The sequence below is a fragment of the Myroides sp. DF42-4-2 genome (assembly GCF_030326445.1).
In the GTDB taxonomy this organism is placed as follows: Bacteria; Bacteroidota; Bacteroidia; order Flavobacteriales; family Flavobacteriaceae; genus Flavobacterium.
The window spans coordinates 55,611-113,281 of sequence record NZ_JACAKI010000009.1 but is presented as its reverse complement, the minus strand read 5'-3'; the positions used below and the strand labels follow the sequence as shown (position 1 = coordinate 113,281).

At 38.3% G+C, this 57,671-nt stretch carries 44 protein-coding genes and 4 tRNA genes (2 of these 48 cut by a window edge); 42 read left to right on the top strand and 6 right to left on the bottom strand.

Translation table 11 applies throughout. The annotated features are described in order from the left end of the window. Positions 1-342: the start of an aromatic amino acid hydroxylase gene (locus HX062_RS08700; protein ID WP_286467126.1), read on the bottom strand. It extends 1,407 nt beyond the left edge of the window; only the first 342 of its 1,749 coding nucleotides appear in the window; it begins with the start codon at positions 340-342; its stop codon lies beyond the left edge, outside the window. A gap of 346 nt (positions 343-688) precedes the next feature. Between HX062_RS08700 and HX062_RS08695 the strand changes: the two genes are divergently transcribed. After that, complete coding sequence (locus HX062_RS08695; RefSeq protein WP_286467125.1) at positions 689-1,837, top strand: outer membrane protein assembly factor BamD; 1,149 nt, start codon at positions 689-691, stop codon at positions 1,835-1,837. A gap of 410 nt (positions 1,838-2,247) precedes the next feature. Here the strand turns inward: HX062_RS08695 and HX062_RS08690 are convergent, their stop codons facing one another. Further along, entirely contained in the window at positions 2,248-2,808 is a 561-nt protein-coding gene (locus HX062_RS08690) for a DUF4136 domain-containing protein (RefSeq protein ID WP_286467124.1), read from the bottom strand. Between the two features lie 23 nt (positions 2,809-2,831). Then, a complete protein-coding gene (hutU, locus tag HX062_RS08685) occupies positions 2,832-4,820 on the bottom strand; it encodes a urocanate hydratase (RefSeq protein WP_286467121.1) in 1,989 nt (662 codons plus the stop codon). A 213-nt stretch (positions 4,821-5,033) separates the two neighbouring features. Between hutU and HX062_RS08680 the strand changes: the two genes are divergently transcribed. From HX062_RS08680 to hemL, 3 genes are read left to right on the top strand one after another with little or no spacing between them, the layout of a single operon-like run. Continuing rightward, positions 5,034-5,921, top strand: coding sequence for a 1-aminocyclopropane-1-carboxylate deaminase/D-cysteine desulfhydrase (locus HX062_RS08680; RefSeq protein ID WP_430530224.1), 888 nt, complete (start codon positions 5,034-5,036; stop codon positions 5,919-5,921). Between the two features lie 7 nt (positions 5,922-5,928). Beyond that, on the top strand, positions 5,929-6,834 hold the full coding sequence (locus HX062_RS08675) for a glucosaminidase domain-containing protein (protein WP_286467120.1): 906 nt from the start codon (positions 5,929-5,931) through the stop codon (positions 6,832-6,834). Positions 6,835-6,840: 6 nt separating this feature from the next. Continuing rightward, positions 6,841-8,121 (top strand): glutamate-1-semialdehyde 2,1-aminomutase, encoded by a 1,281-nt coding sequence (hemL, locus tag HX062_RS08670; RefSeq protein WP_286467119.1) that lies wholly within the window; start codon positions 6,841-6,843, stop codon positions 8,119-8,121. 64 nt (positions 8,122-8,185) lie between these two features. On the opposite strand, the gene rnhB is transcribed toward hemL, so the two are convergent. Next, the gene (gene rnhB, locus HX062_RS08665) at positions 8,186-8,785 is read right to left on the bottom strand and encodes a ribonuclease HII (RefSeq protein ID WP_182626797.1); all 600 of its coding nucleotides are present in this window, start codon (positions 8,783-8,785) and stop codon (positions 8,186-8,188) included. 446 nt (positions 8,786-9,231) lie between these two features. Here rnhB and HX062_RS08660 point away from each other — a divergent pair, with 446 nt between their 5' ends. The 9 genes from HX062_RS08660 (at position 9,232) to HX062_RS08620 (ending at position 25,084) form a co-directional block, all read left to right on the top strand. After that, positions 9,232-12,288 carry a SusC/RagA family TonB-linked outer membrane protein gene (locus tag HX062_RS08660; protein WP_182626796.1) on the top strand — a complete coding sequence of 1,019 codons (3,057 nt, stop codon included), beginning with the start codon at positions 9,232-9,234 and terminating at the stop codon, positions 12,286-12,288. Positions 12,289-12,294: 6 nt separating this feature from the next. After that, positions 12,295-13,815 carry a RagB/SusD family nutrient uptake outer membrane protein gene (locus HX062_RS08655; protein ID WP_286467118.1) on the top strand — a complete coding sequence of 507 codons (1,521 nt, stop codon included), beginning with the start codon at positions 12,295-12,297 and terminating at the stop codon, positions 13,813-13,815. A gap of 627 nt (positions 13,816-14,442) precedes the next feature. Further along, entirely contained in the window at positions 14,443-17,676 is a 3,234-nt protein-coding gene (locus tag HX062_RS08650) for a SusC/RagA family TonB-linked outer membrane protein (protein WP_286467117.1), read from the top strand. An 18-nt stretch (positions 17,677-17,694) separates the two neighbouring features. Next, the gene (locus tag HX062_RS08645; protein WP_286467116.1) at positions 17,695-19,212 is read left to right on the top strand and encodes a RagB/SusD family nutrient uptake outer membrane protein; all 1,518 of its coding nucleotides are present in this window, start codon (positions 17,695-17,697) and stop codon (positions 19,210-19,212) included. 102 nt (positions 19,213-19,314) lie between these two features. Continuing rightward, entirely contained in the window at positions 19,315-21,348 is a 2,034-nt protein-coding gene (locus HX062_RS08640; protein WP_286467114.1) for a putative porin, read from the top strand. A gap of 99 nt (positions 21,349-21,447) precedes the next feature. After that, the gene (locus tag HX062_RS08635; protein WP_286467113.1) at positions 21,448-22,734 is read left to right on the top strand and encodes a DUF2851 family protein; all 1,287 of its coding nucleotides are present in this window, start codon (positions 21,448-21,450) and stop codon (positions 22,732-22,734) included. A gap of 25 nt (positions 22,735-22,759) precedes the next feature. Then, complete coding sequence (locus HX062_RS08630) at positions 22,760-22,981, top strand: PspC domain-containing protein (protein ID WP_182626869.1); 222 nt, start codon at positions 22,760-22,762, stop codon at positions 22,979-22,981. 46 nt (positions 22,982-23,027) lie between these two features. Next, positions 23,028-23,930, top strand: a complete 903-nt coding sequence (locus HX062_RS08625) for a ComEA family DNA-binding protein (RefSeq protein WP_286467112.1) — start codon at positions 23,028-23,030, stop codon at positions 23,928-23,930. 11 nt (positions 23,931-23,941) lie between these two features. Then, on the top strand, positions 23,942-25,084 hold the full coding sequence (locus HX062_RS08620; protein WP_286467111.1) for an acyl-CoA dehydrogenase family protein: 1,143 nt from the start codon (positions 23,942-23,944) through the stop codon (positions 25,082-25,084). Between the two features lie 108 nt (positions 25,085-25,192). On the opposite strand, the gene HX062_RS08615 is transcribed toward HX062_RS08620, so the two are convergent. Further along, complete coding sequence (locus HX062_RS08615; protein WP_286467110.1) at positions 25,193-26,380, bottom strand: dicarboxylate/amino acid:cation symporter; 1,188 nt, start codon at positions 26,378-26,380, stop codon at positions 25,193-25,195. Between the two features lie 417 nt (positions 26,381-26,797). On the opposite strand from HX062_RS08615, the gene HX062_RS08610 reads away from it, so the two are divergent. From HX062_RS08610 to HX062_RS08470, 29 genes are all read left to right on the top strand, one after another. After that, positions 26,798-27,883 (top strand): sensor histidine kinase, encoded by a 1,086-nt coding sequence (locus tag HX062_RS08610; RefSeq protein ID WP_182626787.1) that lies wholly within the window; start codon positions 26,798-26,800, stop codon positions 27,881-27,883. Continuing rightward, positions 27,880-28,623 (top strand): LytR/AlgR family response regulator transcription factor, encoded by a 744-nt coding sequence (locus tag HX062_RS08605; protein WP_182626786.1) that lies wholly within the window; start codon positions 27,880-27,882, stop codon positions 28,621-28,623. Before HX062_RS08610 ends, HX062_RS08605 begins: the two co-directional genes overlap by 4 nt. A gap of 140 nt (positions 28,624-28,763) precedes the next feature. Beyond that, positions 28,764-28,958: a 30S ribosomal protein S21 gene (gene rpsU, locus HX062_RS08600; protein WP_182626785.1), complete on the top strand. Its 195-nt coding sequence runs from the start codon at positions 28,764-28,766 to the stop codon at positions 28,956-28,958. A 68-nt stretch (positions 28,959-29,026) separates the two neighbouring features. Continuing rightward, positions 29,027-29,923: a tyrosine-type recombinase/integrase gene (locus HX062_RS08595; RefSeq protein WP_286467109.1), complete on the top strand. Its 897-nt coding sequence runs from the start codon at positions 29,027-29,029 to the stop codon at positions 29,921-29,923. A gap of 23 nt (positions 29,924-29,946) precedes the next feature. Continuing rightward, complete coding sequence (gene hpf / locus HX062_RS08590) at positions 29,947-30,246, top strand: ribosome hibernation-promoting factor, HPF/YfiA family (protein ID WP_182626783.1); 300 nt, start codon at positions 29,947-29,949, stop codon at positions 30,244-30,246. Positions 30,247-30,339: 93 nt separating this feature from the next. Next, positions 30,340-30,413, top strand: a tRNA-Thr gene (locus tag HX062_RS08585). A gap of 30 nt (positions 30,414-30,443) precedes the next feature. After that, positions 30,444-30,524: transfer RNA gene (locus HX062_RS08580), tRNA-Tyr, on the top strand. 23 nt (positions 30,525-30,547) lie between these two features. Next, positions 30,548-30,619: transfer RNA gene (locus HX062_RS08575), tRNA-Thr, on the top strand. A 58-nt stretch (positions 30,620-30,677) separates the two neighbouring features. After that, a complete protein-coding gene (gene tuf / locus HX062_RS08570) occupies positions 30,678-31,865 on the top strand; it encodes an elongation factor Tu (RefSeq protein WP_182626782.1) in 1,188 nt (395 codons plus the stop codon). A 59-nt stretch (positions 31,866-31,924) separates the two neighbouring features. Next, a tRNA-Trp gene (locus HX062_RS08565) sits at positions 31,925-31,995 on the top strand. 15 nt (positions 31,996-32,010) lie between these two features. Next, entirely contained in the window at positions 32,011-32,208 is a 198-nt protein-coding gene (gene secE / locus HX062_RS08560) for a preprotein translocase subunit SecE (RefSeq protein ID WP_182626781.1), read from the top strand. 13 nt (positions 32,209-32,221) lie between these two features. Continuing rightward, positions 32,222-32,776, top strand: a complete 555-nt coding sequence (gene nusG / locus HX062_RS08555; protein WP_182626780.1) for a transcription termination/antitermination protein NusG — start codon at positions 32,222-32,224, stop codon at positions 32,774-32,776. Between the two features lie 54 nt (positions 32,777-32,830). Then, a complete protein-coding gene (rplK, locus tag HX062_RS08550; RefSeq protein WP_182626779.1) occupies positions 32,831-33,268 on the top strand; it encodes a 50S ribosomal protein L11 in 438 nt (145 codons plus the stop codon). An 18-nt stretch (positions 33,269-33,286) separates the two neighbouring features. Next, the gene (gene rplA, locus HX062_RS08545) at positions 33,287-33,976 is read left to right on the top strand and encodes a 50S ribosomal protein L1 (RefSeq protein WP_002987567.1); all 690 of its coding nucleotides are present in this window, start codon (positions 33,287-33,289) and stop codon (positions 33,974-33,976) included. 22 nt (positions 33,977-33,998) lie between these two features. Then, on the top strand, positions 33,999-34,487 hold the full coding sequence (gene rplJ / locus HX062_RS08540) for a 50S ribosomal protein L10 (RefSeq protein WP_286467107.1): 489 nt from the start codon (positions 33,999-34,001) through the stop codon (positions 34,485-34,487). Between the two features lie 83 nt (positions 34,488-34,570). Then, complete coding sequence (rplL, locus tag HX062_RS08535) at positions 34,571-34,939, top strand: 50S ribosomal protein L7/L12 (protein ID WP_182626777.1); 369 nt, start codon at positions 34,571-34,573, stop codon at positions 34,937-34,939. Between the two features lie 127 nt (positions 34,940-35,066). Next, positions 35,067-38,879, top strand: coding sequence for a DNA-directed RNA polymerase subunit beta (rpoB, locus tag HX062_RS08530; protein WP_182626776.1), 3,813 nt, complete (start codon positions 35,067-35,069; stop codon positions 38,877-38,879). Between the two features lie 70 nt (positions 38,880-38,949). After that, the gene (gene rpoC / locus HX062_RS08525; RefSeq protein WP_182626775.1) at positions 38,950-43,245 is read left to right on the top strand and encodes a DNA-directed RNA polymerase subunit beta'; all 4,296 of its coding nucleotides are present in this window, start codon (positions 38,950-38,952) and stop codon (positions 43,243-43,245) included. A gap of 3 nt (positions 43,246-43,248) precedes the next feature. Beyond that, complete coding sequence (locus HX062_RS08520; RefSeq protein WP_182626774.1) at positions 43,249-43,563, top strand: DUF3467 domain-containing protein; 315 nt, start codon at positions 43,249-43,251, stop codon at positions 43,561-43,563. 430 nt (positions 43,564-43,993) lie between these two features. Then, complete coding sequence (locus tag HX062_RS08515) at positions 43,994-47,227, top strand: SusC/RagA family TonB-linked outer membrane protein (protein ID WP_286467106.1); 3,234 nt, start codon at positions 43,994-43,996, stop codon at positions 47,225-47,227. Positions 47,228-47,229: 2 nt separating this feature from the next. After that, positions 47,230-48,684 (top strand): SusD/RagB family nutrient-binding outer membrane lipoprotein, encoded by a 1,455-nt coding sequence (locus HX062_RS08510; protein WP_182626772.1) that lies wholly within the window; start codon positions 47,230-47,232, stop codon positions 48,682-48,684. A 10-nt stretch (positions 48,685-48,694) separates the two neighbouring features. Then, complete coding sequence (locus HX062_RS08505; RefSeq protein ID WP_286467105.1) at positions 48,695-50,197, top strand: calcineurin-like phosphoesterase C-terminal domain-containing protein; 1,503 nt, start codon at positions 48,695-48,697, stop codon at positions 50,195-50,197. Between the two features lie 453 nt (positions 50,198-50,650). After that, on the top strand, positions 50,651-51,649 hold the full coding sequence (pdhA, locus tag HX062_RS08500; protein WP_182626770.1) for a pyruvate dehydrogenase (acetyl-transferring) E1 component subunit alpha: 999 nt from the start codon (positions 50,651-50,653) through the stop codon (positions 51,647-51,649). A 9-nt stretch (positions 51,650-51,658) separates the two neighbouring features. Then, a complete protein-coding gene (locus HX062_RS08495; protein WP_182626769.1) occupies positions 51,659-53,296 on the top strand; it encodes a pyruvate dehydrogenase complex dihydrolipoamide acetyltransferase in 1,638 nt (545 codons plus the stop codon). A gap of 115 nt (positions 53,297-53,411) precedes the next feature. Continuing rightward, the gene (locus HX062_RS08490) at positions 53,412-54,359 is read left to right on the top strand and encodes a M28 family metallopeptidase (RefSeq protein ID WP_286467103.1); all 948 of its coding nucleotides are present in this window, start codon (positions 53,412-53,414) and stop codon (positions 54,357-54,359) included. A 2-nt stretch (positions 54,360-54,361) separates the two neighbouring features. Further along, on the top strand, positions 54,362-55,039 hold the full coding sequence (locus HX062_RS08485) for an SDR family NAD(P)-dependent oxidoreductase (protein WP_286467140.1): 678 nt from the start codon (positions 54,362-54,364) through the stop codon (positions 55,037-55,039). Positions 55,040-55,051: 12 nt separating this feature from the next. Next, on the top strand, positions 55,052-55,675 hold the full coding sequence (locus HX062_RS08480) for a SprT-like domain-containing protein (RefSeq protein ID WP_286467102.1): 624 nt from the start codon (positions 55,052-55,054) through the stop codon (positions 55,673-55,675). A gap of 10 nt (positions 55,676-55,685) precedes the next feature. Next, positions 55,686-56,756, top strand: a complete 1,071-nt coding sequence (locus HX062_RS08475; protein WP_182626766.1) for a mannose-1-phosphate guanylyltransferase — start codon at positions 55,686-55,688, stop codon at positions 56,754-56,756. 53 nt (positions 56,757-56,809) lie between these two features. Continuing rightward, complete coding sequence (locus tag HX062_RS08470) at positions 56,810-57,517, top strand: sterol desaturase family protein (RefSeq protein ID WP_182626765.1); 708 nt, start codon at positions 56,810-56,812, stop codon at positions 57,515-57,517. 95 nt (positions 57,518-57,612) lie between these two features. Here the strand turns inward: HX062_RS08470 and purE are convergent, their stop codons facing one another. After that, positions 57,613-57,671, bottom strand: partial view of a 5-(carboxyamino)imidazole ribonucleotide mutase gene (gene purE / locus HX062_RS08465; protein ID WP_182626764.1) — the final stretch only. The gene runs 424 nt beyond the window's last position; only the last 59 of its 483 coding nucleotides appear in the window; the start codon falls outside the window, past its right edge; it ends in the stop codon at positions 57,613-57,615.

The window sequence follows — 57,671 nt, the reverse complement described above, 5'->3', positions numbered from 1 at the left end:
AGAGGCTATAACAAGTACTTTGTATGCTTGGAATTCCATAAAAGCATTAGGTGGGATAAAACCATCTACTGCCACGGCTGCCCAACCAATTTCCTTTAATATGCGATTCATTCCATACATGCTTGGAATAGATTCAATCGAGATTCCAGTCTTGTTTAACCCTTCCAAGTAGGAATCATGTGCTACCTTCGATAAATAATCGACGTTCTTTCTCATTACATAGCGCCATACCGCTTGGTTTATCGGGGTGTAGTCCTCGTAGTCTTGAGGCTTGATAAATTGCTTTAAATGTGGTGGTAAGCGGTCTATTAATTCATTGCTTTCGTATTCTCTTGCGTCCATAGTATTCAAATAGTAGTTTGGTTGCGGTAAATATAAGGAAAAAGATGAATGTATTATAGTTTCTTGATTTTATGATTTACAAATAGAGAATAATGAAATCTTGACTATACGTTTACGTTGTTTGAAATGTTAAAATCTTAAATATGTAATTATAGGGTTAAATATTTCTATTATGTATAATTAAAATGTTAAATATTATAGTATGCAGGGCGGTATAATCTATAAGATTTGTTTATTACCGTAGATTATTAGGGAACATTAAAGATAATATTAACTAATTTTTTTTTTAGTTTCAAAAATGTTTTTATATTGCAACACAATTATTAACTAATTAAAGCAAATATTTATGAAAAAATTATTTATGTTTTTGGCTGTAGCGGGCTTGGCTACATTCGGAGCTTCTTGTAGTAGCGACGATAACAAAAGCGAAGATCCGAAACTTACGTTAAAAGCGGACAAAACGGAAATCAAGGTTGATGAATCAGTTACTTTTACTGTAGAGTCAAACGGAAAAGCTGAAAAAGCTGCTGAACTTTACAAAGATGGTGCTAAAATTACTAATCCTTACAAATTTACAGAAGAAGGTGAATTTAGCATTGTAGCTAAGAAAAAAGGTGCAGTTGATAGTAATACTGTGAAAATTAAAGTTACTAAAAATGATACTCCTATCGAAAAAAGAACGTTAGTATTATCAGTTACCAACGGTGAAGTAAATGTTGGAGATAACGTTAATTTTACTGTAAAAGATGATAAAGGTGCAACTGTTGCAGGATTTCAAATTAAAAAAGAAGATGGAACTGTAGTAGCTAACCCATGGAAAGCTGATGCTGCTGGAACATTTAAATTTACTGCTACTAAAGCTGATTACAATGATAGTAATGTAGTGTCTGTAGTTGTAATTGAAGCTCCAGTTGTTGAAGAAAATTTTGTTAAAGTAGGAAATGATGTTCAAAGTATTACTGTAGCACAAATGACTGTAAACGCTCAAAATATTAATGGACAATGGGCTATTTATGAGTATGAAAATGAAGAAGATCCTACTGCAGCGCCGTATGCAATTTTCACTGTTAAATTAGGTTCTGTTGATGAGCGAGGTGAAAACTGGGTTTATCAAAATAATAGTTTACTTGTGGTTGAACAAACAGATCCACAGTATTATCTTTTCCCAGGAAGTTCAGAGAATAATGTATTATTTGGATCTTCTAGAATGATTCATTTTACAGGTTCTGAACCAGTTGTAATTCCATTTGCTTTTGGAGATTTAACAAATATGCAATTTACTAGAATTGAGCAAGGACAGACTGCAGAGACAAAACTTGTTTATGCGATAGGTAATGATCAAGCTGAGGTAGATTTTAATGGAAGTTTAGGTACTAGTATTGGAGTTGTTGCAGTTGATGCTAACGGTAATCCAGTACCTGCTGCTATAGCAAAAGATGGAAGTAAAGTATCTTCTATTACTATTCCAATTTCTCAGTTAGTAAGAAAAAAATAATTTTGATTAGGAATAATTAATATAAAAAAGAAAGAGGGTGACCCTAAAAGTCACCCTCTTTTTTTGTAAAAAATTGTCCCATCCTGAAATAACTATACTTGATTAAAGCGCTCTCAAAAAGATTATAGCTAAGTTTAAGAAATAACACTTAGAGGGGGGGAGTCTTTCCGAGACAAAATTAAATAGGAATTTTAATTTGAGTTTCTTGTCCTTAGTTGATTTTCAAAATAGAATTACACAGACTGTGAGAATAAAAGTTAGTTGAGAATGGGTTTTTCAAGTTTTTCTTATGTGGCGGTTGGAGAATAATGAATGTGTTTTTTCGCAAAAAAAAACAGTAGTAAAATTCATTTACTACTGTTTGATACTTATAACTCAAAAAAATATTTTTTGTTTTAAATCTAGGATGTTTATCTCTTTACCTCAGGTGGATAGGCACTCAATATTTTCTGTACAAACCCTTGAATTTTGGCTTCTTTCTTTTCAGGAGTATTGGCATTGTCAATATAGCCTGTTCCAATCCCTTGCCAGATTAACGCTTTTTTGTTTGTATCGATGAAATCGATGTACAATTTCCCTTCTATCGACGTAGATACTGTTGTTGAAGGTGCTCCCCAATAAGGTGCATAGCCCCAACCGTAATAGCCGTATCTTGAGTAGAAGTAATCGTTATTGGTTGTAACGTTTACTTGCTGTTGTGATTTAGTGAAGATGTTCACTAATAGCTGAGGATTACTATCTGTTTTAGTAAAGCCTTTTGCTGCCATCTCTTGATCAATTGCGTTTAGAATACGTTTCTTGTCCAAGTCGTTTAATTTTACGTTGTCAATTCCCTCTTTGAAAAAAGCATAGGTTTGATAGGAAGTAAAATTCGTGTTTTTGTCGTAATCAGCAGAAACACGCACACTACTACAAGAGGCTGAAAAAATGCTAACAGCCGCAAGAATGAGAAATTTAGATACTGTTTTCATCGCTTACTTATTTTGTTTGTGAGTTAATTTAATAAATTTTCATCAACGATATTAGGAAGAGTAACCTTTAGTAAAGGCTCTATTTCCATGGCGCGTTTGATTGCGAATGTAGCTTCTTTATTACGTGCCCAGTTGCGTCTTGCAATACCGTTGTTAACATCCCAAAACAACATGGATTTTAGTTTTTCGTCTGCTTCTTTACTTCCATCTAAAAGCATACCAAAACCACCGTTGATCACTTCTCCCCAGCCAACGCCACCACCATTGTGGATGGATACCCAAGTAGCACCTCTAAAGCTATCGCCAATGACATTGTGGATAGCCATGTCGGCTGTGAATCGAGAACCGTCGTAAATGTTTGATGTTTCGCGGTAAGGGGAGTCCGTTCCCGATACATCGTGGTGATCGCGACCCAATACTACCGGACCGATAATTCCACCTTTAATCGCTTCGTTAAAGGCTGCTGCAATTTTTATTCGACCTTCTGCGTCGGCATATAAGATACGCGCTTGAGATCCAACCACTAGTTTGTTTTCTTGCGCTCCTTTGATCCAACGAATGTTATCAGCCATTTGTTGTTGAATTTCTACAGGTGAATTTTGCATGATTTCCTCTAATACGCGGCAAGCAATTTCATCGGTTTTTGCTAGATCTTCTGGCTTTCCAGAGGCACATACCCAACGGAATGGACCAAAACCATAGTCAAAACACATAGGGCCCATGATGTCTTGAACATAGCTTGGATATTTGAAGTCAATTCCATTACTCGCCATGACGTCAGCACCAGCTCGAGAGGCTTCCAATAAGAAGGCATTTCCATAGTCAAAGAAATAGGTTCCTTTGGCTGTGTGTTTATTAATTGCTGCAGCTTGTCTGCGCAGGGATTCTTGTACTTTTTCTTTAAATAATACAGGGTTGTTCGCCATCATATCATTTGCTTCTTCAAAGGACAATCCAACAGGATAATAACCACCTGCCCAAGGATTGTGTAAAGACGTTTGATCCGAGCCCAAGTGAACGAATACCTCTTCCTTAGCAAATTTTTCCCATACATCTACTACGTTTCCTTGATAGGCAATAGAAACAATCTCTTTATTTGCTTGTGCTTGTTGAACGCGAGCAACCAATTGGTTTAAGTCTGAAATCACTTCGTCAACCCAACCTTGTGAGTGTCTAGTGTGTACGGCTTTCGGGTTTACTTCTGCACAAATGGTAATGCAACCCGCTATATTACCCGCCTTTGGTTGAGCTCCACTCATTCCTCCCAAACCAGAGGTAATGAATATTTTACCTGTTAAGTCCTCGCCGTTCTTTGCGATTTTTCGACCCCCGTTTAGTACGGTGATGGTTGTTCCATGTACAATTCCCTGTGGCCCAATGTACATATAGCTTCCTGCAGTCATTTGACCATATTGGGTAACACCTAAAGCGTTGAATTTTTCCCAATCGTCCGGTTTAGAGTAGTTGGGAATCATCATTCCGTTGGTAACCACTACGCGAGGTGCTTTAGCATGTGAAGGAAATAGTCCCATGGGATGACCCGAATACATCACTAGCGTTTGCTCGTCTGTCATTTCGCTTAAATACTTCATGGTTAACAAGTATTGCGCCCAATTGGAAAAAACAGCTCCATTTCCACCATAGGTGATTAATTCGTGTGGATGCTGTGCGACGGCATAATCCAAATTGTTCTGAATCATGAGCATAATCGCTTTTGCCTGTGTAGAATTTCCTGGATATTCCTCAATTGGTCTTGCGTACATCTCGTAATCAGGTCTGAATCTGTACATGTAGATGCGACCGTAGGTTTCTAATTCTTCTTTAAATTCTTGGATTAACTCAGCATGATGCTTGGCATCGAAATAACGTAGAGCATTTTTCAAGGCAAGTTTCTTCTCTTCTTCTGTCAGTATTTCTTTGCGTTTAGGGGCATGGTTAATTGCCGGATCATACGCTTTTTTCGCCGGTAGCTCATTTGGAATTCCTTGTGAAATTAGTTCCTTAAAAGTCATTGTATGAGTTTTTTTGATTAATTATTATGTGTTTTTTAAGTCAAAACATCAAAACTATTGGCTAGTTTTGTCCACGCGTATAGCTTTCGTTTTTGATTCATTTTTTCCGTAGGTAAGTTACTAAAAACTCTTGTATTATTTGTTTTAATATTTGTACAAATAAATGCGGATTTCGCTTGAGCTATGGAGCATAAAAAACCCGAAATTTGATTTATGATGCTGTCTATTTTTGCCTGTGATGATGTACCAACAACTAAAGTTGAACTTCCATTTGCCGATGGGGTCGAACTTTTTATACGCAGAGAAGATCTTCTGCATCCTGAAATTTCAGGCAATAAGTTTAGAAAGCTAAAGTACAACATACAAGCTGCCTTAGCTTCAGATTGTCAGCAATTGCTGACTTTTGGCGGTGCTTATTCCAATCACATTGCTGCCACTGCAGCAGCGGGAAGATTGTTTGGGATCAAAACCATAGGGGTAATTCGCGGAGAAGAAATCGAACGTATTTATCTGGATAATCCAACACTTAAAAAAGCATCAGCGGATGGTATGCGTTTTAAATTTGTGACGCGTACTGCTTATCGCACAAAAGAATCCCAATCTTTTTTGGCTGACCTAAAACGCGAATTTGGCGATTTTTATTTGGTTCCTGAAGGAGGAACAAATAGTGAAGCAGTTCGGGGAACACAGGAGATTCTCCAAGAGGGAGATCAACAATACACCCATATCTGTTGTGCTGTGGGAACAGGTGGTACAATTGCAGGTATTATTAACCGCTCTTGGTCCCATCAAAAAGTAATGGGATTTCCCGCCTTAAAAGGCGATTTCTTAACGGAAGCAATTGCCCAGTACGCCCAGCAAGACAATTGGTCGTTAGTCTCAGCGTATCACTTCGGAGGATATGCGAAGTACAATGCCGATCTCTTGCATTTTATAAGTGAATTTGAACGAAATACCGGAATTCTTTTAGATCCAATTTATACAGGTAAACTACTTTTTGGTATCTTTGATTTAATTGAACGCAAACAGTTCGCAAAAAACAGTAAGATTCTCGCTATTCACACTGGAGGTTTACAAGGTTGGAATGAAAAAATAAAGTAGCTAGTATATGAGTAAAAAAATCCTTTTAATGTTTTGCCTACTTACACTTGTAAGTTGTGGGGTGAAGAAAAATTCCAAACTAACAGGCAAGAAGAACAAGACAAGCGAATTAGTCTCAAAAGAGAAGTACAGAGCACAACAGCGCCAAGTAGAAGAGCAACGTCGTGTGCACGAGGAAACCAAGAAAGAAAAAGAAAAAGAAAAGAGAGTCGCCGCAAAATCTAGCGAAACCTTAGAGGCTACTTCCCGTGTTGCTGTGACAACGGATATGATACAAGATTATATTCTACTGTATAAGGATATAGCGAAAGACAATATGAGTCAATTCGGAATTCCTGCTAGTATCACTTTGGCACAAGGTGTGTTAGAATCGGGTTCTGGTCAGGGGACGCTGAGTAGGAATGCCAATAATCACTTTGGGATTAAATGTCATAAAGAATGGGACGGGCCCTCAGTTCGTCATACAGATGATGCTCCCGATGAGTGTTTTAGAAAGTATGATCGACCGGAAGAATCCTATCGCGATCACTCCCAATTTTTAGTTTCTCGTAGTCGTTATAACGACTTGTTTTCTTTGGATAAAGACGACTATGAAGGATGGGCGCATGGACTCAAAAAGGCTGGATATGCTACGGATCCTAAATATGCATTCAAATTGATTAGTTTAATAGAACGTTATTCTCTGGATCAATATGACCGCGAAGTACTCGGGGACAAACCAGCTAAAGTAAAAAAGGAAATAGATACTAAACAATCAGAAACCCGCGTAGCTTCCTCCAAAACCCATACGGTTCAAAAAGGAGATACGCTGTATTCTATATCTAAAAAATACAATACAACTGTAGCAAAGTTACAGAAGACAAATAATCTTAATGGAACTAATCTATCGATTGGTCAACGCTTAAAATTATAAAACACCATGTTATATCAAAGAAGTAGTCAGCTTTTTGCCGAAGCTGAGAAAGTTATTCCTGGAGGAGTAAACTCTCCAGTACGCGCATTTAAGTCAGTAGGAGGAACGCCTATTTTTGTCAAAGAAGCAAAGGGAGCTTATTTGTATGATGTTGACGGGAATCGCTTAGTGGATTATATCAATTCTTGGGGTCCTATGTTGTTGGGGCATGCTTATCCACCTGTAGTGGAAGCAGTAATTGAAAAAGCGAAGAAGGGTACTTCATTTGGGATGCCAACAGAAATAGAAACAGAAATAGCGGAATTAGCGGTATCTATGGTACCTCATATTGATAAAATCCGCTTTGTGAATTCGGGTACAGAGGCTTGTATGAGTGCGATTCGACTTGCCCGTGGCTATACAGGACGTGAGAAAATTATTAAGTTCAAAGGATGTTATCACGGACATTCTGATTCTTTTTTGATACAGGCTGGAAGTGGAGCGGTTACGTTTGGTTCACCAAATAGCCCTGGAGTTACACAAGGAACAGCAAAAGATACATTATTGGCAACTTACAATGACTTAGCTAATGTAGCGTCGATCTTTGAAGCAAATAAAGGAGAAATCGCAGCGATCATCATTGAGCCTGTTGCGGGTAATATGGGGTGTGTTCCTCCGAAAGAGGGATTCCTAGCAGGATTGCGTCAGTTGTGTGACGACCATGGCGCATTGTTGATTTTCGACGAAGTGATGACGGGATTCCGCCTTGCACGCGGTGGTGCACAAGAATTATTTGGTGTACGCGCAGATTTAGTCACTTTTGGAAAAGTAATAGGTGGAGGCCTTCCTGTTGGAGCTTTCGCTGGTTCTGCCAAAGTAATGGATTATTTAGCTCCTGTTGGACCTGTTTATCAAGCGGGAACCTTGTCCGGAAACCCATTGGCTATGGCGGCAGGGTTGGCAATGTTGCAAGCGATTAATAGCGATGTAACTGTGTTCAAACGCCTAGAAGAAAAAACAGCCTACTTGGAACAAGGCATTCGAGCTGTGCTAGAGGCAAAACAAATAAAATATACAATCAACCGCGTTGGTTCTATGATTTCTGTGTTTTTTGATGAGCGCGAAGTGGTGGATTTTGAAACGGCAGGATATGGAAATAATGATACGTTTAAAACATTCTTTCACGGCTTGTTGAAAGAAGGAGTGTATATTGCTCCCTCTTCGTATGAGACTTGGTTTATTACGGATGCGTTGACGTATGAAGATTTAGATTTTACGATTCAGGCGGTTGACAAGGTGTTTGCATAAGCGCTAAACCCCAATAACGAATAAAAAAGCTCTTTTTGTCTATAACAAAAAAGAGCTTTTTTTTTTATAAATCTAACTTTAATTGATCAGGTAAAAGTTTAAATGACTTGCGGTGGTATTTACAAGGACCGTACTCCAAAATGGCGGCTCGGTGCTCTTGGGTGGGATATCCTTTGTTTTTCTTCCAATTATACATTGGGAACTCTTCGTGTATGCGGTCCATATAGTCATCGCGATAGGTTTTTGCCAAGACTGAAGCGGCGGCTAAACTTAAGTATTTCGCGTCTCCTTTTACAATACATTGGTGTGGAAGGTCGGGAATAGGAGTGAACTTATTGCCGTCTACCAGTAAGAAATCAGGAAAAGGATTGAGTTGGTATACACTTTCATGCATGGCTTTTATCGCAGCGTGTAAAATGTTTAATTCTTCAATCACATCCTCGTGTAAATGAGTGACCCCATAACTCAGGGCTTGTTCTTCTATGAGTGTGCGCAATGCGTATCGGTTCTTGGCAGACAGCTGCTTAGAGTCGTTTAAGATTTCATTTGAAAAATCAGGGGGCAAAATAACAGCCGCCGCAGTTACTGGTCCAGCGATACAGCCCCTGCCAGCTTCATCTGTTCCTGCTTCATATAGCGCTTCTGAAAAGTGATGTAGTAACATAAGTGAATATAATAGAAAACAAAGGTAAGATTCTACACGTCAACTTATAGGAGGATTAGGTATTATTTACCACTAAATCCATTAATGAAAGTATAATAACGCATATTTTAACAATAAGAAAAAAAAAGCTAAATATCACTCTAGATAAGGTTAAGGGTTGATCCTTAGTTTGTTGCCGTTTTTACTGCGTTTGAACGCAGTTTTTGATCTGTTAAATGTTAGAATTTGAATAAGTTTTTGTTAAGTTTTTTAATAAGAACAAGGCTAGGTATTACTTGTTTATTTAGTATGTTTTGTAATTGATTTGTTGTTTTTTGTACAATTTCTTTGATTATGTTTCTATTTATTAGTATTTAAATGATTTGTTTCTCGTTAATGATGACGAAAGTTAACTAGTTTTTAGTTTAGTTTTTTATGTTTGCGAACTAACTAATTCAATTTAAGTAATGAGATCAAAGCTAAAATGGACAATAGGGCTATTTATGGTTCTATTTGTGCAAATTTCATTCGCTCAAGAAAAGACACTTACCGGTGTGGTTTCTGAAGAAGGATTTCCTTTGCCTGGGGCGACAGTTGTGATTCAAGGCACAACAATGGGCACACAAACCGATTTAGATGGAAATTATGCTATCAAAGTAAAAGAAGGAGATGTTGTTTCGTTTTCTTTTATCGGTTTAAAAGATGTTACATATAAAGTAGGTGCGGCTACCACTTATAATGTAACGATGAAAGCAGTAGAAGATATGTTAGAAGAGGTTATTGTTTTGGCTTATGGACAGGTTAAAACAAAGAATCAAGTAACGGGAAATGCTGTGGCAATTAAAGGAGAAGCAGTAGCTGCGACACCAATGGCTTCTGCAGACCAAGCGTTACAGGGGCGTGTAGCTGGTTTACAGATGTCAGCTTCATCTGGTTCACCTGGAGCAAAACAAAATATCCGTATTCGCGGACGTAACTCGATGACGGCTACAAATGAGCCTTTATATGTTATTGATGGTATTCCAATGTACGATGGTGATTTCTCTGGAGGAAATCAAGGGACTGATTCACCTTCGACCTCGTTGTCTTTATTGGCGACAATCAACCCTGCTGATATCGAATCGATGACTGTGTTGAAAGATGCTGGTGCAACAGCTGTATACGGTGCGCGTGGTACTAATGGTGTAATTTTAATTACAACTAAACGCGGTAAATCAGGGGCGACTAAGTTCAATTTTAGCACGCGCGTAGGTTTCCAAAATAACGCAGTGCGCGGACCGCGTTTATTGTCGTCTAATCAAAAAGAAGAAATCTTTTTAGACGGATTGTATAATACTTTTGGAGAAAAAGGAGCTGTGTTCACACGTGAGGAGGCAGGTGCTTATGCTTTAGCGAATTACTCAAAATCTGGTAACTACGGAAATTGGGTGGCTGCTGGTCGTCCTGATAATGACTGGAGTGAGTATGTGAAAAATGCAGATGCTCCTCTAACAAGTATCAACTTCTCAGCAACAGGAGGTAGTGAACGTCACAACTTCTACGCTTCCCTTTCACATGATAAAATCGAGAGTACAGTAATTGGATCTGACTTTAGACGTATCGGAGCATCGTTGAGTTTCATGCAAAAAATCACGGATAAAGTTGAATTTAATACGAGTATTAAAGTAACAAATACCAAGCAAAATGGTATTTCTGAAGGAGGCGCTTACTTCTCTAATCCGAACTATACTCGATTGGTGATGAATCCTTGGAATCCATTGTACAATGCTGATGGATCTTACTATTTGCCAAATTCAGGTTATCACAATGTGGTGTATACGACCAAACACAATCAAACGTTAAACGATGTAACACGTGTAATTAACTCTAACTCTATTAGCTATGCAATTACAGACGACTTGAAATTCACTTCGTCTATGGCTGTTGACTATACGTTAGCGGATTATTCTGAAACTAGAAATGCAGTACACGGAGATGGTAAAAACTACGGTGGTACGGCTGGAAAAGCGGTTCGTAATAACTTCAATTACGTGGCGCAAAATGGATTGGATTACAAATTCTATTTAGGAGATAACCACCAGTTCAACGCAAAAGTGTTGATGGAGTATCAAAAATCAAAACGCCGTTTCTTAGAAGGATCAGGACAAGTTCTTTTGGATGGGTTTAATTCCCTAGCTGCAGCAGCTGCGAATAAAGATGCTAACTATGCCTTTTTGGATGATGCAAACTTAGGATATGTAGGGATTATCAACTATAACTATCAAAATAGATTCTTAGTAGACGTAACAGGTAGACGCGAAGGTTCTTCTAAATTTACTGATCGCATTGGATACTTCTATTCTGTAGGAGGAGCTTGGAATATGCACTTAGAAAATTGGATGGCGAATCAATCTACAATTTCTACTATGCGATTTAGAGGTTCATACGGTACAAATGGTAACTCACAAATTAATCCGAATCAATATGTGCGTCAAGTAGATGTTGTTTCTTATGATGGTGAGGCAGCTTTGATCCCAGTGCAAATTGGTGGACCAATTGGATGGGAAAAACAACAAAAGATGGATTTCGGATTTATGTTGGGAATGTTTGACGATCGCTTTACTTTAGGTGCTACTTATTTCGAAAGTAAAACAAGTGATTTACTTTACAAGAGAACACTGTCTAAAATGTCTGGTTTCGATTCTCAAATGATGAATATGGGAGCGATGAATAACCGTGGTATTGAGCTAGAGGTAAACGCAGATATCGTTCGTTCAAAAGATTTTAACATTTCAGTTGGAGCAAACTTTGGTACGGTACGCAATAGAATTACTGAAATGCCTGTTTTTGATGGGGTTGAAATAAAAGATTTTAAATCGTATACTGCCGATGTAAAAGGACATTCAGTTGCAGAGTGGTATATGCCGACATGGGCAGGAGTTGATTCTCAAACAGGGCAACCAATGTGGTATGACGCTAATAATGAGAAAACATCGAAATACGGTGATGCAGAAGCTAGATTCCAAGGAGCAAGTGCACTGCCTAAGTTTACAGGAGGAGCAAATCTACACGTAGATTACAAAGGATTCTTCTTAGACGGAATGTTTACTTTTGCTGGAGGTCACAAAGTGTATGAACAATATGCATTTAAAACAGCTGGAACAACAAGTGCATTGATCTCATCTAATGCATCTTCAGATGTAATGGATAGATGGCAAAAGCCTGGGGATATCACTAATGTGCCAATTGTTCAATATGAAGCAACAGGAGGAAATGCTAATTATACTAGTCCATCCACGCGATTTTTATACGATGGAGATTATATCCGATTGAGAAACGTTAGCTTAGGGTATAACTTTAACTCAGAAATCACAAGAGCACTGAAAGTAGACGGATTAACGCTTTCTGTAATCGGTACAAATTTGTGGACTTGGGTTAAGGATAAAGGGTTGAACTACGATCCAGAAGTAGATGCTTCAGGTTATGTAAACCTTGCAACTCCACCGGTTAAATCAATTGTATTCTCTGTTAATGTTAAGTTTTAAAAAGATATGAAAAAGATACTATTTTCAATTGTAGCCCTAGCATTGCTTTCATCTGGATTAACAAGTTGTTCAGATGATCGCTTAGACGCTACCCTAGAGGGAGCTCGTGATATTGAAGCGAAACCAATCGAGACAGTAACGGATTTGCGTGCAACGGTATCAGGCGCCTACTATAGAATGGTAGAAGCTGCTTATTATGGCCGTGATATCATTATTTACAGCGAAGTACGTGGAGATAACGCTTATGCAGCCGCGGGATTTTCAAACCGTTTTCAAAATGTGTCAAGCTATAATTTAACGCCTACACATGCGTATCCATCTGATACGTGGAAGAAAATTTACGAGGTTATTAGTTCTGCAAACTTAGCGATTGGCGCTACCATTAAAACGGGAAGTGAGAAAGAAATTAATCAAGGAAAAGCAGAAGCTTTGGCCATTCGCGCTTTAGCACATTTCGACTTGTTGCGTCTTTACGGTCAACAATATGTAGGTGACAGTGGGTTAGATGGATTGGGAATCCCTTACATCAAGCAATTTGGCGAGCTAGATGCAAAGAATTACAAGCGTTTATCTGTACGTGAAGTGCGCGACAACATCTATAAGGATTTAGATGATGCTTTGGCATTAGTCGATAAAAATGCGACAAATAAAAAGCGTTTCACTCAACAAGCTATTTATGGTGTGAAATCTAGAGTAGCCTTGTTTTTTGGAGCTTTTCAAGAGAGTGATTATGCGATCGCCTTGACAAGTGCTCAAAAAGCAATGGAATTAGGTGGAGGAATTATTCAGCAGAGCGCTTATGTGGCCTCATTTAGCGCTGAAGAACCTCAAAGTAACTCAGTATTCGAATTAGCACAAGACAACGTCAATAATTTAGGAAACAACTCTTTGTATAATATCTATGCGTATAGAGGATATGGAGACGTAGTTGGATTAGAGGAGAACTTACAAGATCTATTCGAAGATCAAACCGATATTCGCTCTTCTGTTGAAATGCAAGGGTACAATAACCTGACCCAAAATGATAAAGGAAACTACAAAAAAGTTGGACCAAATAAATTCGTCAAACTAACGGAGAAAGAATTGGATGGTACAGTTGTTGTGGATCCTGCAATTCGCTATTCGTTTGAGTACTACCGCAACTTTGGTAAATACACGAAAATTAGTTCGAATATTAAGGTAATGCGTTATGAAGAGTTGGCATTTAATTTTATTGAAGCAGCAGTGCGATCAAAAACAGAAGAAGGTGCAGCGCTAAATCTATTGAATAAAATTGCGGCAGAGCGCTATGACGATAAACCAGTAGCGAAGTACGATAAACTTACGTTAGCGACTGTGTTAACGGAAAGACGCAAGGAACTTATTTTCGAAGGATTCCGCTTTGAGGATCAAATGAGAAACAAAGAAAACTTAGCAAGTACGCCACAATCAAAAGAAGGAATGCTATATGGTTCACCTAAACTGGCGTTCCCTATTCCTCGTAATGAGATCAATGCAAGTAAAATTGAGCAAAACGAAAGCTACTAAACAGTAATAGTACTGAAAGCACAAAAAGGTTTTGTCCTTTTTAAGGTATAACCCCGTCAATTCGACGGGGTTTTTTTATTGGGGTTTTTCTTATACTAGCTTGAATACAGCAAAGGAGCTGTTCTCAATTTGTACGATTGCTAATTATATTGTAGCATGATTGAAGTTAGTTCGTTAATTTGTAGGAGGTTGTGTTCGGAATGAATGCAGCTTTATCTTGCTCACTCCGCCAGGAATTATGTATTATTAACAATTGTTGTGCAAATTCATTGAATTAGGAGACTAGGTTTAATTTTTTATGGATATATCTTCTTTTTATTTATTTTAAATAAATGTTTTAATACTTATTATGAAGGATAGTGTAGATGCGATTCGTTAATTAAAATCGGGCTGTTATGCTAAAAATATATTAAATATTTGATTAGTTCAATATTTAGAGTCTTACATATACTATTCGTTTTATTGAAATAGAGTTGAGTTTATCCGTTTAAATTAGCAATAAAACTAATGATTTATTAGATATTATCTTTTTGACGTCGCTTTTTTATCTTGATTTAGTGAAAATGGTTTAGGAGGTGTGAGAAAAAATGTTTAGATTTGTTTAACTAACTAATCAATTTTTTAAGAATGAGATCGAAGATTAAGTGGATTTATGCGTGCATAATGATCCTACTTGTACAAGTGGGCTTTGCACAGGAGAAAACACTTTCTGGGGTGGTAATGGAAGACGGTATGCCACTACCAGGAGTAACGGTTGTGATTCAAGGCACCCAAGAGGGGACACAAACCGATTTAGATGGAAAGTATACGTTAAAAACGAAACCAGGACAAGTGCTTGTGTTTTCTTTTATCGGTATGCAAGACGTGAAGTATACGGTAGGTAATGCAGCGTTACACAATGTAACGATGACTGCAGAAGACAACGTACTTGACGAAGTTATCGTTGTAGGATATGGTACTACTACAAAAGAATCGTTTACAGGTTCAGCAACGCAAGTGGACAGCAAGCGTATTGAAAGCAAAAACGTATCCAATGCGGTATCGGCTTTATCAGGAGAAGCTGCTGGGGTTCGCGTTATTACAACAAGTGGTCAGCCAGGTTCTGAGCCAACAGTTCGTATTCGTGGATTCGGTTCAGTAAACGGAAACAGAAATCCGTTGTACATTGTTGATGGCTCCCCTTATTTTGGGAACATCAGTTCAATTAACCCAGCGGATATTGGATCAATGACAGTATTAAAAGATGCTACTGCTACAGCAATCTACGGTTCTCGTGGAGCAAATGGAGTTGTAATCATTAATACAAAATCAGGAAAAGGGTCTGATTCTTATATCGAAGTAGATGCTAGTACAGGAGTAAACTGGAGAGCGTTACCTCGTTATAACGTAATCACTTCTCCAGAGCGTTATGCGGAATTGTCATGGGAATCTCAAAAAGGTTTCGGAAAGTTTCATCCACAATTGGGTCTTGATGATGCGGGAGCGACACAATGGGCAAATCAAAACTTATTTAACCAAGACTACGGAATTCACCCACGTTATAATATGTGGAATGTTGCTGACGGTGGAGAGTTAATTGATCCTACTACAGGAAGAATTCGCCCAGGAGTGACAAGAAAGTACAATCCTGAAAATTGGGAAGATTATGCTTTTAAGGCATCAAGAAGAACTGAGGCTAACTTAAAGATGGGTGGGTCTTCAGAAAAAACTTCGTATTTTACCTCTTTAGGATATTTAAAGGATGAAGGATATTCATTAAATTCGGATTATGAGCGTTTGACTGCGCGTTTAAACTTGCAACACAAACCAAAAGAGTGGTTGGATGCAAGTATGAATGTTGGATATACACACTCGCAAAGTAATAATCCTGGACAAACATCAGATTCAGGAAGTTTATTCTGGTTTACAGAAAATATTCCATCTATTTATCCATTGTTCACAAGAGATGCCAATGGAAATAAATTGAAAGATATTTATGGCGGTAGCCAATATGACTATGGGTCAGGACGTGGATTTGGTGCATTGACAAACTCAGTTGGAGATGCTACGTACGGAAAAGATCAATCGACAAAAGATGAAATCAACCTAAACGCTGCATTCACTGTGGATATTGCTGAGGGGTTAACTTTTGAAACAACAATTGGTGGATCGTACTACAACAATACAAGAGATTTGCTAAATAACAGATACTACGGTTCTGCTTCTACAATGGGCGGATCAATCTATAAAGTGAAATCAGAATTGTTTACCTACAACTGGACCAAAATGTTCCGTTATAAGAAAACATTTGGCGATCACCGATTAGAAGTATTAGCAGCTCATGAGAATAGTGCGTATGAGTTTAGATACAATACAATGTCCAAAAATAATTTAGCTGATCCAAACGGTCTTGGACTTAATAATGGATCTTCTTCTTCTCCATCAAGTGGATGGAAAGATGAAAGTGCATTAGAAAGTTACTTTGCACAGGTAAGTTATGATTTTCAAGGAAAATATTACCTTTCTGGTACAATCCGTCGTGACGGTTCTTCAAAATTCAAAAGAGATAAATGGGGTACATTTGGATCAGTTGGAGGGGCTTGGGTTATCTCAAGAGAAGACTTCATGTTGGATCAAAATACCATCACAAACTTGAAATTAAAAGCGAGTTACGGTTTAACAGGTGACCAAACGTCCTATACCGTGCTTGACGGTATTAGATATGAAGCATTCCATCCAGGTGAAATGTTATGGGAAGTAGATACGTATGGAGGAAATTTAGCGATTTACGAAAACAAAGTTGGTAATGCAGATTTAACTTGGGAGAAATCAAAAATGTTCCAAACGGGAGTAGAAGTTAGTTTAGGACGTTATTTGGATATTTCAGTAGATTACTACTTGAAAAATACAGATGACTTAATATTTGACCGTAAAATTGGACCTTCCGTAGGGTTTGAATCTATTCAGGTAAATGACGGATTATTGCGTAACCAAGGAATTGAGTTTAATGTGGTGGGTCACTTACTTCAAACCAAAGACGCATATGTTGATTTATCAATCAATGGAGAGTATTTGAAAAATGAGTTAAGAAGAATGCCTATCGATCCAACGACAGGAAATCAAAAACCAATTGATATTAATGCTATTTACGGTCGTTCAGTAGGTCACTCATTAGGAGATTTCTACATGAGAGAATACGCAGGTGTTAATGCTGAAACAGGACAAGCACAATGGTATGTGTATACCTATAAAGATGAGAATGGTAAAAAGCAAAATATTGCTTCTTTAGAGGATTTTTATGCTACAAATCCAGATAAAAAAGGACAAGTAACAAAAGAAACTACTACTACATATGGTCAAGGTACCTTGGCTTACGTTGGAAAATCAGCTATACCTAAAGTAAGAGGAGGAATTAACTTAAACGCTGGATACAAAGGATGGGAGTTAAGCGTTCAAGCTTTATATAGCTTAGGTGGATATGCGTATGATTACAGCTATGCTGGCTTAATGCACAACCAATCGATTGGAGGAAATAATTGGCATAAAGACATTGAAAACCGTTGGCAAAAACCAGGCGACATTACTGATGTTCCTCGTTTGTCAAGTGGTGTGGATACAGGTGTTAACAGTGCATCTACCCGTTTCTTAACTAAAGCAGATTATTTTTCGATTAATAACATCCGTTTAGGATATAACTTGCCTAAAAATTACTTGAAACAATTAGGATTAGCAGATGTTAGTTTTTACGTATCTGGGGATAATTTATTTTTATTCACAAAACGCAAAGGATTTAACCCTGCTACAGATGAATTTGGAGCGTCTGATACTTATAGATATTCACCTTTGACTACTATTACTGGTGGAGTTAAAGTGAAATTTTAATCTTAAAGAAACAACAAAATGAAGAAAATATTAATGATAGCTCTTGGAGCAGGGATGTTATTGGGAGCATGTTCGAAAGATTTTTTAGATAAGTCATCGACCCGTTTTATTTCAAAAGACGATATCGATAAGATCACAGAACAATCTCCTCACTTAATGGAAGCCACAATCAATGGATTGTATGCTTATAATGTACGTCAGTTCGCAGCAGCTTCGACAGGACATGATGATTTTGGTCAAAAAGGATTTGATATCTATACGGATATGATGTCTGGTGACATGAATTTGAATAGTGCTATCTATGGATGGTATAGAGGAGTTTCGAATTTGACTGATTTCGAAAATTATGCCTCAACGACTAGTGCGAAAGGATGGAGATTTTACTACTATATGGTTCGTGGAGCTAATAATATCATTACTGCATATTTAGACGATAATGATCAACCAAGAAAGACGTTATCTCCACAAGAGAATTTAATTCTAGCCCAAGCATATGCTATGCGTGCGTATATGTACTATAACTTAGTGAATTTGTATACCAAAGGGTATGATTTGAATGAAAAGATTCTACCTATTTACGTTCGTCCTATCTTGACTAATACACCAGCAAAACCAACACAAGAAGTTTTTGCCCTTATGGAAAGCGATATGCGAACTTCTTTAAAATATTTTGAAGATGCTGGGGCTACTGGAAAAGGAGCAAATATCAATTATAATGTAGCTAAAGGAATTTTCGCTTATATCCTTGCGGCAAAAGGGACTCCGGACGCTTTAACTGAAGTAGTTACGCTAACCAATGACGTAATTGGTCAGTACACTGTTGGAACTAAAGCTCATATGTTAGGTGGATTTAATAGTGTATCTGCTAATCCTAACTGGATGTGGGGTGCTGTTTTAACGACTGAAAACAATCTCGATTTAGTATCTTGGTGGGGACAAATAGATGTATTTACCTATAGCTATGCTGCAGTAGGAGATTCTAAAGGAATAAACAAAGAATTGTATGCGGCTATTCGTCCAGATGATGTTCGTAAACAACAGTTTGAAACCAACGTAGAATTTTTTGATCCAGAAATCGATGATATGGTGAGCTTTGGAAGTGCAATTTTACCTTTAAACAAATTTTATCCATCTACTGGTAAAGTATTCAAAGGACAACGTATCATTACTTCTGATTATGTATTTATGCGTGTTGAGGAGATGATTTTGCTAAATGCAGAAGCAAATGCAAGAATGGCAAATGACGGTGCTGCGATTGCTTCACTGGCAATGTTGCTGGCAAATAGATTGGATGATTATTCTTACATAAACGGTTTGTCCGGACAAGCGTTGAAAGACGAGATTTTATTGCAAACTCGTATAGAATTGTGGGGTGAAGGAAAATCTTTCGCTGCTTCAAAACGTATGAAAAAAGATTTTAAATATGGATCAAACCATTTGTACTTTCCTGGTGTAAGTTTTTCATATGATGATAGTCGTTTGCTGATTCCTGTGCCTCAAGCAGAAATCTTAAATAACCCAGTTTATAATAACTAAATATAGAAAGCCATCTTCGGATGGCTTTTTTTATTGTCTTAAATTGACACAGTATCACTATTATAATAAAAATAAAATTAACTTTGCTTAAATTTATTTTTTATGCGAAAGTGTCTTTACTTGGTATTTTGTTTGCTGGGCTTTTGTGTGGTTGCCTACGCTCAGTTGCAACCAGCAAGAATAGATCGAGGGAATACAACAAATTTTGGGGATCCAAACGACCCTTATAACAATAACTTTGGCGATCCTAGAAACCAAGAACCACAACAGGGAAATCAAGAAAAAAGAAGTTTAAGAGAAAAGGTAAAGAAAGATTCAGTTGCCCCTATCAAAGACTATAAGATCATCACGATTCTTCGTGATACGGTGGCTGTGGATACCGCCTTGGCATTAAAGAGCTACTACAAGTTTAACTACTTGCGAAAAGATAATTTCGGCTTATTGCCTTTTGCCAATGAAGGACAAACCTATGCAACCCTGAAATACAATATAAAAGCAAATGCTGTTTTGCCTGATTTTGGTTTTGAAGCTAAACAGTTTAACTACCTCAGAGCAGAAGATATTACTTATCATTCAAGTCCAACACCACGTACCGAATTATATTATAAAACGGTTATGAAACAAGGACAAAGTCTAGATGCTTTTATTACCCTGAATACAAGTGAACACCTCAATTTATTCCTCGCTTATAAAGGAATGCGTTCCTTGGGGAAATACATGAGTCAATTGTCTTCAACAGGAAACTTCCGAATAGGTGGAAGCTATTATTCACCCAATAAACGCTATGTCCTTTTCACCCACTTCGTAGCTCAAGACATTTTGAATCAAGAAAACGGAGGTATTGTCGATTTAGATTTATTCGAATCAAGTGAAAAACCATATAATAAACGCGAACGCCTCAATGTGTATTTTCGTGATGGAGAAACACTATTAAAAGGAAAACGCTTGTTTTTACACCACGAATATCAATTGAATAGTTCGCTTGCTAACGGTATTTTATTGACCCATGAATTTGCTTATGAGGATAAATTCTTTGAGTACTCCCAAGCGGACTTAAATAATACGTATACCCAAAAAGATCGCTTTGGTGCCTCTTTTCAATCGTCTATTTCAAATAAAACTAGATATTATACTCTTTCTAATAAAGTAGGGGCTGCCTTTCAATCGGGCTTACTTGGACGTATCGAAGTGTATGCGGATTTCTATAAATACAACTATAACTACAAGAGTTTTGCAAACATAAACAATGTACTTATTCCAAATTTATTAGAAAAAAACATAACCTTGGTCGGTGGAAAATATACCTATAAAAAGGAAAATTGGAATGCCTTTCTCTTGGTGTATAATTCTCTAGGAAATGACAATACCAGTAATATACAAGCCAATATTGATTACTCATTTGCAGAGAATATCGGATTGCAAGCGGGGTATCAGAAGTTGAATCGCATGGGGAATTTGAACTTTTACTTATACCAAAGTGATTACCTGCATTACAACTGGAATAATAACTTTAACAATGAAAAGATCAATCAATTTGATGCTAAGCTAAAAACGCCTTGGATCACTTTAGAAGGATCGTATCAAGTAATTAAAGATAAATTGTACTTCTCCAATGACAATCCTGACTACAATGAATTTGGTATTGCAAAACAATTGTTGATTACGCCTAAACAATACGGCAATACAATTAACTACCTTTCGTTACAAGCGTCAAAAGAAATCACATTTGGAAAATTTGGGTTAGACAATATCATTTTATATCAAGAAGTTGATCAGGCCGATGCCATCATAAACGTGCCAAAATTGCTAACACGTAATACGTTTTACTATAAAGGCGCCATGTTTAAGAAAGCGTTGAAATTCCAAACAGGTATTACATTTACATATTTTAGTAAGTATTATGGAAATGATTACAATCCGGTAATTGGCGATTTTTACGTGCAAGATAAAGTGAAAATTGGCGATTATCCTGTTTTCGACTTCTTCATTGATATGAAGGTGCGTACCGCGCGTATCTATCTTATCCTAGAACACTTTAATAGCAGCATGTCAGGTTATAAATACTATACTGCACCTAATTATCCCTATAAGGATTTTACCTTTAGATTTGGGGTAGTTTGGAACTTCTTTAGTTAAATTATATAAGGTTAGCATCAGGCTAACCTTTTTTTGTGCTTTGCGATTTCTTTTGGTCAGATTTTTGTTCTGTTGAATATTCGTACTAAAATCTGCATCATGAAAGAAGCCTTTGTACAATATGTGTGGAATAAACAACTGTTTACCACCCTGACAATGCGAACAGCACAACAACATTTAGTGACTGTGCAACATCCTGGGCAATGGTCAAGCTTGGCAGGACCAGATTTTTTTTACGCGCAAATTACACTCGACGGACAGCGTTGGATTGGCAATGTCGAAGTACATCTCCAATCTTCCGATTGGTATCGGCATCATCACCAAAACGATGCCCGCTATGACAATGTGATCTTACATGTAGTGTGGGACTACGATATGCCAGTCTTCAATTCAAAGGGAAGTGAAATACCGACTTTAGTTGTCGCGGACTATGTGCAAAAGCAAGTCATGTACCAAGTCGAAAAGCTCCTTGCACCCAAGACTACTATTAATTGTCAAACCCTCCTAAAAGACACCCTAACTCCGATTGAATGGTCTAAATGGAAAGAAACGCTTTACATTGAGCGTCTGCAAGATAAAGCCAAACAAATTGAACAGCTATTGCAGGAAACAACCTACAACTGGAACCAAGTCTTATTTTGCCTAGTAGCTAAAAGTTTCGGTTTGAACGTCAATGGAGATGCTTTTTTTGAAATGGCAAAAGCCCTGCCAATTCAGATTTTGTTAAAAGAAGGCGAAGAATTAATGGCGATCGAAGCACTATTTTTTGGTATGGCAGGTCTTCTTCAAGAGGAGGAGGAAGTCGTGGATCGCTATTATTGGGATTTAGTCGGCCGATGGCGGTTTTATCAACACAAGTACCAACTACAAGCCCGAAGTCCGACCACTATGCATTTCTTTAAACTTCGGCCTCCAAATTTTCCAACTATTCGCTTGGCTCAACTTGCCTCGTGGTTTTTTAAGCACAAATATCAATTGGGTCAACTACTGGAGACTCGAGGACGCTCCCATTTACAGCATCTAGTACAAGCAGAAGTAAGCCCGTATTGGGAAACCCACTATACTTTTTACAAAGAAAGTAAACCGCAAAAAAAAGAAGTGACGCTTGCCTTTCAAGAGCTTCTCCTCCTCAATACGGTTATTCCCATGCAATATGTATGGGCTTGCCATAAAAATAGGGAAGAGGAAGTAGAGAATATCACCGCTCTTAGTGCTGAATTAAAAGCAGAATCCAATGCAATTGTTGCTTTATTTGAGCGCGAAGACGTAGTAATCGACAATGCTTTTGATAGCCAAGCCCTCATTCAATTGAAAAAGACCTATTGCGATGTGAATAAATGTCTGTCTTGTGCAATTGGTCGCGCTATTCTAAATAAAAAGAATTAAATTTGTATTACAACAGAAAAGAATGATGATAAACAATTTGCGCTATTTTTTGGAGAAGCACGGCTTTAAAGTTTCTACCCGCTTGGGAGAACGTTTAGGGATTCGCGTTACGAATATCCGCCTATTCTTTATTTACCTCTCTTTTTTTACGTTGGGTTTAGCTTTCGCACTCTATTTGACCTTGGCCTTTTTCGTGCGTTTGAAAGATTTAATCTATACAAAGCGAAGTTCTGTTTTTGATTTGTAGATATACCGCCTAACGTTGAATTGTAATACACAAGCCTTGATTGTGTATGAAATTAAACAACTACTTTTATCATTGGTCTTACTATACCCAAACACAAAAGCGTGGATTTATATTCCTGCTGCTTGGGTTTATGCTGATTCAAATAACCTTGTGCCTGTTGGTTTACTATACAAACCAAACACAGCCCCCCGATGTGATTCCTCAAAACATCCAAGTAGCCCTACAAGCAGAACTGGATAGTCTTAACCGATTAGCATCAAAAAGGAAGGATACAATCTATCCTTTCAACCCCAATTATATCAGCGATTATAAAGGGTATTTCTTGGAATTATCAACGGAGGAGATTGATCGACTCTTGGCTTTTAGAGCCACTAAACAAATCATCACCTCTACAAGTGATTTCCAAAAAGTGACAGGAGTTTCCGAAGAATGGATACAAAAGTATAGTCCGTATTTTGTGTTTTATGCGAAAGCGAAAATGCAAAAAACACAGGTAAACACAACAATTGCTACTAAAAATGCTCCATCGAATCAAGGCCTACTTCCGATGCAAGATATTAACGAGGCTACCGCAGAGCATTTACAGCTAATCCGAGGTATAGGTTCTGCATTGTCAAAGCGTATTATTGATGATCGAGACAAATGGGGAGGTTATGTTCACATGGATCAATTAAAATTTGTATATGGACTTTCTGAGGAGGTGATAAGCTTACTTCTTCAGCGGTTTGCCGTTCTAAACGCGCCTCAAATCAATCCTGTAGACCTCAATGAGGCTGGGGTAGATGAATTGAAAAATATCCCGTATTTGAATTATTTTCTCGCAAGAGAGATTGTTAAATATCGAAGTTTGCACGGCGATTTTGTTAATAAAGAACAATTAAGAGAAATTGAAAAAATTCCACTTGACAGGATTCATATAATTAGTTTATATTTGAAAATTAGGAATTAAATTAAACAACCATGAATTTTGAATACAATGAAACTCAAGCAATGATTGCTGAGTCTATTAGAGATTTTGCAGAACAAAATATACGTCCATACATTATGGAGTGGGATGAAGCACAGATTTTTCCAGTTGATTTATTTAAGAAATTAGGGGAAATGGGGTATATGGGTGTACTGGTTCCAGAAGAATATGGAGGATCAGGATTGAACTATCACGAATACATTACAATTGTAGAGGAAATATCAAAAGTAGATTCATCGATCGGTTTATCTGTAGCAGCTCATAATTCATTATGTACAAATCATATTTTGACGTTCGGAAATGAAGAGCAAAAGAAGAAATGGTTGCCAAAATTAGCTACTGCAGAGTGGATTGGTGCTTGGGGATTAACGGAGCACAATACAGGATCTGATGCAGGAGGAATGAATACTACAGCAGTAAAAGATGGAGATCACTGGGTGTTAAACGGTGCTAAAAACTTTATTACACACGCTATTTCTGGAAACGTTGCAGTTGTAATTGCACGTACAGGTGAGAAAGGTGATTCTCGCGGAATGACTGCTTTTGTTATTGAAAAGGGAACACCAGGATTTTCAAGTGGAAGAAAAGAAAATAAATTGGGAATGCGCGCTTCTGAAACGGCAGAATTGATTTTTGATAACTGTCGCGTACCAGACGCAAATCGTTTAGGTGAAGTAGGTGAAGGATTTATCCAAGCGATGAAAGTTTTAGATGGTGGCCGTATTTCAATTGGTGCTTTATCTTTGGGAATTGCAAAAGGAGCTTATGAAGCTGCGTTAAAGTATTCAAAAGAAAGAGTGCAATTCGGAAAGCCAATCAGCGATTTCCAAGCGATAGGATTTAAGTTAGCCGACATGGCAACTGAAATTGAAGCTTCTGAATTGTTGTTACACAAAGCAGCCTTCTTGAAAAACAATAATAAGCCGATGACTAAATTAGGAGCAATGGCAAAAATGTATGCTTCTGAAGTATGTGTGAAGGTTTCAACAGATGCGATCCAAATCCACGGTGGATACGGATACACAAAAGATTTCCCAGTAGAGAAATTCTTCCGTGATTCTAAACTGTGTACTATTGGAGAAGGAACAACAGAAATTCAGAAATTAGTTATTTCTAGAAATATATTAAAAGAATAGTGTACCTAGTTGCATAGAAGAGAGGCTGTCTAATAAGCCAAACAATATAAAACCCCACCTATTTTTAGGTGGGGTTTTTTTGTGCTGTACAAGTTGTATAGCGTTATTTCAGGACTGAACAGTTTCGGTTGTTGAACTTTCTCTTTGTTCACTGTACGTGGTAACCATCATGCTCAATGCACCATCACCTGTTATATTACAAGCTGTACCAAAGCTGTCTTGTAAGGCAAAAATCGTAAGTGTTAAAGCAATTCCCGCATCGTCGAAGCCTAATACGGAGGTGATAATTCCCAAAGAAGCCATCACCGTACCGCCTGGAACACCAGGGGCGCCAATGGCGAATATACCCAACAACAAAATAAATACAATAAGCGTTCCTATAGACGGGATACTGCCATAGAGTACTTGAGAAACCGTCATGACAAAAAACACTTCCGTCAATACCGATCCACATAAGTGTATATTGGAGAAAAAAGGAATAGTGAAATCGGTGATTGCAGGTTTTAGTACTTTACTTTTATGTGCCGACTGTAAGGCTACACCTAAGGTTGCTGCTGATGACATCGTGCCTACGGCTGTTAAATAGGCCGGACCGTAATGCTTTACTACCTCCCACGGATTTTTCTTGCTATATAGGCCTGCTAGCGTATACAGTATGGTTAACCATACAAAATGAGCGACAATCACGATCAATATAACCTGAATAAAAATAGGAAGTTGGGATTGAATGGATCCCTCATAGCTCAGGATGGCAAAATTGCTCATAATGTAAAAAGGCAATATCGGAATCAAAACGCGGTTGACCAGCAGCAAAACAATATCCTTAAACTGATCAAAAACCTTTTCTAAAGGCTTGGATTCGATCCACAAAATCCCAATCCCAATCATCAAAGCAAGGGTTAATGCTGTCATTACTCCAAATACGGGAGGAATATCTAATTTAAACAGCATTTCGGGAATCTCTCTTAGTTCAGAAGCGGTGTTGGTAACCTGTAACCGCGGAATTAGTTCATATCCCAAAGTGGCACTAAAAAAACCGGCCCCTATACTCGAAATATAGGCGATGGCTACCGAAAAACCAATGATTCGAAGGGAGTCTCGGTGTAGTTTGGTAATGGAAGAGACAACAAACCCCAATATGATTAAGGGAACGAGAAACAAAATCAGCTGACCTAAAATATGCCTCGTCGATAAAATAATTTGCAAGAGGGTCTCATTGAGATAACTTCCAGCGATTAATCCGACTATCGCTCCTAGCAATAAACGGAAAATAGTATTGTTTAATATTTTTTGCATCGTTGATTTTTTTAATTCAAAGTAAAAGTAAAAACCATGTAGCATTTTTACAGTAAAAAAGAAATAATATACCATATAGATGGTAGCAGTAAACAAAGGGAAGGGATTGCGTTGTTTCGATAATCAATGAAATAGTTTAAGTTGTTTAAAAAATAAAATAAACACAATCGGTTTTATGCGCTTAGATAGGTGAACGGTAAGAATGATCAGTTGACTTGCTCCTCTTTACCGTTCAAGCAGCTAATTTAACCGTTCGCGCATTTGGTTTTTTCTAAGTCGAAGCCAAATAGTAGATTTGTCTTGTTATTTAGATGGAAACCCGAATGGGAGTGAGGGGATTACATGGTGGAAGGACACACCAAAATAATGATTTTTCTATTTTTGTGTCGAGTTGTGAATCGTATAAAACGAATACATATGATTGTAAATTGGTATCGCCATCTGGTTTTGGCTCTAAGTTTAAGTATGCTAATAAGCTTAGCTATTTCGTACTATGCCTTTTATGGCAGTGCGCTGTCTTGGAATGAAATACTTGTGAATCCCCGATTTGTAAAGAATACCTTTTTTTCATTTGTTCTTTCTTTTCTTATTTACGCTTCAAATGTTGTGATAAGTATTTTGCTTAGCGTGCAGTTTAAACGAAAGGAAAAGAAAACAGGTATTGCATTCAATCAACGCTCGCAGAACACTCTCTACTTTTTGTCTGGTATTATAACCTCGATTACAGCGTATTATTTGTTTCTCGGAATGCTTTTACATTGGTTTTATGGCGTTTCCTTTTCGGAGTATATTCATGGAAATCACATGAGGTTGGGTAACTTTTTGGGTGTGATCGTATTGAGTGTGTTTATCTTGCTTGTCGTTTTTACTTTTGCCTATCACGATCAATTGAGAATTTTGGAATTGAAAAATAAAGAGATGGAGATTGCGCTGCAGAAAAATCAAATTGAACGCATGAAAGAACAGTTAGCTCCACATTTTTTGTTCAATAACCTCAATGTGTTGATAAGCACTATTCAGGAAGATCCGGTCAAGGCTGAGCAATTTGCTCGTTCTTTTTCAAAAATTTATCGTTATGTCCTAGAGCGATTGGATGCTACGTCAAGTACCTTAGCTGAAGAATTGAAATTTACCCAAGACTACATCTATCTCTTAAATGTTCGCTATGACAATGCTGTTGATTTTCACTTAGCAGAAGAAGTATATGGCTATCAAGACGCTTTGATACCAACGTTGAGCTTGCAGCTTTTGCTAGAAAACGTAGTTAAACACAATGGGATTCCTTCTGAAGGTAAAATTCGCATAACTTTGAGTATTTTTAATGGAGGATTGAAGGTGTGGAATGAGAAGTGTGCTAGACCCAAACAAGAGTATACCTCGGGATTGGGACTTAAAAATCTCTCCAATCGCTGTCAACTGTTGTTGCAACAAGAAATTCGAATTGAGGAAACAGCGAGAGACTTTAGTGTGATTATTCCTTTGCCTATAAGAAAAAATGGATGAAAATAGTTGTAATAGAAGATGAAAAGCCAGCTGCTCGACTACTGGTGCGCGAATTAACTAAATTGGGGTACACTGTTTCTTGTGTGTTGTATTCTGTCAGTGAAGCGATGCTGTGGTTGATGCAAAACGAACATCCAGATTTGATTATGGCGGATATTCAGTTGGCGGATGGGTTGTCCCTAGAAATCTTTGATCAAGTAGAAGTAAAAAGTGCACTTATTTTTGTGACGAGTTTTGATCACTATGCGATTAAAGCATTTAAGTTGAACAGTATAGATTATCTACTAAAACCCATTGATCCAACGGAGTTGCTACACGCTATGGAGAAGTATGAGAATCAGCAACGCAGCATAGCAGAAAAAGTGCTAGGGATACGCACAAGTATGGGAGGTTCTTCCTATGTCAAGCGCTTTGCAATTAAGGTGGGGATGCAAATAAAAATAGTCTTGGTAGATGAGGTGGTTTGTTTTTTTAAGGAAGACCGTGGGGTATACCTAGTAACAACAGAGGGGAGAATGTATCTACTGGATGTGAACTCCATCGATGCTGTTTTGAAGCTCGTAAATCCTTTGACTTTTTTTAGAGTCAATAGGCATCAACTCGTGTCGATTGATTACATCGAACAAATTACACAACTTAGCACCTCCCGTCTAAAGCTAAGGGTGAAAAACTACGACAAAGAGATTATCGTTAGCCGCGAACGAGTGCAAGCGTTTAAAATGTGGTTGGGGAGTAATTGATTGGTTGAGCTTGAGCGGATTGTAATGACGATGTAATAGGAGTATTATTCTAAATAAAGAAAATAAAAAAGTTTTTTTGTTGTGTTGTATAAAAAAAGTTTTACTTTTGCATCACCAAATGAGAGGAGGTGTATGAAAACATGTTGATCATTCCAATTAAAGACGGAGAAAATATTGATAGAGCACTAAAGCGCTACAAAAGAAAATTTGACAGAACAGGTACGTTACGTCAATTAAGATCTCGTCAGCACTTTACAAAACCATCGGTTTTAAAAAGAGACAAAATGCAAAAAGCTGCATATATCCAACACTTAAGAGATTCAGTAGAAATCTAGACTTAAACGTAGGATTAAAGTATAAGGCCGTTGTAATAAAGTATTATCTTTGTTACAACGGTTTTTTTATGGATAAAAATGTAGTAAAATTTCTAGAGTACTTAGCGAAGGAGAAAAATTATTCTTCCCATACCCTTTCGGCTTATCAACGAGATATTGCTGCATTCTTGGATCAGTTGGAGGAAGGAGAGGATTATTTGACTATCAAGTACGATGTGGTTCGTTTGTGGATTGTGACCTTAATGGAAACGGGAATCAGCAAGCGTTCAATCAATCGCAAGATGAGTGCGCTGAAAGCGTTTTATAAATTTTTGATGAAAATTGGCGTGGTAGAAGTAAGTCCGCTTCAACAACACAAAACCCTCAAAGTTGAAAAGAAGTTGCAGTTGCCCTTTTCGATAGCAGAAGTCGATGAGGTACGGGCGACGCTTGAAAGTCAGGAGGGATTTGCCGCTTTGCGCGATTTGGTTATTGTGGAGATGTTGTACTGCTTAGGATTGCGTCGAAGTGAGCTTTGTGGAGTTCAAGTTGCTGATGTTGATTTTTATACGCGGATGATTCGTATCACGGGTAAGGGAAATAAGGTGCGTTATGTGCCGATGATTGACAGTTTGTTCCAGCTTTTGAAGCGATATCTCGCTGAGCGAGCGAACGTTTTGCTAGATCTTCAGGAAATTAACTATTTTTTAATAGAGGAGAAGGGTACTAAAGTTGATGAAATATTTGTTTATCGGGTGATTAATTCCTATTTTAGTAAGACAACAACAAAGGAGAAAAATAGTCCACATATGTTGAGGCATGCTTTTGCTACACATCTTCTAGAAAACGGAGCGGATATCAACTCTATCAAGGAGTTAATGGGGCATCAAAGTTTAGCGTCAACAGAGGTATACGCACATGTAAATCTAAAAGAATTGAAAGAGACATATATGAGGACTCATCCTAGGTTGAAGAAAAAAAAATAGAAGAACCTTAAAAACAGAGCGTTATGAAAGTAAACATTCAAGCAGTTAATTTTAATGTGGATCGCAAGTTGGTAGATTTTATCAATGAGAGAATGCTTAAAGTGAGTAAATTTTACGACAAAGTGATTTCGGCAGACGTATTTTTAAAAGTTGAAAATACCAATGACAAAGAAAACAAAACAGTTGAGGTTAAATTATTAGTTCCCGGAGATGATATCATTGCTAAAAAAACGTGTAAAACGTTTGAGGAGGGTGTTGATCTAGGTGTTGATGCAATCGAACGCATGGTTGTGAAGTACAAAGAGAAAATGAAAGCACATTAATGTAAAAAAATCAGTAAATTGTTTTTTTTAATCAATAAAATATATACATTTGCAGTCCGTTAGAAATAGCGGACTTTTTCTATTGAGTCAAATGCCGGTGTAGCTCAGTTGGCTAGAGCAGCTGATTTGTAATCAGCAGGTCGTGGGTTCGAGTCCCTCCATCGGCTCAAAGAAAGAGATAAAAACCAAAGGTTTGAGGGGAGATACTCAAGCGGCCAACGAGGACGGACTGTAAATCCGTTGGGAAACCTTCGCAGGTTCGAATCCTGCTCTCCCCACGACTAAATATAAAAATGCATAAGCCGGTGTAGCTCAGGGGTAGAGTGCTTCCTTGGTAAGGAAGAGGTCACGGGTTCAAATCCCGTCATTGGCTCAGGTTTTTTTATTATATTTGAACACTAATTATATAACTAAGATTAAATTATTAGATCATGGCAAAGGAAACTTTTGATCGTTCGAAACCGCACTTAAACATCGGTACTATCGGACACGTTGACCACGGTAAAACTACTACTACTGCTGCTATTACTAAAGTTTTAGCTGACGCAGGATTCTCAGAAGCTCGTTCATTTGATTCAATTGATAATGCTCCAGAAGAAAAAGAGCGTGGTATTACAATTAATACTTCTCACGTAGAGTACCAAACTAAAAACCGTCACTATGCACACGTTGACTGTCCAGGTCACGCGGATTACGTGAAAAACATGGTTACAGGTGCTGCTCAAATGGATGGTGCTATCTTAGTAGTTGCTGCTACTGATGGACCAATGCCACAAACTCGTGAGCACATCTTATTAGGACGCCAAGTAGGTATTCCTAGAATTGTTGTTTTCTTAAACAAAGTTGACTTAGTAGATGACGCTGAGTTATTAGAGCTTGTTGAAATGGAAGTTAGAGATTTATTATCTTTCTACCAATACGACGGTGATAATGGACCAGTAGTTCAAGGATCTGCTTTAGGAGCTTTAAACGGAGAGCAAAAATGGGTTGATGCATTATTGCAATTAATGGATGAAGTTGACGCTTGGATCGAAGAGCCAGTACGTGACAACGAGAAACCATTCTTAATGCCAGTTGAAGACGTATTTACAATTACAGGACGTGGAACTGTTGCTACAGGACGTATCGAAACTGGAGTTGCTAATACAGGAGACCCAGTTGAAATCATCGGTATGGGAGCTGATAAATTAACTTCTACTATTACAGGAGTTGAGATGTTCCGTAAAATCTTAGACCGTGGAGAAGCTGGAGATAACGTAGGTTTATTATTGAGAGGTATTGACAAAACTGATATCCGTCGTGGTATGGTTATTTGTAAGCCAGGTTCAGTAAAACCACACGCTAAATTCAAAGCTGAGGTTTATATCTTGAAAAAAGAAGAAGGTGGACGTCACACTCCATTCCACAACAACTACCGTCCTCAATTCTACGTTCGTACAACTGACGTAACTGGAACAATCCAATTACCAGAAGGAACTGAGATGGTTATGCCTGGAGATAACTTAACAATCACTGTTGAGTTGTTAAGCCCAATCGCTTTATCAGTAGGTTTACGTTTCGCTATCCGTGAAGGAGGTAGAACAGTAGGTGCTGGTCAGGTAACTGAAATTTTAGACTAATTACTTAGTATAAATAAATTTTTTTAAAGTCAGCGGGCAACCGCTGACTTTTATAACAAACGGGTGTAGTTCAAGGGTAGAATAGCGGTCTCCAAAACCGTTGATGGGGGTTCGAATCCCTCCACCCGTGCAAAAACAATATAACATGGCAAAGGTATTTAATTACATATCAGAAGCTTTTACAGAACTTAAATCAAATGTAACTTGGTCGCCTTGGGCTGAAGTGCAAAAGTACACAATCATTATTGCGATCTTCGCAATTGTGTTAGCACTAGCTACTTGGGGAGTAGATAGTTTGTTTGGAGACCTATTAGGGAAGTTTTATAATTGGATAAGATCATAAGGAGAAAAATATTATGGCTGATACAAATGTCAAAAAATGGTATGTGGTTCGTGCGGTAAGTGGACAAGAGAACAAAGTGAAGAATTATATCGAAACTGAGATTTCTCGTTTAGGTTTGTCAGATTATCTTTCGCAAGTTTTAGTGCCGACAGAAAAAGTGGTTACTGAAGATAAGAATGGTAAAAAGAAAACAACTGAGCGCGTTTACTTTCCAGGCTATGTGATGATTGAGGCTAACTTGACAGGAGAGGTTCCGCATGCTATTAAATCCATAACAGGGGTTATTGGTTTTCTTGGGGAAACACGTGGAGGAGATCCTGTGCCTTTAAGAGAATCAGAAGTTAATCGCATGTTAGGAAAAGTCGATGAATTAGCAGTTAAAGTTGATTCAGGTGCAATTCCATATGAAGTTGGCGAGTCAGTAAAAGTGACTGATGGACCGTTTAAAGGTTTCGATGCAACAATCGAAAACATCAATGAAGATAAGCGTAAGTTAGAGGTAATGGTGAAGATTTTTGGAAGAAAGACACCTTTGGAACTAAGCTTTACACAAGTAGAAAAAATATAATGTTACATAGACGCATCTTTGCTTCCAAAAGAGATGTGCTAAATTTTTTTAGAAATGGCAAAAGAAATTAGTAAAGTAGTTAAACTACAAGTTAAGGGAGGTGCTGCGAATCCTTCGCCACCGGTTGGACCTGCTTTGGGGGCTGCTGGAGTTAATATCATGGAGTTCTGTAAGCAATTTAATGCTAGAACACAAGATAAACCCGGTAAAGTTTTACCAGTACAAATTACTGTGTACAAAGACAAATCATTCGAATTTGTTGTTAAAACGCCACCTGCTGCTGTTCAATTATTAGAGGCTGCAAAAGTGAAATCTGGATCTGGTGAGCCTAATAGAAAAAAAGTAGCTAGCGTAACTTGGGAACAAGTACGTGCTATCGCAGAGGACAAAATGCCGGATTTAAACGCATTTACTGTTGAATCAGCGATGTCAATGATCGCGGGTACTGCAAGATCTATGGGTATATCAGTAACAGGAACAGCTCCTTTTTAATTGTAAAAGAAAAAAGAAATGGCAAAATTAACAAAAAAGCAAAAGGAAGCTGCTGCTAAAATTGAGAAAGGTAGATTTTATTCTTTGAAAGAAGGGTCTGCTTTAATTAAAGAAGTTGCTTCTGCAAAATTTGACGAATCTGTTGATATCGCTGTGCGTTTGGGTGTAGATCCACGTAAAGCAAATCAAATGGTGCGTGGGGTAGTTACTTTACCACACGGAACTGGAAAAGATGTTAGAGTGTTAGCATTAGTTACTCCGGATAAAGAAGCTGAAGCTACAGCTGCTGGAGCAGACTATGTTGGATTAGATGAGTACCTACAAAAAATCAAAGACGGTTGGACAGATGTTGATGTGATCATCACTATGCCTGCTGTTATGGGGAAATTAGGACCATTAGGACGTATTTTAGGTCCTAGAGGATTAATGCCAAACCCTAAAACTGGTACTGTAACTATGGACGTAGCGAAAGCAGTTCAAGAAGTGAAAGCTGGTAAAATCGATTTTAAAGTTGATAAAACGGGAATCGTTCACGCAGGTATTGGAAAAGTATCGTTTAGTGCTGATATGATTCAAGAAAACGCAGCTGAATTGATTCAAACATTAATCAAATTAAAACCAACAGCAGCTAAAGGTACTTATGTTAAGTCTATTCATATATCTAGTACTATGAGCCCTGCTATTGCTTTAGATCCTAAAGCAGTATAATTGGTAGAAAAAATTTTTACGTATGACTAGAGAACAAAAAGCAGTAGCGATAGAAGAAATAAAAGGTCAGTTAGCAGATGCTAATATCTTTTATATAGCTGATATTTCAGGATTAAATGCAGAGGTTACTACAAACTTGAGAAGAGCTTGTAACAAAGCAGGAATCAAAGTTGAAGTAGTTAAGAATACGTTGCTTGCTAAAGCAATGGAAGCTTCTGAGAGAAACTATGAGGATTTAGCTTCAGTTTTAAAAGGAAACAGCGCTATCTTTATTTCGGACGTTGCTAACGGACCGGCTAAAATCATCAAAGACTTTAGAAAGAAAAGCGATAAACCTGCATTAAAAGGAGCTTATATTAACGAAGAAGTTTACATTGGCGATAACCAATTAGACGCGTTAGTAGCTATTAAATCTAAAGAGGAAGTTATTGGAGAAATCATCGGATTACTACAATCACCAGCTCAAAGAGTTATCTCAGCTCTACAAAACCAATTCAAAGACGAAGAATAAAAAGAGATTCTTGTGTTTGAATGTTCCATAAACGAACGCACATTAATAAATTATATTTTTACAAATCATTAAAAGATAGAAAAATGGCAGATTTGAAACAATTCGCAGAACAATTAGTTAACTTAACAGTTAAAGAAGTTAACGAATTAGCAACTATATTAAAAGACGAATACGGAATTGAGCCTGCAGCTGCTGCTGTAGTTGTAGCTGGTGGTGGAGACGCTGGAGCTGCTGAAGAGCAAACTGAATTCACAGTAGTATTAAAAGACGCTGGTGCTTCTAAATTAGCAGTAGTTAAAGCAGTTAAAGAATTAACTGGTTTAGGTCTTAAAGAAGCTAAAGATATCGTTGATTCAGTTCCTGCAAACATCAAAGAAGGTGTTTCTAAAGATGAGGCTGAAGGTCTTAAAAAAGCATTGGAAGAAGCTGGAGCTGTTGTTGAGCTTAAATAAGCTTTTTAACCAAAATATTTTAGGTTTAGGTCTTGGGAGCAATCTCAAAGGCCTAAACCATTTTGCGTATAAAGTGATTTGTGCGTAAATCCTATTAAACATTATAAACAAAATTTATTGTCCATTGATGATCACAAATCAGAATGAAAGATTAAATTTTGCCTCTACAAAGAATATTCCTGCGTATCCAGACTTTTTGGATATCCAGGTTAAGTCTTTTAAGGATTTCTTTCAGTTAGAAACGAAATCAGAAGAAAGAGGTAATGAAGGTTTATATAATACCTTCATGGAGAACTTCCCGATCACTGATACGAGAAATCAGTTTGTATTGGAGTTTCTTGATTACTTTGTTGATCCTCCTCGCTATTCAATTGAAGAATGTATTGATAGAGGACTAACGTATAGCGTTCCGTTAAAAGCGCGTTTAAAATTGTACTGTACTGACCCTGAACACGAGGATTTTGAAACGATTGTTCAAGATGTGTATTTAGGAACAATACCGTATATGACGCCTAGCGGTACATTCGTAATCAATGGAGCTGAGCGTGTGGTAGTGTCTCAATTACACCGTTCACCTGGTGTGTTCTTTGGACAGTCTTTCCATGCTAACGGTACTAAATTGTATTCGGCGCGAGTTATTCCTTTCAAGGGGTCATGGATTGAGTTTGCTACTGATATCAATAGCGTGATGTATGCGTATATTGATAGAAAGAAAAAATTACCTGTTACTACCTTATTCCGTGCTATTGGATTCGAAAGAGACAAGGATATCCTAGAGATTTTCGACCTAGCTGAAGAGGTAAAAGTATCAAAAACAGGATTGAAAAAATACATCGGACGTAGACTTGCTGCACGTGTGTTAAATACATGGCACGAGGACTTCGTTGATGAAGATACAGGAGAAGTAGTTTCAATTGAGAGAAATGAGATTATCTTAGACCGTGATACAGTCCTAGATAAAGATAATGTCGAAGAAATCATTGAGGCGAACGTTAAGAATATCCTCCTACACAAAGAAGACAATAATCAGGCAGATTATGCCATCATTCATAATACATTACAGAAGGACCCTACAAACTCTGAAAAAGAGGCTGTAGAGCACATCTACCGTCAGTTGCGTAATGCAGAACCGCCTGATGAGGAAACTGCACGTGGTATTATTGATAAATTATTCTTCTCCGACCAACGTTACAATCTAGGTGAGGTAGGTCGTTACAGAATGAATAAAAAACTTAATCTTGATACCCCAATTGACAAACAAGTTTTAACAAAAGAAGATATTATCACTATTGTTAAATACTTGATTGAATTGATTAACTCTAAAGCTGAGATTGATGATATTGACCACTTATCAAACCGTCGTGTACGTACTGTAGGTGAGCAGTTATCAGCTCAATTTGGTGTTGGTTTAGCGCGTATGGCTAGAACAATTCGCGAGCGTATGAATGTACGTGACAACGAGGTGTTTACTCCAATCGACTTAATTAACGCTAAGACGTTATCGTCAGTAATTAATTCATTTTTCGGAACAAATCAGTTGTCTCAGTTCATGGATCAAACCAATCCATTGGCAGAGATTACACACAAACGTCGTTTATCTGCTTTAGGACCTGGAGGTTTATCTAGAGAAAGAGCTGGATTCGAGGTGCGTGACGTTCACTATACACACTACGGACGTTTATGTCCAATTGAAACGCCTGAGGGACCAAACATTGGTTTGATCTCTTCGTTAGCGGTGTATGCCAAAGTGAACAATATGGGATTCATCGAAACACCTTACCGTCCAGTAGTGGATGGAAAAGTAGATATCGTCAATGCGCCTGTATATTTAAGTGCTGAGGAAGAAGAAGGAATGTTAATCGCACAAGCGAACGTTCCGATGGATAACGAAGGAAACATTACAGAAGAGCGTGTAGTTGTAAAAGAAGAAGGGGATTTCCCAGTGGTTGAACCGAAAGATTTACACTATACCGACGTTTCTCCGAACCAAATCGCTTCGATTTCAGCGTCTTTGATTCCATTCTTGGAGCATGATGATGCCAACCGTGCGTTGATGGGATCGAACATGATGCGTCAGGCTGTGCCTTTATTGCGTGCGGATTCTCCAATCGTAGGTACAGGTTTAGAAAGACAAGTAGCTTCAGATTCTCGTGTTTTAATTAACGCTGAAGGAGAAGGTGTTGTTGAGTATGTTGACGCACAGAAAATTATTATTAAATACGATCGTACGGATGAAGAGCGTTTAATCAGCTTCGATCCAGACGAAAAAGTATATAATCTAATTAAATTTAGAAAAACCAACCAAAGTACATGTATCAACTTGAAACCTATTGTTCGCAAAGGGGATCGAGTAACTAGAGGACAAGTACTATGTGAGGGATACGCTACACAAAATGGAGAGTTAGCACTTGGACGTAACCTACAAGTGGCCTTTATGCCATGGAAAGGGTACAACTTTGAGGATGCTATCGTAATTTCAGAAAAAGTAGTGCGTGAAGATATCTTTACCTCTATCCATATCGATGACTACACACTTGAAGTGAGAGATACAAAATTAGGAAACGAAGAGTTGACTAATGATATCCCGAACGTAAGTGAGGAAGCTACAAAAGACTTGGATGAGAACGGTATGATCCGCATTGGAGCTGAAGTTAAACCAGGGGATATCCTTATTGGTAAAATTACACCGAAAGGTGAATCTGATCCAACGCCAGAAGAGAAGTTATTACGCGCAATCTTCGGTGATAAAGCTGGGGATGTTAAAGATGCATCGTTAAAAGCTTCGCCTTCATTAAGAGGGGTTGTATTAGACAAAAAATTATTTGCAAGAGCAGTAAAAGACAAACGCAAGCGTTCAAAAGATAAAGACGATTTAGCTTTACTAGAAACAAGATTCGAAGTGAAGTTTAATGAGTTGAAAGATCGTTTGGTTGAGAAGTTGTTCTTTATTGTCAATGGTAAAACATCACAAGGGGTATTGAATGATTTAGGAGAGGAAATCTTGCCGAAAGGAAAGAAATTTACTCAAAAAATGCTTCATGCTGTTGATGATTTCGCTCACTTGACTAAAGGACAATGGACAGTAGACGAGGAGACAAACAGTATGATTACTGACTTGATCCACAACTACAAAATCAAATTAAACGACTTACAAGGGGCGTTGCGTAGAGAGAAATTTATGATTACTGTTGGGGATGAATTACCATCAGGAATCTTAAAACTTGCAAAAGTATATATCGCTAAGAAACGTAAGTTAAAAGTTGGGGATAAGATGGCAGGACGTCACGGTAACAAAGGTATTGTTGCTAGAATCGTTAGAGATGAAGACATGCCATTCTTAGAAGACGGTACACCAGTTGATATCGTGTTAAACCCACTAGGGGTACCTTCTCGTATGAACATTGGTCAGATCTATGAAACTGTTTTAGGATGGGCTGGACAGAAATTGGGTAAAAAATATGCTACTCCAATTTTCGACGGTGCTGAATTAGATCAAATCAATGCGCTTACAGATGAAGCTGGTATTCCGAGATTTGGACATACTTATTTGTACGATGGAGGAACTGGAGAAAGATTCCACCAGAGAGCAACAGTAGGGGTTATTTACATGTTGAAATTAGGACACATGGTTGATGATAAGATGCACGCGCGTTCAATCGGACCATACTCATTAATTACGCAACAACCGTTAGGAGGTAAGGCTCAATTCGGAGGTCAGCGTTTTGGAGAGATGGAGGTTTGGGCTCTAGAAGCATACGGAGCATCAAGTACATTACGTGAGATTTTGACGGTAAAATCAGATGACGTTATTGGTAGAGCGAAAACTTACGAAGCAATCGTTAAAGGAGAAACTATGCCAGAACCAGGATTACCTGAATCATTCAATGTGTTAATGCATGAATTAAAAGGTCTTGGATTAGACATCAGATTAGAAGAATAAACTATAGATTTTAGAGTAAGCAGTGCATGCTGCTTACTCTATATCATACACTTTAACAAGTAAGTTTACCATGAATAGAAATAAAGAGAAAAATACCGTAAAAAGGTTTAATAAAATCTCAATTGGTTTGGCTTCACCTGAATCGATTCTTGCAGAATCAAGAGGGGAAGTTTTAAAGCCAGAAACAATTAACTATCGTACGCATAAACCAGAACGTGACGGTTTATTCTGCGAGCGTATTTTTGGTCCTGTAAAAGATTACGAGTGTGCTTGTGGTAAGTATAAAAGAATTCGCTACAAAGGGATCGTTTGTGACCGTTGTGGTGTTGAAGTTACTGAAAAGAAAGTACGTAGAGATAGAGTAGGGCATATCAATTTAGTTGTGCCTATTGCACATATTTGGTACTTCCGTTCTTTACCTAATAAAATTGGATACATCTTAGGGCTTCCTTCAAAGAAGCTTGACATGATTATTTACTATGAGCGATATGTAGTAATTCAACCTGGTATTGCAAAAAATGCCGAGGGTGATGCATTAAATCGCTTAGATTTCTTAACAGAAGAAGAGTACCTGAATATTGCAGATTCTCTTCCAATGGAAAATCAATTCTTAGATGACACAGATCCAAATAAATTCATCGCCAAAATGGGTGCTGAATGTATCATGGATTTATTAGCAACAACGGATTTAGACCAATTGTCTTATACTTTGCGTCACGCTGCTAATAACGAAACATCTAAGCAAAGAAAAACCGAAGCATTAAAACGCCTTCAAGTGGTAGAGGCTTTCCGTGAATCAAATGAGAATCGCGAGAATAGACCTGAGTGGATGATCCTAAAAGTAATTCCAGTTATTCCACCTGAATTGCGTCCATTAGTGCCATTGGATGGTGGACGTTTTGCAACGTCAGATTTGAATGACTTGTATCGTCGTGTAATTATCCGTAATAATCGTTTAAAACGCTTAATGGAGATTAAAGCTCCTGAGGTAATTTTGCGTAACGAGAAACGTATGCTTCAAGAAGCGGTGGATTCACTTTTCGATAACACTAGAAAATCTTCTGCTGTTAAGACTGAGTCTAACCGTCCATTGAAATCACTTTCTGATTCATTAAAAGGTAAACAAGGGCGTTTCCGTCAAAACTTATTAGGTAAACGTGTGGATTACTCTGCTCGTTCGGTTATTGTCGTTGGACCTGAATTGAAATTATACGAATGTGGATTGCCAAAAGATATGGCAGCTGAGCTTTACAAACCGTTCGTGATCCGTAAGTTGATCGAGAGAGGAATTGTGAAAACAGTAAAATCTGCGAAAAAAATTATAGATAAAAGAGAGCCAGTTGTTTGGGATATCTTAGAAAACGTGATTAAAGGACACCCTGTTCTATTGAACCGTGCCCCTACGTTACACCGTTTAGGTATTCAGGCGTTCCAACCAAAATTGATTGAAGGTAAAGCGATTCAGTTACACCCATTAGTGTGTACGGCGTTTAACGCGGATTTCGATGGTGACCAGATGGCGGTTCACTTGCCATTAGGACCAGAGGCAATCTTAGAAGCTCAATTGTTAATGTTGGCTTCACATAATATCTTAAACCCTGCGAACGGTGCTCCTATTACTGTACCTTCTCAAGACATGGTACTTGGTCTTTACTATATGACTAAGTTGCGTAAGTCTACACCAGAAGAAATTGTAAAAGGAGAAGGATTAACTTTCTATTCGGTAGAAGAAGTACATATCGCTATCAATGAAGGGAAACTGGACTTGAATGCGGGTGTGAAAGTTCGCGCAAAAGATTACAATGAGAAAGGTGAATTAGCATACAGAATCATTGAAACAACTGCTGGACGTATCTTGTTTAACGAGGTAGTTCCTGAAAAAGCAGGGTATATCAATGAGGTATTGACTAAGAAATCACTACGTGATATTATCGGTGGTATTTTAGCTACTACGGACGTACCTACAACTGCTGCATTCTTAGATGATATCAAAGGTATGGGGTATGGATACGCTTTCCGCGGAGGATTGTCATTCAGTTTGGGTGATATTATCGTTCCAGAGAAAAAACAAGATTTGATTGATGATGCTAACCAACAAGTAGATCACATTACGATGAACTATAATATGGGGCTCATCACAAATAACGAGCGTTACAACCAGGTAATTGACGTTTGGACATCTACCAACGCTATGTTAACCGAGTTGGCTATGAAGAATATTCGCGAAGATAAACAAGGATTTAACTCTGTATACATGATGTTGGATTCTGGAGCGAGGGGTTCTAAAGAGCAGATTCGTCAGTTAACAGGTATGCGTGGTTTGATGGCGAAACCGAAAAAATCAACTGCAGGTGGTGGTGAAATTATCGAAAACCCGATTCTTTCTAACTTTAAGGAAGGACTATCGATCTTAGAGTATTTCATTTCTACCCACGGTGCTCGTAAAGGACTTGCGGATACGGCGTTAAAAACTGCGGATGCGGGATATTTAACTCGTCGTCTTCACGATGTTGCACAAGATGTTATTGTTAACTCTGTAGACTGTGGTACTTTAAGAGGTATTGATGTAATGCCATTAAAGAAAAACGAAGAGGTAATCGAATCATTAGGAGAAAGAGTATTAGGTCGTGTTGCGTTGAACAACGTAATCAACCCATTAAACTCTGAGATCATTGTTGGTGCTGGTGAGGAAATCACTGAAGCAATTGCTAAAGCTATCAACGCTTCTCCAATCGAATCGGTTGAAGTTCGTTCACCGTTGACTTGTGAGGCTAAAGTAGGTATCTGTGCGAAGTGTTACGGACGTAACCTTGCTACAGCAAGAATGGTTCAAAAAGGAGAAGCTGTGGGTGTTGTTGCTGCTCAATCTATTGGGGAGCCTGGTACACAGTTGACATTGAGAACGTTCCACGTTGGGGGTACTGCAGGAAATATTTCTGAAATTTCTACTATCAACGCTAAGTTTAAAGGTCGTTTAGAGATCGAAGAACTTAGAACAGTTGAAGGTGAAGACAATGAAGGAAATAAAATCAACATCGTAATTTCTCGTTCTACAGAGGTGAAATTGTTCGATCCAAATACAGGTATTTTGTTAACAACGAACAATATTCCTTATGGATCAACAATCTATGTAAATGATGGTGATGTTGTTGAAGAAGGAGCTACGATCTGTAAATGGGACCCTTATAACGGTGTAATCGTTTCCGAATTCACTGGTAAGGTTGCTTATGAAGATATCGAACAAGGACAAACGTTCATGGTTGAAATCGATGAGCAAACTGGTTTCCAAGAGAAAGTTATTAGCGAATCTAGAAACAAAAAGTTAATTCCTACTTTGTTAATTTACGGTAAAGATGGGGAGTTAATTCGTTCATACAACTTACCAGTAGGTTCTCACTTAATGGTAAATGATGGGGAGAAAATTAAAGCTGGTAAAGTTTTAGTAAAAATTCCTCGTCACACTTCAAAAGCAGGGGATATTACAGGAGGTTTACCTCGTATTACAGAGCTTTTAGAAGCGCGTAATCCGTCGAATCCAGCTGTAGTTTCTGAAATTGATGGGGTTGTATCTTTCGGTAAAGTGAAGAGAGGTAACAGAGAGATCGTGGTTGAATCAAGAACAGGAGATATTAGAAAGTATTTAGTGAAACTTTCAAACCAAATCTTAGTTCAAGAGAATGACTTCGTAAGAGCTGGTTTACCATTGTCTGATGGTGCTATTACTCCAGATGATATTTTACGTATCCAAGGGCCTTCTGCTGTACAGCAGTACTTAGTAAACGAGATTCAAGAAGTTTACCGTTTACAAGGGGTGAAAATTAATGACAAACACTTCGAGGTTGTTATTAGACAAATGATGCGTAAAGTTCAAATTCAAGATCCAGGAGATACGCTATTCTTAGAAGATCAATTGGTTCACACAAGTGATTTCATCGTTGAAAACGACCGTTTATTCGGAATGAAAGTTGTTGTTGATGCTGGAGAATCTGAGAATTTGAAAGAAGGACAAATCGTTTCAATGCGCGAATTACGCGATGAAAATTCATTGTTGAAACGCGAAGATAAAAACTTGGTAATCTCTAGAGATGTTATGCCAGCAACTGGTACGCCAATTTTACAAGGTATTACTAGAGCATCATTACAAACGAAGTCATTTATCTCTGCAGCGTCGTTCCAGGAAACAACAAAAGTGTTAAACGAAGCAGCAGTTGCTGGTAAGATTGATACGTTAATGGGATTAAAAGAAAACGTAATTGTTGGACATAGAATCCCTGCAGGTACTGGTATGCGCGAGTATGAAAGTATTATTGTTTCTACAAATGAAAACGGCGATTTTTTAACGCAAGAACAAGAATTAAATTTCTAAGACATGGCTGAAGAACAAAATAACTTCAACATTGAATTGGATGAAGTTACGGCAGAAGGAACCTATTCAAATCTGGCAATAATCAATCATTCAAACACTGAATTTGTTGTCGATTTTGTAAACATTATGCCAGGAGTACCAAAAGCAAGAGTGAAGTCGAGAATTATCTTAACTCCACAACATGCAAAGCGACTTTTACAAGCACTGGAAGATAATATCCATAGGTTTGAACAGTCAAATGGAGAAATTAAGGATTATGAATCAACGAATAATCCGATGATGCCACCCATTAATTTTGGTCCCAAAGGAGATGCTTAATTAACGCTATATAACGAAAAGCCCTGTGCGCAAGCACGGGGCTTTTTTTTATGCCCTATTCCTTACCTAGCGGTTTTCCTTCTAGATTGGTTTAACAGTTTGTTGATATTTTCCTAATATACGTGCTTGTTCTTGTGGTTTGTTAGCTTAATGTTATCCCCTACCTATCCCTAATCGCAAAGGAAGTGATCTTTTTTCAATCCCTTACTACTGCAAATGCCTAGTTTACCGCTTGATTTAGAGTTGTTTTAATTTCATGGAAGGTGCTCGTCTTTTGTGGTCTCTTTTTTGTTCTGATCCTTTCCATTTCCAAAATTTCATAACTAAAAGTTTACATCGGTTAACCATAGCTTAATTGAGTTTAATTGCGCTTAAGAATAGAATTGATTTGTTTTGTCAGCATAAAATGAATTAATTACTCAACCTTAGTATGAAAAAAAATCAGCGCAATACAACAAGCCTAATTTTTTTACTTAGCGCCATGCTGTTTTCTTCTACAGCTACACTTTATGCTAGAGAAGATCAGTTTCAAGGGCAGAAGATTTCCGCCTCAGCTAACCAACAAAATGTCATTCGTGGAAAAGTTGTCGATCAACAAAACTTAGCTCTACCAGGAGCTGTGATTCGCAATTTGACTACGGGAAAAGCGGTGCAAACCAATTTGGAGGGAGAATTTAGCCTGCCGTATGATGATTTGAAAACGACTGTTTTGGAGATCTCATTTTTAGGTTTTGAAACCCAAACCTTATCTGTGGGCGATCTAAACTTTCTAACCGTACAACTAAAAGAAACCACAAGTGTATTAAACGAAGTAGTCGTTACGGCTTTAGGAATTAAAAGAGAAGAAAAACAGTTGGGGTATTCCCAACAAACGCTCAATGGCGAAGAATTAAATCACGCACGTTCCAATAACTGGTCAGACGAACTAAAAGGAAAGGTCGCTGGGATGACTATGTTGTCTTCTAACTCAGGTCCGATGAATTCAACTCAGATCAAGCTTAGAGGCGATCGCTCTGTTAATTTAGGAGCTAATGGAGCATTGATTGTTGTTGACGGTGTGATTGTAGGTGGTGACTTGTGGTCGAGTGGATCTGAAACTGCCTATATTGGCGATGATGCACCTGTTGATTATGGAAATGGAATTGCTGATCTTAATCCAGATGATATCGAAAGTATAACCGTTTTAAAGGGACCTGGTGCAGCAGCCTTATACGGATCAAGAGCTGGAAATGGGGTGTTGATGATCACCACTAAATCCGGAGGGAAAAAGAACAAAGGATTGGGGGTTAGCTTCAATTCAAACGTCAGCTTTGATGTGATTCAACATTGGCCCGATTATCAATACCAGTACGGACAAGGATCGGGAAAGAGTTTTAATAAAGACGGAGATCCATTCTATTCCTATGGTACCTCTGAAGATGGAGCTAATACAGGAAGTACGAGTAGTGCATTTGGACCTAAATTTGATGGACAATATTACTTTCAGTATGACCCAACCACAGAAGGTCAAGGTGAAGAACGCACCTTGTGGAGACCTTATAAAAATAACATTAAAGATTTTTGGAGAACAGGTTTAACGACTACAAACTCCTTAGGGCTTTCTGGTGGAAATGACAAAGGAAGTATTCGCGCTACAATTACACATTCTAAGAATGAGTGGATCATGCCTAATACTGGATTTGATCGCACCACTATTGCAACTAAAGCCAAGTACGAAATTGCAAAAGGGGTAACGGTAAACTCAAATGTTAGCTATAGCAACAGAAGTAGTGATAATTTGCCGGGTACAGGATATGGGAATCACACCATTGGTTACTTTATGATCTTCCAAAATCCCAATGTGGACTTGGATTGGTACAGACCTATTTGGAAAAAAGACAAATATCAATTGGAGCAAATTCACCCATTTAGTTCCTATATCGAAAATCCATACTTAATCGCCTACGAGACAACCAATGCAGTAAATGCCAATACCATCGTAGGTAGTTTGTCTACTGATATTGATTTAGCTCCTAAATTAAAGTTGATGTTAAGAGGAGCTATCAATTCAAGAGCAGACAAACGCGAAGAGCGCCGTCCATACAATACCACCAAGTTTGGCGAAGGCTATTTTAAAACACAGCAGATTAATTTTACCGAAATAAACACCGATTTCTTGTTGAGCTATACAGAAGATAAAGGCGATGTTTTTACCTATGGATTGTCATTAGGAGGGAATATGCGCGACTCTAAATGGCATAGCAATGCGAGTTGGGTAAGAGGATTGGTAACGCCTGGGGTGTATATGATTGCCAATGGTAAAGACAAGCCCAGTACAAAAATTGCAGATGAGAACCTAAAAGTAAACTCCCTGTACGGAATGGCATCCGTAGGGTATAAAAATATGATCTTTTTAGACGGTACGCTGAGAAACGACTGGTCGAGTAGTTTGCCTGAGATGAACTGGTCGTTCATGTATGCTTCTCTTAATGCAAGTGTAGTGCTAAGCGATATCTTGGTTTTACCTCATGCGATTGATTACTCAAAGTTGCGTTTTTCCTATGCAGATGTTGGAAATGGAACGTCTTCTTATAAAACAAAATTGTATTATGAAAACAGCGAATTTCCAAGTTCAGCAACAGCACCAACGACATTGCACAATATCGATTTGAAACCGGAGGGAACTCAGAGTTTTGAAATCGGATATGAACACAGAATGTTTAAAAATCGATTGGGATTCGACTTAACATTATATGAAACTAAAACGAAAAATCAACTCATTACCATACCACTAAATCTAGTAACAGGCTACTCAAGAGCCTTTGTAAATGCAGGAACGGTTCGAAATCGCGGTATTGAGGTTGTGGTAAACGCAACACCAGTTAAAACAAAATCCTTTACGTGGAATACCACGCTAAACTGGGCGAAGAACAACAATAAAATATTGTCTTTATCACCTGATTTAGAAGGAGGAGACCAACAAGTACTTGCAGAATCAGGAACTGCTCAAATTATAGGTAAAGTGGGAGGAACCACGGGGGATTTATATGGTTATAAATTTGTACGCAATGACGAAGGTCAAATTGTCTATACAGATAAAGGATTGCCTGAACAATCCAAAGAAGTAGAGTATATCGGTAGTGCTTATGCCGATTGGACTGCGGGTTGGGTCAATACGTTCAAATACAAAAACTTCACATTGAGCTTTACCTTAGATGGTTCCTATGGAGGAAAAGTTTATTCTCAAACCCACCATAAAATGTCTGAACAAGGAAAATTAGGACATACCCTATATGGAAGAGAGGAAGGCTTTATTATTGGTGAGGGGGTTGTGCGTAACGAAGACGGTACATTCGCTCCAAATACGACCAAAGTCAATCCAGCAGCATATTACGGTGAATACTATCGAAGAGCCAATTTGGAATCCAATAGTTTTGATGCTTCTTACTTGAAAGTTCGCGATGTGAGTATTGAATACAACTTCCCTAAATCAGTATTGGATAAATTGAAAATGACGCGATTATCTGTATCTGTGTTTGGAAGAAACCTAGCAACATTAACGAGCTTTCCCATTTTTGATCCCGAAACTGCGGCGTTAAATGGAGGATCTATGATGCCTGGTGTAGAGATGGGGCAATTACCCTCACCTGCAACCTATGGGTTTAACCTTAAATTAGAATTTTAATTATGCGAAAAAATAAAATACTTTCTTTGTTGTACGTGAGCGTATTCGCTTGTTTTGCTCTACAACTTGTCGGATGTACAACTACCTTTGACGAGACCAATACCGATCCCAATCGACTACAAGAAATCAGTCCAGGAACCTTATTAAATCCGTTGATTTACGAAGTTGCAACGAGCAATATGTATCGCAGCTGGTCATACAACAGTGAATTAATGCAGGATATTGTGACTTTTCCGCAATCGTCCTATGGTATTCAGCACTATAATTTGTCGGATAACATTGGGGCTGCTCCGTGGAATACCTACTACCGTTGGATGAAAACGGCAAAAGATATTGAACAAGCAGCGGTTCGCACGAAAGACAGCAATTATGAAGCTATCGGAATTACCCTGCGCGTGTGGATGGCGTCGAACCTTGTGGATCTGTTTGGCGATGTGCCTTACTTCGATGCAGGTAAAGGTGGTGAAGGGTTGATTTACCCCGCTTTTGATGATCAAGAAAAAATATACGATAGCCTATTGGCTGATTTAACTCGCGCCAATAGCTTATATGATACTAAAAGAGGAATGGTCTATTATCAAGACATATTGTTTAACAATGATTTGACTAAATGGCAAAAGTTTACCAATAGCTTGCACTTGCGCTTGTTGTTGCGTATATCAAATAAAACCCATAAAGAGGCTTACCCTAAAATGCTAGCTATTTTAAATGATCCTATCACTTATCCGATTATTTCATCTTCTGAAGAAGAAGCAACCTTGATCATTACGGGGGTAACGCCGAATATATCACCTTGGAGCCGTATTCAAGATTTTACATTAAACAAGAAAATGGCTAGTTTTTTCATCGATAATTTAAATGCGTTTAAAGATCCGCGTCTGCCTGTATTTGCAACACAAGCCACGAGAATGGAAAATAAGAAGAAAGTGAATATTGGCTATAAAGGAATTCCAAGTGCATTTGAAGGATCCGATGGGCAGTTTGACTATGAAGCTTCTACCCTGAACAATAAAATGGCAGCTAATCCGACTAAAACGCCTCTAGTAACTTATGCAGAAATTTTATTTATACAAGCAGAATTAGCGCAAAAAGGATACATAACTGGGGCGGAAGAGTTTTATAGACGCGGGGTTGAAGCCGCAATGAAATTCCATGAAACCGAAGTTCCTCTAGATTATTTCGCTAATCCAAATACGGAATACGACGGAACCTTGGAGCGAATTATGCTGCAAAAGTATTACGCTTTGTATATGAATGATTATCAGCAGTGGTTTGAATATAAACGTACGGGGTTTCCTAAATTACCTCAAACGAATGCCATGATGAATGACGGACAAATGCCTTCACGTTTCCCGTATCCGTTGGATATTCGAACAAAAAACAAAACCAATTACCAACTACAAGTGCAGAAGATGGGGGGAGATGATATAAATGTGAAAATTTGGTGGCAAAATTAAACGGTAAACGATGAACTCAAGACGAAAATTTTTAAAAAATGTCGCCCTAACAGCGGGAGCCGTTTCTATCCTTCCTCTTCAAGAGGCTACAGCAGGAATATTGAATTCTACCACTAATGAGAGTGGGGATGAGTTAAAAAGCGTGAGGGTAACGGGTAAAGTGACTGTTCATGGCAAGGGATTAGCTCAAGTGGTGGTTTCTGATGGATATCAAGTAGTCCAAACGGATGCCGCTGGAAGTTACAGCTTCCAGTCTGCTCCTCAATCGCAGTTTGTATTTATTTCAATTCCAGCAGGATATAGTATAGAAAAACAAGCCAATGGTTCAGCTTTGTTTTTCCAAAAAATACAAAAACAAAAGCAGACGAGTCCACATTTTTTTGCCCTCGAACCAGTAAAAGAATCTGATTATAAACACCATTTTATTGTTTGGGCAGATCCGCAAATCCAAAAAGAGGAAGAAGCAGAGCAATTGTTGAGTGAGACTGTACCTGATACGCTAGCAACAGTAAAGCAGTTGAATAGCCCCCATGTTTTTGGCGTGGGATGTGGTGATTTGATCTGGGATCAACATCAACTATCGGCCAAATACAATCAAGCGGTACAACAAACGGGAATTCCCTTTTTTCAAGTGTTCGGAAACCACGATGCGGACTTAGAACAGCGAAGTGACGAAAAATCTGCGTCTACTTTTACCACAATGTATGGGCCACAGTACTATTCATTTAACCGCGGACTCGTTCATTATGTTGTGCTTAACGATGTGTTTTTTATCGGAAAAGACAAAGAGTATATCGGATATATTACCGAAAACCAGTTGGCGTGGTTAGAGCAAGACCTCGCTCTTGTGCCCCATGGGAGTACGGTAGTTGTATTTCAACATATTCCGTCCTTTACAAGGCATTTCGAACGCTATCCTGCCGAGAAATCACTCGGTGCTATGGTTAGTAATCGCAAGCATTTGTACAACTTGCTAGCGCCTTATCACGCGCATCTCATGTCTGGACATACTCATTTTAATGAAAATATTATACTGAATGACAACCTATACGAACATTGCCATGGCACAGTTTGTGGTGCTTGGTGGAGTGGTCCGATTTGTCAAGATGGAACGCCGAGTGGCTATGGGGTATACGAAGTCAACGGTGCAGCACTTAGCTGGTACTACAAGGGAACAGGACTTCCTAAGGAAACCCAATTTAGGGTGTATAAAAAAGATGAACACCCTGACTTCCCAGGCAATTGGAGTGTAAATATTTGGAATTGGGATGAACATTGGACAGGGGTTTGGCTGGAAGATGGCGTAGAAAAAGGAGCCTTGGTCCGAGTTAGAGCCAAAGATCCCTTGAGTATGCAACTGCACGAAGGACCTAAATTACCCGTAAAACGAAAATGGGTGGAGCCAGGATTGACTGATCATATGTTTTTGTTTTGCCCCTCAGACCAAGCGAAAAACATTACCGTTGTGGTAACTGATCGCTTTGGGAATACCTATACCGAAGTAATTACCTAATTATATTTTATTTTAAGCGTGAATTGAGCCCTTTGAAGAGATAATCTCCAGAAGGGCTTAGTTTTTTTACCAATAGAGGCCCCTGAGAAAGAACGTTTGCAAAAGGTCGTTGCTCATAGAAAGATCTACTTGATCCTCTTGGTAAATTTTAGAAAATGAATACGTCCTTTGCTTCTTCTACATCTTTGTTATAAAAAGCTTGAATCTACTGTGAATAATTGGTTTCAAACCAAGTCGATGCCTTAATTTAATAGTATTGTTAAGAGGAAATGTTCGAGGATAATTAAATATTTTCTTAAAAAATATAAAGAATAATTGTTCTAATTTAAAATACTTCAAATAAATTTTTCAATCTAAGGTAGATGTGCTATTTTTGCCTATCCACAGTAATAGTGGGTATTTAGCAAAGTCTGTATTTAGAGTAGGTTTTCTACTCATGAAAAGTAAAGTCATATGAAAGAAATTACAAAAGAAGTTTATCTAAAGTGGTATGAAGACATGCTATTTTGGAGAAAGTTTGAAGACAAGCTTGCAGCTTTATATATTCAACAAAAAGTAAGAGGGTTCTTACATTTGTATAATGGGCAAGAAGCGGTTTTGGCTGGAGCTTTACACGCAATGGATTTGTCAAAAGACAAAATGATTACAGCATACAGAAATCACGTACAACCAATCGGATTGGGTGTTGATCCACGAAGAATTATGGCGGAGTTGTTAGGGAAAGGAACAGGTACTTCTCAAGGATTGGGAGGTTCGATGCACATTTTTTCTAAAGAGCACAACTTCTATGGAGGACATGGTATTGTGGGTGGACAAATTCCTCTAGGAGCTGGATTGGCATTTGCAGATAAATATTTTGATAGAAAAGCAGTAACGATGTGTTACTTTGGAGATGGTGCTGCGCGTCAAGGATCATTGCATGAGACTTTCAATATGGCAATGAACTGGAAGTTGCCAGTGGTGTTCATTATTGAAAACAATGGATATGCAATGGGAACATCTGTTGAGCGTACGGCGAATCACTCTGAAATCTGGAAATTAGGATTAGGTTATGAAATGCCAAGTGGTCCTGTTGACGGAATGAATCCTGTAAAAGTTGCCGAAGCAATGTACGAAGCGATCGAAAGAGCGCGTCGTGGTGACGGACCTACTTTATTAGAGATGAAAACGTATAGATATAGAGGGCACTCTATGTCCGATGCACAACACTATCGCACAAAAGAAGAAGTAGAAGAGTACAAAAAAATCGACCCAATTACACAAGTGTTGGATGTGATCAAAGCAAACGGTTACGCTACAGAAAGCGAAATCGAAGCAATGGATCAACGCGTGAAAGATTTAGTGTCTGAATGTGAGAAATTCGCTGAAGAATCTCCGTTCCCAGACCTTAATGTGATGTACGACGTGGTGTACGATCAAGAAAATTACCCTTTTTTACCTCATAGATTATAATAAAATAATATGGCAGAAGTAATTACAATGCCTCGCTTAAGTGACACCATGACAGAAGGTGTTGTTGCGGCTTGGTTAAAGAAAGTTGGAGATAAGGTTTCAGAAGGTGATATCCTTGCTGAGATTGAAACAGACAAAGCAACAATGGAATTTGAATCTTTTTATGAAGGTACATTGTTATACATTGGATTACAAGAAGGAGAAGCTGCTCCAGTTGACTCGCTTCTTGCTATTATTGGAAAAGAAGGTGAAGATATCACTGCACTATTAGGTGGTGGATCAGCTCCTGTTGCTGAAAAAGCAGTGGAAGCAGAAGCGCCTAAAGCAGTTGAAAATACGGCTAGCCCTGCTCCAGCAGCAATTCCTGCGGGAGTAAAAGTAATCACAATGCCCCGTTTAAGTGATACAATGACGGAAGGTACTGTTGCAAGCTGGATAAAAAAGGTAGGTGATAAAGTAGAAGAGGGAGATATCTTAGCAGAGATCGAAACAGATAAAGCAACAATGGAATTTGAAGCTTTTGAAGCAGGAACTCTTTTATATGTAGGAATTCAAGAAGGTGAATCAGCGCCTATTGACAGCGTTTTAGCTATTTTAGGTCCTGCTGGGACGGATGTTACGGCCCTAGTAGAAGGAGCAAAAAATGGTGGAGTTGTCGCAACTCCAGCAGAAACAGCTGCCCCTGTTGAAGCACCAAAAGCTGCTACACCTGCAGCAGAAGTTGTAGCAACGCCTGCGGCATCATCAAATGGAGGACGTGTATTCGTTTCGCCTTTGGCTAAAAAAATTGCTGAAGAGAAAGGAATTAACCTTGCACAAGTAAAAGGAACAGGAGAAAACGGACGCATTATTAAACGCGACGTTGAAAACTTCACTCCAGCTACTGCGCAAGCTCCTGCACAATCAGTTGCCCCAGCTGCTCAAGCAACTGCGCCAGAGGTGAAACCATTTATCCCTGCTGGTGAGGTAAGCTTCGAAGAAGTGAAAAACTCACAAATGCGCAAAACAATTGCTCGTCGTTTAGCCGAATCTAAATTTACAGCTCCTCACTATTACTTAACTATCGAGATCGATATGGATAATGCCATGGCTTCTCGTAAGTTAATCAATGAAATGCCTGATACAAAAGTGTCTTTCAATGATATGGTAGTGAAAGCTTGTGCGATGGCCTTGCGTAAACACCCACAAGTGAATACACAATGGACAGATAACGCAACGATTTTTAATAACCATATCAACATTGGAGTTGCTGTAGCAGTAGAAGATGGTTTAGTGGTACCTGTATTGCCTTTTACAGATCAGATGTCTTTAACACACATTGGAGCAAAAGTAAAAGAATTGGCAGGTAAAGCGAAAACAAAGAAACTGACACCGGCAGAAATGGATGGCAGTACTTTTACAGTTTCTAATTTAGGAATGTTTGGTATTCAATCGTTTACATCAATTATCAATCAACCGAACTCTGCAATTTTATCTGTAGGGGCTATCGTTGAAAAACCAGTAGTTAAAAACGGTCAGATAGTTGTTGGAAATACGATGACTGTTACTTTGGCTTGTGACCATAGAACAGTCGATGGTGCTACCGGAGCGCAATTCTTACAAACGCTGAGAAGTTATATTGAGAACCCAGTTACCATGCTGGCCTAATCAATACATCGGAAATAAATGAAAAGCTTGCAATTTGCAAGCTTTTTTTGTTTTTTTACTATAAACTAATGCAAAAACACTGTAAAATAAGAAGTGTATTTTGTATTTTTGGAGCATGTTAAAAGTGAAGTATATAAGTTTTTTAGGAGCAATTTTTTTGGCTTCTTGTACTGCGACGACGACTATATCGGAACAACGCAAAGAGGAGGTATCCGCTACAAACATAAGCACGACGTTAAACTACTTAGCGTCTGATGAGTTATTGGGCAGAGACTCAGGAAAAGAAGGGAATATCAAAGCGGCAACCTACTTGACAAAAGAGTTGAAAGCATACGGTATTGAACCTTATTTTGAGCGATACGAAGATGAACTGACTAAGGTAGCGAATACGTGGAATGTCGTTGGAGTTATTCCGGGAAAAGACCCTCAGTTGAAAAATGAAATTGTGGTTCTCGGTGCGCATTACGATCACATAGGAATTCAAACGGCCATTGCTGGAGATTCGATTGCTAACGGTGCGAATGACAATGCCTCAGGTGTTAGTATCCTATTGGAATTAGCGCGTAACCTCTCCAAAAAAGACATGAAACGCACCGTGTTAGTGTGCTTTTTTACTGCTGAAGAAGTAGGCCTTTTAGGATCAGAACACTTGGCGAATCGCTTAAAAAGTGAAGAGGCAAACGTTGTGCTTATGCTGAATTTCGAAATGTTAGGTGTGCCGATGACTCGTGAGTATACCACCTTTATTACTGGCTATGACCAAAGCAACCTAGCCGCTAAAATTAATGAAATAGCAGGCGAAAATCTCGCAGGTAGATTTGAAGAAGCAGAAAAAATGCAATTGTTTAAACGCTCAGATAACTACCCGTTTTATTTAGCCTATAAAATACCAAGTCAGACGTTTAGTTCTTCAGATTTTGAAAACTTCAAATATTACCACCACGTCAAGGACGAAGCCCATCTAATGGATATACCTTTTATGACTGAACTTACAGCGAAATTTGTTCCTGTCGTAGAAAAATTGATTAACTTACCCTCTGGTGAAATTAGATTGAAAAACTAATGATGAAACATATTATTGTTACGGGAACAAGCCGCGGTATTGGATTAGAAACAGTGAAAATACTAGCGGAAAAAGGGCATAAAGTTTTAGCCGTTTCTCGAAAAAAAGCTGCTGCATTAGCAGCGATTGAAAATGTAACTTGTTTGGAAATTGATCTGACAGTAGAAGCAGATTTGCAGCAAGTAAGAGACTATGTCGCTACCCAATGGGGGCATGTAGATATTTTGATTAACAATGCCGGTGCTTTAGTGAATAAGCCTTTTGAAGAAATAACACAAGATGAATTCGAGTGGGTTTATAAAGTAAATGTATTTGGACTGGCTCGTTTGGTTCAACTGTGTATTCCCTATTTTGTTGTAAATAGCCATGTGGTGACTATCAGCAGTATGGGAGGTGTGCAAGGGACAATGAAGTTTGGCGGATTAGCTGCCTATAGCTCGAGTAAAGGAGCAGTGATTATTTTGAGCGAACTCCTCGCGGAAGAATACAAGGACAAAGGGATTTCTTTTAATGTAATTGCCTTAGGAGCTGTTCAAACGGAAATGTTAGAAGAAGCCTTTCCGGGTTATCAAGCGCCTTTAATGCCTGAAGAAATTGGGGAATACATTTGTGATTTCGCACTTACGGGAAATAAATATTTTAATGGTAAAGTACTGCAAGCTTCGAGTACCACCCCTTAAAAAAACAATAGATTGATTACGATACTCAAACCCTATTTACCAGAACAAGCTTTAGATGCAGCTTTTGAATTGATTAAACACTACCACATTCACCTGAAAATTGTGAATGAAAGGGTAACAAGACACGGTGACTATACGAGAGGATTGGACGGCAAACACTTGATTACGATCAACTCCAATCTCAATCCTTACCGTTTTTTGATGACGTTAATTCACGAAATTGCACACTTAGTAGCTTTTCAGAAGTATGGAGGAACGATCAAACCGCATGGTGTGGAGTGGAAGCAAACGTTTCGCTTACTCATGTTGCCTTTTTTACGACCAGAGGTCTTTCCAGATCGATTGTTGCCTTTATTGGCCAATCACTTTAGAAATCCCGCTGCAAGTAGTGATACTGATGAGCGCTTGTCTATCGCAATGCGCATGTATGATGCAGTAGAAAAAGGCAGTAACCAGTGTTTTGTATATGAAATACCCTTGGGAAGTCATTTCAAAACGCATAATGGCAAGGTGTTTAAACGAGGTCCTTTACGAGTAAAACGATTTGAGTGTTTAGAAGTAGCAACAGGGCGATTGTTTGTCTTCAAGGCAAACGCCGAAGTTGAAATGATGACACATTATGTTGTAAAACAATAAGAAGAATAGTATGAGTTCGAATTATTATGCTGTTGTAATGGCGGGAGGAGTTGGTTCGCGTTTTTGGCCAGTTAGTACTCCAGAATTCCCCAAACAGTTCCACGATATGTTAGGGTCAGGGGAAACCTTGATCCAGAAAACGTTTATGCGATTGTCTCAGTTAATCCCAAAAGAAAATATTTTGATCTTGACGCATGAGAATTATAAAACAATCGTTCAAGAACAATTGCCAGCTGTAGCATCTACTAATATAATACTAGAACCTGCCATGCGAAATACTGCACCGTGTATTTTGTACGCAGCGATGAAGATAAAAAAGCTCAACCCTGATGCGGTTATGGTAGTTGCACCTAGCGACCATTGGATTGAAGATGAACTTCAATTTGTCTCTAATTTACAACGTACCTTTGATGTGTGCGAAAGAGATCAAGTCTTGATGACCTTGGGTATACTCCCTACTTTTCCCAATACGGGATACGGCTATATTGAATTCAATAAACTAGACTCAAGACCAATTAAAAAAGTAGTTCAATTCAGAGAAAAGCCAGACTACGTCACGGCGAGAAAGTTCATCCAAAGTAGACACTTCTTGTGGAATTCGGGTATTTTTGTGTGGAGTGTTAGTGCGATCTTAGATGCTTTTTCTAATTTTCAGCCCGAAATGAGCGAGCTTTTTGACGCGGGGTATGATTTACTTAATACCGATCAAGAAAAGGCTTTTATAGACGAAAATTACTCCAAGGCAGCAGATATCTCTATCGACTATGCGGTAATGGAAAAAGCGAATAACGTTTACGTTTTGCCAGCGACCTTTGATTGGAATGACCTCGGTACTTGGGGGTCGCTCTACGACAAGCTACCCAAAGATATCTCAGATAACGCAGTCGTTAATGCAGACGTATATTTCAATGATGCTACCAATAACATCGTGAGATCAGATAAAGGAAAACGTGTGATAATTGACGGATTAAGTGATTATATTGTCGTGGATAAAGAAGACATTCTATTGATCTATCCGAAGAAAAAGGAACAAGAAATTAAAACAGTTAGTCAGTATATCGAGGCTAAGAAAACAAAATAGATGAAGAAGTCCTTGTTGTTTAGCAAGGATTTTTTTTTATAAATAGGAATTACATGAGTCAAATCGAACAGTTATTTCACAGTGATTTCAAAGTTATCACAGCTTTAGGAGCAGTGCTGAATTTAGCTTTGATACTAGCCTCTTTGTCTCTCTATGTAATTTGGCATCGGTTGCGAAAGAATAGCGTTGAGGTCAACGACGTTCAACCTATTGTACGATCTGATGTGTGGGCTGTACTCTCGACTTGGGGCTGTAACGTATTGGTTTTTGTCTTGGGTGCTTTTACCTGGAAACAGGGCTATTTGATCGTCGATTTTACCGCACCAAAGTGGGGCGTTGTCCTGATTCAATTGTTAGTTTTGATTCTGATTGTCGATTTCCTGATGTACTGTTTTCACAAACTAGCCCATGCTAAGTTGTTGTATCGCTTTATTCATCAAAAGCACCACGAACATATCGGGGTAAATGCATTGAGTCTTTTTGTGTTGAGCCCGTTTGAAGCTCTTGGATTTGGAGCTATGCTTCTTGTCGTTCTCTATGTATATCCCTTTCACTATGTTGCGGTTGGTATTTATTTGATAATCAACGTGATTTGGGGAACCATAGGTCACTTTAATAAAGTTAGAGCTTTGCGAACTAAAGGCTGGGTGAGTTGGTTGGGAACAGCGAGTTTTCACAATAGACATCACTTAGATCCCCAAACAAATTTCGGTTTTTATACTACCTTATGGGATCGACTCTTTCGTACAAGTAAAATTTAATCTTGTGTGCTTGAACTTAGGCAAAAAAAAACCAGCAGCTCGTAGAACTACTGGTTTAGTTTATCTTAATTGATACGTGTGTATCACTGTTTTTACTATTGTTTTAGCGTTGCCGCTGCTTTTAAAACAGCTTCTCTCAGTCCGTTTTTATAAG

Excerpts from the sequence above, each read along its gene's own strand:
- HX062_RS08605 (WP_182626786.1), top strand. The coding sequence starts at position 27,880 with ATGAAAATAGTTGTAATAGAAGATGAAAAGCCAGCTGCTCGACTACTG.
- HX062_RS08635 (WP_286467113.1), top strand. The coding sequence starts at position 21,448 with ATGAAAGAAGCCTTTGTACAATATGTGTGGAATAAACAACTGTTTACC.
- HX062_RS08505 (WP_286467105.1), top strand. The coding sequence starts at position 48,695 with ATGAACTCAAGACGAAAATTTTTAAAAAATGTCGCCCTAACAGCGGGA.
- hutU (WP_286467121.1), bottom strand. The coding sequence starts at position 4,820 with ATGACTTTTAAGGAACTAATTTCACAAGGAATTCCAAATGAGCTACCG.
- HX062_RS08640 (WP_286467114.1), top strand. The coding sequence starts at position 19,315 with ATGCGAAAGTGTCTTTACTTGGTATTTTGTTTGCTGGGCTTTTGTGTG.
- HX062_RS08655 (WP_286467118.1), top strand. The coding sequence starts at position 12,295 with ATGAAAAAGATACTATTTTCAATTGTAGCCCTAGCATTGCTTTCATCT.
- HX062_RS08520 (WP_182626774.1), top strand. The coding sequence starts at position 43,249 with ATGGCTGAAGAACAAAATAACTTCAACATTGAATTGGATGAAGTTACG.
- rpoC (WP_182626775.1), top strand. The coding sequence starts at position 38,950 with ATGAATAGAAATAAAGAGAAAAATACCGTAAAAAGGTTTAATAAAATC.
- HX062_RS08650 (WP_286467117.1), top strand. The coding sequence starts at position 14,443 with ATGAGATCGAAGATTAAGTGGATTTATGCGTGCATAATGATCCTACTT.
- rplA (WP_002987567.1), top strand. The coding sequence starts at position 33,287 with ATGGCAAAATTAACAAAAAAGCAAAAGGAAGCTGCTGCTAAAATTGAG.
- HX062_RS08475 (WP_182626766.1), top strand. The coding sequence starts at position 55,686 with ATGAGTTCGAATTATTATGCTGTTGTAATGGCGGGAGGAGTTGGTTCG.
- hpf (WP_182626783.1), top strand. The coding sequence starts at position 29,947 with ATGAAAGTAAACATTCAAGCAGTTAATTTTAATGTGGATCGCAAGTTG.
- HX062_RS08690 (WP_286467124.1), bottom strand. The coding sequence starts at position 2,808 with ATGAAAACAGTATCTAAATTTCTCATTCTTGCGGCTGTTAGCATTTTT.
- rplL (WP_182626777.1), top strand. The coding sequence starts at position 34,571 with ATGGCAGATTTGAAACAATTCGCAGAACAATTAGTTAACTTAACAGTT.
- HX062_RS08660 (WP_182626796.1), top strand. The coding sequence starts at position 9,232 with ATGAGATCAAAGCTAAAATGGACAATAGGGCTATTTATGGTTCTATTT.
- HX062_RS08595 (WP_286467109.1), top strand. The coding sequence starts at position 29,027 with ATGGATAAAAATGTAGTAAAATTTCTAGAGTACTTAGCGAAGGAGAAA.
- secE (WP_182626781.1), top strand. The coding sequence starts at position 32,011 with ATGGCAAAGGTATTTAATTACATATCAGAAGCTTTTACAGAACTTAAA.
- HX062_RS08510 (WP_182626772.1), top strand. The coding sequence starts at position 47,230 with ATGCGAAAAAATAAAATACTTTCTTTGTTGTACGTGAGCGTATTCGCT.
- HX062_RS08645 (WP_286467116.1), top strand. The coding sequence starts at position 17,695 with ATGAAGAAAATATTAATGATAGCTCTTGGAGCAGGGATGTTATTGGGA.
- pdhA (WP_182626770.1), top strand. The coding sequence starts at position 50,651 with ATGAAAGAAATTACAAAAGAAGTTTATCTAAAGTGGTATGAAGACATG.
- HX062_RS08630 (WP_182626869.1), top strand. The coding sequence starts at position 22,760 with ATGATAAACAATTTGCGCTATTTTTTGGAGAAGCACGGCTTTAAAGTT.
- rplJ (WP_286467107.1), top strand. The coding sequence starts at position 33,999 with ATGACTAGAGAACAAAAAGCAGTAGCGATAGAAGAAATAAAAGGTCAG.
- HX062_RS08490 (WP_286467103.1), top strand. The coding sequence starts at position 53,412 with ATGTTAAAAGTGAAGTATATAAGTTTTTTAGGAGCAATTTTTTTGGCT.
- HX062_RS08695 (WP_286467125.1), top strand. The coding sequence starts at position 689 with ATGAAAAAATTATTTATGTTTTTGGCTGTAGCGGGCTTGGCTACATTC.
- rplK (WP_182626779.1), top strand. The coding sequence starts at position 32,831 with ATGGCAAAAGAAATTAGTAAAGTAGTTAAACTACAAGTTAAGGGAGGT.
- rpsU (WP_182626785.1), top strand. The coding sequence starts at position 28,764 with ATGTTGATCATTCCAATTAAAGACGGAGAAAATATTGATAGAGCACTA.
- HX062_RS08625 (WP_286467112.1), top strand. The coding sequence starts at position 23,028 with ATGAAATTAAACAACTACTTTTATCATTGGTCTTACTATACCCAAACA.
- rnhB (WP_182626797.1), bottom strand. The coding sequence starts at position 8,785 with ATGTTACTACATCACTTTTCAGAAGCGCTATATGAAGCAGGAACAGAT.
- nusG (WP_182626780.1), top strand. The coding sequence starts at position 32,222 with ATGGCTGATACAAATGTCAAAAAATGGTATGTGGTTCGTGCGGTAAGT.
- tuf (WP_182626782.1), top strand. The coding sequence starts at position 30,678 with ATGGCAAAGGAAACTTTTGATCGTTCGAAACCGCACTTAAACATCGGT.
- rpoB (WP_182626776.1), top strand. The coding sequence starts at position 35,067 with ATGATCACAAATCAGAATGAAAGATTAAATTTTGCCTCTACAAAGAAT.
- HX062_RS08470 (WP_182626765.1), top strand. The coding sequence starts at position 56,810 with ATGAGTCAAATCGAACAGTTATTTCACAGTGATTTCAAAGTTATCACA.
- HX062_RS08610 (WP_182626787.1), top strand. The coding sequence starts at position 26,798 with ATGATTGTAAATTGGTATCGCCATCTGGTTTTGGCTCTAAGTTTAAGT.
- HX062_RS08620 (WP_286467111.1), top strand. The coding sequence starts at position 23,942 with ATGAATTTTGAATACAATGAAACTCAAGCAATGATTGCTGAGTCTATT.
- HX062_RS08515 (WP_286467106.1), top strand. The coding sequence starts at position 43,994 with ATGAAAAAAAATCAGCGCAATACAACAAGCCTAATTTTTTTACTTAGC.
- HX062_RS08680 (WP_430530224.1), top strand. The coding sequence starts at position 5,034 with ATGATGCTGTCTATTTTTGCCTGTGATGATGTACCAACAACTAAAGTT.
- HX062_RS08485 (WP_286467140.1), top strand. The coding sequence starts at position 54,362 with ATGAAACATATTATTGTTACGGGAACAAGCCGCGGTATTGGATTAGAA.
- HX062_RS08675 (WP_286467120.1), top strand. The coding sequence starts at position 5,929 with ATGAGTAAAAAAATCCTTTTAATGTTTTGCCTACTTACACTTGTAAGT.
- HX062_RS08495 (WP_182626769.1), top strand. The coding sequence starts at position 51,659 with ATGGCAGAAGTAATTACAATGCCTCGCTTAAGTGACACCATGACAGAA.
- hemL (WP_286467119.1), top strand. The coding sequence starts at position 6,841 with ATGTTATATCAAAGAAGTAGTCAGCTTTTTGCCGAAGCTGAGAAAGTT.
- HX062_RS08615 (WP_286467110.1), bottom strand. The coding sequence starts at position 26,380 with ATGCAAAAAATATTAAACAATACTATTTTCCGTTTATTGCTAGGAGCG.